The sequence below is a fragment of the Streptomyces sp. NPDC017448 genome, assembly GCF_044330565.1.
Lineage (GTDB): Bacteria > Actinomycetota > Actinomycetes > Streptomycetales > Streptomycetaceae > Streptomyces.
In genome coordinates, this window is sequence record NZ_JBIRLM010000012.1 from 84,439 (window position 1) to 141,229 (window position 56,791).

The following is a 56,791-nucleotide window of genomic DNA, read 5'->3' on the forward strand; positions in this document are numbered from 1 at the left end:
GGGGCCGGGGTTCCGTGCGGGGCCCCGGGGTCGGGTTGGGGGGGGGGGGTTAGGGGCGGGGGCCGGGGGTACCGGGGGGGGGCCCGGGGGCGGGGGGGCCCCCCCCCCCCCCCCGGGCCGGGGGCGCCTCCGCGTGAGCGGGCCCTACAGCACCTTGGACAGGAACGACTTCGTCCGGTCGTGCTGCGGGTTGGTCAGCACCTCGCGCGGGTGGCCCGACTCGACCACCACGCCGTCGTCCATGAAGACCAGCGCGTCGCCCACCTCGCGGGCGAAGCCCATCTCGTGGGTGACGACGATCATCGTCATGCCGTCCTCGGCCAGCCCGCGCATGACGTCCAGGACGTCGCCCACCAACTCGGGGTCGAGGGCCGACGTCGGCTCGTCGAACAGCATCAGCTTCGGCTCCATCGCCAGCGCGCGGGCGATGGCCACCCGCTGCTGCTGGCCGCCGGAGAGCTGCGAGGGGTAGTTCCCCGCCTTGTCGGAGAGGCCGACCCGGTCCAGCAGCTTCTCGGCGCGGGCCCGCGCCACCGCCTTGGCCTCGCCCTTGACCTGGACCGGGGCCTCCATGACGTTCTCCAGGGCCGTCATGTGCGGGAACAGGTTGAAGCGCTGGAAGACCATGCCGATGTCGCGGCGCTGGCGGGCGACCTCGCTGTCCCGCAGCTCGTAGAGCTTGTCGCCCTTCTGCCGGTAGCCGACCAGCTCGCCGTCGACCGAGAGCCGGCCGGCGTTGATCTTCTCCAGGTGGTTGATGCACCGCAGGAAGGTCGACTTGCCGGAGCCGGACGGGCCGATCAGGCAGAACACCTCACGCGGGGCGACCTCCAGGTCGATGCCCTTGAGGATGTGGGCCGCGCCGAAGGACTTGTGGACGCCCTCGGCCTTCACCATGGGGGTGGTCATGCGGAGACACCTCCGGAGGGCCGGTTGCTGAACGCGGCGAGGTTGACCTTGATGCGCTGCAGCGGCGTGAGCGGCAGCGAGCGCAGCGAGCCGCGGGCGAAGCGGCGCTCCAGGTAGTACTGGCCGACGCTGAACACGCTGGTCATCACGATGTACCAGATGGAGGCGACGAACAGCATCTCCATCACCGCGTACGACGTGGAGCCGATCTGCGAGGTGGAGCGCAGCAGCTCGTTGTACGTGACCGCGTACACCAGCGAGGAGGTCTTCAGCATGTTGATGAACTCGTTGCCGGTCGGCGGGATGATGACCCGCAGCGCCTGCGGGAGGACCACGCGGCGCATGGTCTTCCCCTGGGTCATGCCCAGCGCGTGCGACGCCTCGGTCTGGCCCTCGTCGACCGACTGGATGCCGGCCCGGCAGATCTCCGCCATGTAGGCCGCCTCGTTCAGCGCGAGCCCCAGCAGGGCGCACATGAACGGGGTCATGACGTCCGTCATCTCGTCCTTGTAGACGAACGGGATGTTCAGGACCGGGAAGATCAGCGCCAGGTTGAACCAGAGCAGCAGCTGTACGTAGACCGGGGTGCCCCGGAAGAACCAGATGTACAGCCAGGCCACCCAGCTGGTGACCGGGTTCTTCGACAGCCGCATCACGGCGAGCACGACGCCGAGGACCACGCCGAGCACCATCGCCAGGACGCTGATCAGCAGCGTGCGGCCGGCGCCGGCGACGACGGTGGCGTCGAACAGCTTGTCGCCCACGGCGTGCCACTGGATGTTGCCCTGCGAGAAGGCGTACCCGAGGGCGACGAGGAGGCCGATGACGACGACGCCGCTGATCCAGCGGCCGACGTGGCGGACCGGGATGGCCTTGATGCTCTCCGGAGCCGGGGTGGCGCCCTTGGAGACCGACACCGGGCCGGCCGGTGAACCGGCCGGTGTCTTGTCGAACTTGTCAGTCATGGTGACTGCCCTTCAGTGGAGCGTCCGGTCACTTGCCGCCGTTGATGGCGGCCTTGTCGATCGCTCCCGTTCCGGCGCCCCACTTGTCGAGGACCTTCTGGTACGAACCGTCGGCGATGATCGCGTCGACGGCCTCCTTCAGGGCGTCGCGCAGGCCGGTGTTGGACTTCTTGACGGCGATGCCGAACGGACCGGCGTCGATCTGCTCGCCCACGACCTCGAACGCGTTGCCGCCGTCCGCCTTGCGGGCCAGGTCGACCGCGACCGGGTAGTCGTTGACGCCGGCCACCGAACCGCCGGACTTGACGCGGGTCTGGGCCTCGGTGTCGTTCTCGAACGACTCGATCTTGATGGCCTTCTTGCCGCCGGCCGTACAGGCCTTCGACTGCTTCTTGAGGGCCTCCTCGTACGTGGTGCCGCGCTGCACCGCCGCCGGCTTCCCGCACAGGTCCTCGATGGACTTGATGTTCTGCGGGTTGCCCTTCTTCGTGTACACGGCCGTGCCGGCGAGGAAGTAGTCGACGAAGTCGACGCCCTCGCCCAGCTTCTTGCCGGAGTCGTCCAGCCCCTCCTGGCGCTGCTTGTTGTCCGTGATGGACGACATCGCGATGTCGTGGCGGCCGGAGTTCAGGGCGGTGATCAGCCCGTCGAAGGAGCCCGAGGTGAACTCGAACTTCACGCCGAGCTGCTTGCCGAGGGCCTCCGCGATGTCGGGGTCGACGCCCACGATCTTCCCGTTCTCCACGGACTCCATCGGCGCGTATTCGGCATTCGTGCCGACCTTGATCACACCGGACTTCTGGTACTTCTCCGGCAGCTTGGAGAAGAGCGGCGCACCGCTCTTGGTCTCCTTGCCGCTGCCGCCCTCCTGGGAAGCGCTGTCCGTCTGGTCGCCGCAGGCGGTGAGCAGCAGGGAGCCGGCGACCGCGATGGCGCCGATCGCCGCGATCCGGGACTTGGCGGTCGTGCGGCGCGTGGTGCTTGCGGTCATGTCGGGAGCCTCCGGCAGGTGAGGGAGAGGTGCTGGTGGGCGGCTTGGCACGCACCTTCGAGTGTCGCCACCTTGTGTGATGACGGCATCCTGCCATTGGGACTGGCCCATTCAGGGGTCCGGCCATGTCAAAATCGGATAACGGGAGACCCCCGAACATCAACGGCCGGTACGCGGTGACCGGACCATCTGTGGGGATCGCTTCCCCTCGCCGGAGAATCTTCGGCATGTCTCGGTCGGTGGGCGGCATTTATGACGGTTTGCCGACTTGTCCAGATATTCGACTATGAGTCACGTCACCGCGGAGATATGGACTCGTCCGTAACCCCGTTCGTCCGGTAAGAAAGACGTTTACACCCCTCATCCGGGGCTCAGGGCGCGTGTGCGGCGCGCCCGCGCGTATGTACCTCCTCCCCGCCGGGACGGGCCAACCGTCCGGTGCGGGGCGCGTACGCGGTGCCCGCCCACCCCTCCTCAACCAGGAGTGGCCACCCTCAAACGATGAAGACTTAAGGGGTCAACACCATGGCAGCGGAGATCGTCAATCCTCGCAGCGACAGCACCATCGACAGCGCCACCGACGGTGGCGTCCAGCGCACCGGCGCCGGGGACACCGGGGCCGAGGAGCCCTTCGACCCGGCCTTCGCCCTCCACCGGGGCGGGAAGATGGCCGTGCAGGCCACCGTCCCGATCCGGGACAAGGACGACCTCTCCCTGGCGTACACGCCGGGAGTGGCGAAGGTGTGCAGCGCCATCGCGGCCCAGCCCGAGCTCGTCCACGACTACACCTGGAAGTCGCAGGTCGTGGCCGTCGTGACGGACGGCACCGCCGTGCTCGGCCTGGGCGACATCGGGCCCGAGGCGTCCCTCCCCGTGATGGAGGGCAAAGCCATCCTCTTCAAGCAGTTCGGCGGCGTCGACGCGGTGCCGATCGCGCTCGCGACCACCGACGCCGACGAGATCGTCGACACCGTCGTCCGGCTCGCCCCCTCCTTCGGCGGGGTCAACCTGGAGGACATCTCGGCGCCCCGCTGCTTCGAGATCGAGCGCAAGCTCCAGGAGCGGCTGGACATCCCGGTCTTCCACGACGACCAGCACGGCACCGCGGTCGTCACCCTCGCCGCCCTGCGCAACGCCGCGAAGCTCTCCGGGCGGACCCTGGGCGATCTGCGCGGCGTCATCTCCGGAGCCGGCGCGGCGGGCGTGGCCATCGCCAAGTTCCTGCTGGAGGCGGGGATCGGCGACATCGCGGTGGCGGACCGCAAGGGCATCGTCAGCCGCGACCGCGACGACCTCACCGAGGTCAAGCGCGAACTGGCCGAGCTGACCAACCGGGCGGGCCTGAGCGGTTCGCTGGAGCAGGCCCTCGCCGGCGCGGACGTCTTCATCGGCGTCTCCGGCGGTACGGTCCCGGAGGCGGCGGTGGCCTCGATGGCCCCCGGGGCGTACGTCTTCGCCATGGCCAACCCGAACCCCGAGGTCCACCCGGAGGTCGCGCACAAGTACGCGGCCGTCGTGGCGACCGGGCGGTCGGACTTCCCGAACCAGATCAACAACGTGCTGGCGTTCCCGGGCATCTTCGCCGGTGCGCTCCAGGTCCGGGCCTCCCGGATCACCGAGGGCATGAAGATCGCCGCGGCGAACGCGCTGGCCGACGTGGTCGGCGACGAGCTGGCCGCCGACTACGTGATCCCGTCCCCGTTCGACGAGCGGGTCGCCCCGGCCGTCACGGCGGCGGTCGCGGCGGCGGCGCGGGCGGAGGGCGTGGCCCGGCGCTGAGGCCGGGTCGAGCCGAGTGCTCCAAGGGCGGGGTCCGCGGGTCGGGCCCCGCCCGCTTCCTGTCCGGCGCGCCCCGCCCGCTTCCTGTCCGGCGCGCCCCGCCCGCTTCCCGTCCGGCGGGCCCCGCCCGCTTCCCGCCCTGCGGGCCCCGCCCGCGGGGGCGGGCGGGTTGGCGCGCGTCACACGCGCAGGCGGTTACGTCCCCGCCGCGCCGCGCCTATCGTCGAGCCATGTTCGCCGCCTACGCAGCCCGCATCGATCCCGACCAGCCCCTCGACGGCCTGGAGCTGGGCGACCGCCCGGCCCCCGGGGCGCGCCCCGGGTGGACCACCGTCACCGTCCGGGCCGCCTCCCTCAACCACCACGACCTCTGGTCCCTGCGGGGCGTGGGCCTCCCGCAGGACCGGCTGCCGATGATCCTCGGCTGTGACGCGGCCGGCGTCGACCAGGACGGCAACGAGGTCGTCCTGCACTCCGTCATCGGCCAGTCCGGACACGGTGTCGGGCCGAAGGAGCCGCGCTCCATCCTCACCGAGCGCTACCAGGGCACCTTCGCCGAGCAGGTCGCCGTCCCCACCTGGAACGTGCTGCCCAAGCCGAGGGAGCTCTCCTTCGCGGAGGCCGCCTGCCTGCCGACCGCCTGGCTCACCGCGTACCGGATGCTGTTCACCAACGCCGGGGTGCGGCCCGGCGATTCGGTACTCGTCCAGGGCGCGGGCGGCGGGGTCGCCACCGCGGCCATCGTGCTCGGGAAGGCCGCCGGACTGCGGGTCTTCGCCACCAGCCGGGACCGGGCCAAGCGCGAGCGGGCGGTCGAGCTCGGCGCGCTGGAGGCGTACGAGCCCGGCGCCCGGCTGCCGCAGCGGGTGGACGCCGTCATCGAGACCGTGGGGGCGGCCACCTGGTCCCACTCCGTGAAGTCGCTGCGCCCCGGCGGCACCCTCGTCATCTCCGGCGCCACCAGCGGCGACCGCCCCTCGCACGCCGAACTGACCCGGATCTTCTTCCTGGAGCTGAAGGTCGTCGGCTCCACCATGGGGTCCAAGGACGAGCTGGAGGACCTGCTCGCGTTCTGCGCGACCACCGGGGTGCGCCCGGTCATCGACGAGGTGATGCCGCTGGACCGGGCCCGGGAGGGGTTCCGGCGGCTGGAGTCCGGAGACCTCTTCGGGAAGATCGTGCTCACGCCGACCCCCTGAGGCCCCTCGGCCCCTGAGGTCCCTGGGGCTCCTCGGCCCCTCGGCCCCTCGGAAAAACAGTCGTGCACAAAGACTTGAGGAGTGCTCACCTTTGCTGGTGAGATCTGCCCCATGCGAATGGGCAGAGCACTCATGGCAGTCGTCGTCGCGTCCGTGCTGGCGGCGGGGGCCCTCGCCCCCGCCGCCTCGGCGCGCCCCGTCCCCCGCACCGGCCCCGCCCCGGCGGCGTCCCCGGCCCCGGCCCCGGCCCCGGCCCCGTACGAACGCTCCATCCCGCCGCTCACCGACGACCGGGGGCGCACGCTCACCCTGCGCGGCTGGAACGTCGAGGACAAGGCGAACCGGGGCGAGGACGCCCTCAGCGCCATCACCGAACGGCACTTCCGCGACCTGCGGGCCAACGGCTTCAACTTCGCCCGGCTGCTGGTCTTCTGGGACGACCTGGAGCCCACGCGGGGGCGGTACAGCGAGCGGTACCTGCGGCGGATCGAACGCATCCTGGACTGGGCCCGCGAGCACCGCGTCCACGTCCTCATCGACGCCCACCAGGACGTCTTCGGACCCGCGTTCGGGCACCGGGGCATCCCGGAGTGGGCCACCAGGACGGACGGGCTGCCGTTCACCCCGAACCCCGACGACTGGTTCTCCGAGTACTTCGAACCGGCCGTCCAGCGGGCCTTCACCCACCTCTACGAGGACCCCGACCTCCAGCGCGCCCAGGCCGCCATGTGGCAGCTCCTCGCCCAGCGGTTCGGCGACCACCCGGCCGTCATCGGCTACGACCTGATCAACGAGCCGATGGGGGAGCTGCGCGAGGGCGAGGACCTGCCGACCGCCGCCCGCCGCATCGAGGCCCAGCACCTCACTCCGATGTACAACCGGCTCGCCCGGGCCGTACGGGCGAAGGACCGCTCCACCTGGCTCTTCGTCGAGCCCACCCCCATCGTCGGCGAGGGCGTGCCCACGGGTCTCGGCCGCATCGAGGACCGGCGGGCCGTGTACGCCCCGCACTTCTACAACACCGCCATGGAGGCGGGCGCGGACTACGACCCCGGGGCCGGCTGGATCGAGGCGTACGAGGCCGCCGTCACCGCCTACCCGGCCCGCCACCGGATGCCCGTCGTCGTGGGCGAGTGGGGCCCGTTGAACAACTCCCTCCCCAACATGGGCCGCTTCTACCGCGAGGCCGTCGACTCCCTGAACCGCTACAGCTCCGGCTGGGCGGGGTACGTCTGGTGCTACGGCGGCGGCTACTGCGCGGTCGACGAGCGAGGCCGCTTCCGTACGAACAAGGAGACGACGGCCGCTCCGTACGCCCCGGCCGTCGCCGGAACCGTCCGCTCCCGGACGTACGACGCGGACACCCGCTCCTACCGTCTCGCCTACCGGGCCTCGGCGCGCCCCGACGTGACGGAGCTGTCCCTTCCGCCGTCCGCCCGGGGCTGGCGGGTCTCCGTCACCGGCCCGGCCCGGGTGCTCGGCAGGACCACGCCCGGCGCACGGCCCCTCGTGCTGGCGCGGCCCGGGGCCGCGGTGGTCGTCACCGTGCGGGAAGCTGGTCCGCATGGACGAACTGACCGCCCCTGAAGGATTTCTGCTGCGGCCCTGGCATCCCGACGACGCCTCGGCGGTGCTCCGCGCCTTCGCCCCCGAGGAGATGGACCGCCAGACGGACCGGCCCGTGGACGACCGGCTCGGGGCGCTGGCCTGGATCGCGGAACGCGTGCGCGAACGGGGGGCGCGCACCGGCTACTCCTGGGCCGTCGTGGGGGAGGGGGACGAGGTGCTCGGCTGTGTGGCGCTCACCGTCGTCAACCCGGTCCACCAGTTCGGCTGGGTCTCCTACTGGACCACCGAGTCGGCCCGCGGCCGGGGCGTCGCCCCGGCCGGGGTGCGGACGCTGGCGCGCTGGGCGTTCGGCGAACTCGGGCTGTACCGGCTGGAGCTGGGGCACCGTACCGACAACACCGCCTCCTGCAAGGTCGCCCAGCGGTCCGGCTTCGCCCCCGAGGGCATCGAGCGGGGCAAGCTGCGGTACGGCGACGTCCGCTACGACGTGGAGCGCCACGCGCGCCTGGCCGACGATGACGTCAACTTTGATTGACATGAGGGTCATGTCAACGTAGATTGACATCATGACCGAAGCAACGGATCTGGCCGCCCGCGCCGGTGACCGCGACCCGCGCGTCGGACTGCGGGCGGTGGCCGCGCTGCGGCGGCTGCTGGAGCAGCTCGAAGCCGTACAGGTGCGCAGTGCCCGCGTTCAGGGCTGGTCGTGGCAGGAGATCGCCGCCGAGCTGGGCGTCAGCCGGCAGGCCGTGCACAAGAAGTACGGGAGGCGTTGATGTTCGAGCGATTCACCCGGGGCGCCCGAGCGGCCGTGAAGGACGCCGTCGTCCAGGCCGAACGCGCCGGGGCCGACACGGTCACCGAGGAGCACCTGCTGCTCGCCCTGCTGGACCAGGAGGGCGGCCGGGCCTCGTTCGCCCTCACCGCCCTCGGCGTCCGCGACCGCCGCGCCTCCCTGGACGCCGCCTTCACCGAGGCCCGCCGCCGCGGCGGCCTGACCAAGGCCGACACCGACGCCCTCGCCGGGATCGGGATCGACGTCGGCGCGATCGTGTCGCGGGTCGAGGGAGCCCACGGGGAGGGGGCGCTCTCCGCCGGGCGCGGTGGCCGCCGATGGTGGTGGTCGGGGCACCGCCCCTTCACGACGGGGGCGAAGGGCGTGCTGGAGAACGCGCTCCGGGTCGCCCTGGGGCGCGGCGACCGGTTCATCGGTGAGGAGCACCTGCTGCTCGCCCTCACCGCGAAACCCGGCGTCGTCGCCGACGTCCTCGCCGAGCACGGCGCGACCTACGCGACCGTACGGCACGCGATGTACGGCCCCGAGGCGGACGAGGGCCGGGCCCGGGCCGGGTGAGCGTGCCTGCCGGCCGAGCGAGCCGCGCGGGTCGGGCGGGCGCGCGTACCCCGCAGGGGGAGGGGCGCCCGGCACGGGCGGCCCTCCCCGGGGCCGGGAGGCCGTCCCGGCCGACGGCTCAGGGCTTCCGTTCGCCCTCCGCGTCCGGCGTCAGCAGCGCCTCGATCCGGGCGGCCGCCGTGCCCAAGTGGCCACGTACCTCCCCGAACTGCTCCTCCGTCACCCCGTGATCGCGGGCCGCGTCCCGGACGCCGTCGCGGAAGCGGTCCAGCAGGCGGTCCAGGTCGCGCGCCGGGTCACCGGTCGACGGCACGTCCTGTCCCCAGTCCGCACCGGGGGCCGGGTCCTGGACGGGCGGAGCGGCGTCCGGCTCGGGCCTGCCGAACGGGGGCCAGACGCCGGTGCGGGCGAAGCCGCCGAGCTGGCCGGTGATCTCCGCGAGGCCCTCCCGTACGCCGGAGGGCCAGTCGCCCCGCGCGAAGTGCTCCTGCACCTGGCGGGCGGCGGCCTGCATCTGCTCGCGCGCCTTCTCCTGCGCCTCCTTCTGGGCCTCCTCGGCCTGGCGGCGGGCCTGCCGGGCCTCCTCGCGGGCGCGCCGGGACTCGTCCTTCGCCCGGTGGGCCTGTTCCTTCCACTCCTGCCGGGCCCGGCGCAGCTCCTCCTTCGCGGTGCGCCACGCCTCGCTGTCGCCGAGATCGCCCAGGGCGCCGAAGTCGCCGAAGTCGCCGAAGGGGGAGGACGGGGCGCCCTTCCCTCCGCCCTTCGCCTTCCCGGACCCGGAGCCGGCCTTCGCACCGTGCCGGGACTCCGACGCCGCCGCCCGCATGTCGCTGCGGAGCCGGCCCGCCGCACCCCGCACGTCGTCGCGGATCTCCGCGGCCAGTTCGGAGAGCGAGTCGCGGATCTCCACCTCCAGGTCGGCCAGTTCGCCGCCGCGGCCCGCCAACTCCTCGCGGCCGGCGTCGGTGATCGAGTAGACCTTGCGGCCGCCCTCGGTGGCATGGGTGACCAGGCCCTCGGCCTCCAGCTTGGCCAGCCGCGGGTAGACCGTGCCGGCGGACGGGGCGTACAGGCCCTGGAAACGCTCCTCCAGCAGGCGGATGATCTCGTAACCGTGCCGGGGCGCCTCGTCCAGGAGCTTGAGGAGGTACAGCCGCAGACGGCCGTGGGCGAAAACGGGGGGCATGTCAGAGAACCTTTCCGGTCGGCTCGGCGGCGTACACGTCGTCGTCGGCGGGTGGCCTGCGCAGCAGGGCGATCGAACCGGACACGGTCGTCACCCGCAGGTCCCCCTTTCCGGCGCCCAGCGCGCCGGTGATCTTCTTCGCGCTCAACTGCCCCCCGACCCGCAGCTCCTCGAAGGCGTTGGAGACGGACCCCGTCGCGGTGTTCGCCTCGACCCTGGCGTCCGCCGGGTGCGGCAGCCGGACCGCGACCTCCCCGGTGACCGTGGTCAGCCAGACGTTCGCGGGCCTGTCGAGGGAGGCCAGGTCCAGCACCATGTCGCCGCTGACCGAATCCGCCCGCACCGAGGCCCCCGCCCCGTCGATCACCGTCAGACCGCCCGAGACGGAGTGGAAGCGCAGGTCTCCGGTGACGCCCTGGGCCTCCAGGGCGCCCGAGACGCTGTGCCCGCGCACCGGGCCGGTCAGCCCGACGAGCGTGGCGTCGCCGCTGACGCTCCGGATCTCCGTACGCCCGCCGATGTTGGAGACGACGGCCCCGGCGCCGACCACGCCGACCTCCACGGACGAGGCGGCGGGCACCACCAGGGAGACCACCGCGCTGCGGTGGCGGCTGCGCGAGGTGAACGCCCGCAGGAAGTCCTGCCAGGGCAGGTCCTCGTAGGCCACGGTGAGCCGGCCGTCCTCATGGGTCACGATCAGCGGAGGCCCCTCGATGACGGAGATCTCCAGCCGGGCGTGCGGTTCGTCGGTCCCGACCACGTTCACCGTGCCGTCGACCAGGCGCACGTGGAGCGCCTCCACCGGATCGTCGAAGGCGAGCTTCCGCGGCTCGGCGATGGTCCATGTCGCCACAGGCATGGATGTGACCTCCCGGAAGCGCAGGGTGACGCAACATATCGCGTCTTGATGAGAACACGATATATCGCGGATCGGGGAAGTCAAGAAATCGAGGAGGCGAGGAAGGGGGCGGCGGGGAAAGGTGGTGACTTCGGTGAGGGCCGAACGGCTTCAACCGCATCACATGCGGACGAATTGCCCTAGCGTGTGAGCCATGAACGCGACACCCACCGGGGCCCTCCTGCTCTGCCGGGCCGACCCCGAGACCGTACGGCCGCTCGCCCACCTGCTGCGCGAGCAGATGTTCCTGGCCCGTGCGGGCGAGGAGTGGAGCGTGCTCGTCCCGGAGGGGAAGCCCTGGCGGAGCGCTGGTCCGGGGCAGGAGGCCGAGCCGGTGGACCGCGTCCTCGGCGGCTGGGCCGCCGCGCTCGCCGTCGGCTCCCCCTGGCCGGTGCTCGCCCTGTGGTGGGACGCCGACCGGGCCGGATACACCCTCGCCGCCGGTTTCCGGAGGCCCGTGGGCTACGTCTGGCTGGCCGACGGCACCCCGGCGGGCGAGGACGAGGCCATGCGCACCTTCGCGGCCCGGCTCGGCCTCGACCCCGTGCTCGACGTGCAGGCGCTGGAGGAGCTGACCCGCCCCGACCCGGAGGCGGACGCGCGGTCCCGGCTGCGCGGGCTGCTCGCCGTCCTCACCCACACCGGCCTGGCCCTGCCCGCCGGGCTCTCACCGGGCGAGAGCGCCGACCGGCTGCGCGGGGTGGCGGCGGTGCAGCGAGGGGTGGAACGCGTCGAGTGGGGCGGCTGGCGCGACGCCGTACGCGTGGAGCTGGACGCGGTCGAGAGCGGCCGGCTCGGCCCGTGGGTACGCGGCCCCCGGGCGCGGGCGGTCGCCGCCGTCCAGCTCGCCGCCGGGCTTCCGCTCCTGCTGTGGGGCGCCCGGCGGCGCAGCGGCGGCTGGGCGGCGGCCGGCGCGGTGCTGCTGGCGCAGGGTGCGCTCGGGCTCCTCTACGAGCGGGCCAGGGCCGGCGCGGAACCTTTCTGAGGCCGGGAGGCGAGGGGCCTCGCCGGGATCAGGCGTCCTCGTCGTCCTCGTCGTCCAGACGGGCGAGCCAGGTCGCGAGGCGCTCCACGGGCACCTCGAAGTCGGGGTTGAGATCGACGAACGTCCGCAGCTGCTCGGCGAGCCACTCGAAGGTGACCTCCTCCTCGCCGCGCCGCTTCTCCAGTTCCTCGATGCCACGGTCCGTGAAGTACATGCGGCCAGGATATCGGGGCCCGTACACCGGCGGGAACGCCGGGCGCACGGGGTACGCCGGAGGCCCGGCCCCGCGACCAGCGCGGAACCGGGCCCCTGTGACGTACGGGCCGCTCGTGCGGCCGTGCGGTCCTGGAGGGCTAGGCCTCGAAGACCTCCTCGACCAGCTGCGTCTGCTCGGCCTGGTGGCGCTTGGCCGAACCGACCGCCGGGGACGAGCCGCGCGGCCGCGAGATGCGGCGCAGGCGCTCGCCGTGCGGCACGTCCGCGCCGACCGCGAGGTCCAGGTGGTCGATCAGGTTGAGCGCGATGAACGGCCACGCACCCTGGTTCGCCGGCTCCTCCTGGGCCCACAGGTACTTCTCGGCGTTCGGGTACTTCGCGATCTCGGCCTGGATCTCCGCACCCGGCAGCGGGTACAGCCGCTCCAGCCGGATGATCGCGGTCTCCGTGTCGCCGCGCTTCTCCCGCTCGGCGTCCAGGTCGTAGAACAGCTTGCCCGAGACGAAGACGACCTTGCGGACGTTCTCCGGCTTGACCGTCGAGTCGCCGATCACCGGGCGGAAACCGCCGGAGGTGAACTCCTCGATCGAGGACGCCGCCGCCTTCAGACGCAGCATCGACTTCGGGGTGAAGACGATGAGCGGCTTGTGGTGCGGGTTGTGCACCTGCCAGCGCAGCAGGTGGAAGTAGTTCGACGGCAGGGTCGGCATCGCGACCGTCATGTTGTCCTGCGCGCACATCTGGAGGAAGCGCTCGGGACGCGCGGAGCTGTGGTCCGGGCCCTGGCCCTCGTAGCCGTGCGGCAGCAGCAGGGTGACGCCGGAGGTCTGGCCCCACTTCTGCTCGGCCGAGGAGATGAACTCGTCCACGACGGTCTGCGCGCCGTTGACGAAGTCACCGAACTGGGCCTCCCAGATGACCAGCGACTCCGGGCGGGCCAGCGAGTAGCCGTACTCGAAGCCCATCGCCGCGTACTCCGAGAGCAGCGAGTCGTAGACGTTGTACCGGGCCTGGTCGTCCGTCAGGTACAGCAGCGGGGTGTAGTCCTCGCCGGTGACCTGGTCGACCAGGACCGCGTGGCGCTGGCCGAACGTGCCGCGGCGGCTGTCCTGGCCGGCGAGCCGGACCGGGGTGCCCTCCATCAGCAGCGAACCGATGGCCAGGGTCTCGCCCATGCCCCAGTCGATGGTGCCGTTCTCCACCGAGGCCGCGCGACGCTGCATCTGCGGCATCAGACGGGGGTGGACGGTGATCGACTCGGGGATGTTGACCTGCGACTCGGCGATCCGCTTGACGACCTCGGCCGAGACGGCCGTCTCCACGGGCACCGGGAACGCGGCCTGCGGCTCCGGCACGTGCGGGGCGGCCGGCTGCGAGGTGGCCTCGCGGACCTCGGCGAACACCTTCTCCAGCTGGCCCTGGAAGTCCTGGAGCGCCTGCTCCGCCTCTTCCAGCGTGATGTCGCCGCGACCGATGAGGGACTCGGTGTAGAGCTTGCGCACCGAGCGCTTCTTGTCGATCAGGGTGTACATCTGCGGGTTGGTGAACTCCGGGTTGTCGCCCTCGTTGTGACCGCGGCGGCGGTAGCAGATGAGGTCGATCACGACGTCCTTGTTGAACGCCTGCCGGAACTCGAAGGCGAGCCGCGCGACGCGGACCACGGCCTCCGGGTCGTCGCCGTTGACGTGGATGATCGGCGCCTCGATCATGCGCGCCACGTCGGTGGCGTACATCGAGGAGCGCGAGGACTCCGGGGCGGCGGTGAAGCCGACCTGGTTGTTGATCACCACGTGCACGGTGCCGCCGGTGCGGTAGCCGCGCAGCTGCGACATGTTGAGCGTCTCGGCGACGACGCCCTGGCCCGCGAAGGCCGCGTCGCCGTGGAGCGCGACCGGCAGGACCGTGAAGTCCGTGCCGCCCTTGTTGATGATGTCCTGCTTGGCGCGGGCGATGCCCTCCAGGACCGGGTCGACCGCCTCCAGGTGCGAGGGGTTGGCGGCCAGCGAGACCTTGATCTGCTCGCCGTCCAGACCGGTGAAGGTGCCCTCGGCGCCCAGGTGGTACTTGACGTCGCCGGAGCCGTGCATCGAGCGCGGGTCGAGGTTGCCCTCGAACTCGCGGAAGATCTGCGCGTACGACTTGCCGACGATGTTCGCCAGCACGTTCAGGCGGCCGCGGTGGGCCATGCCGATGACGACCTCGTCGAGGCGGGCCTCGGCGGCGGAGTCGAGGACGGCGTCCAGCAGCGGGATGACGGACTCGCCGCCCTCCAGGGAGAACCGCTTCTGGCCGACGTACTTCGTCTGCAGGAAGGTCTCGAACGCCTCGGCCGCGTTCAGCCGGCGCAGGATGCGCAGCTGCTCCTCGCGCTCGGGCTTGGGACGCGGGCGCTCGACCCGGTCCTGGAGCCACTTGCGCTGCTTCGGGTCCTGGATGTGCATGAACTCGATGCCGGTGGTGCGGCAGTACGACTCGCGGAGCACGCCGAGGATGTCCCGGAGCTTCATCATCGTCTTGCCGGCGAACCCGCCGACCGCGAACTCCCGCTCCAGGTCCCACAGGGTGAGGCCGTGCTCGGTGATGTCCAGGTCGGGGTGCTTGCGCTGGTGGTACTCCAGCGGGTCGGTGTCGGCCATGACGTGGCCGCGGACCCGGTAGGAGTGGATCAGCTCGAAGACCCGCGCGGCCTTGGTGACGTCGTCGTCGTGCGAGGCGTCGATGTCCTTGAGCCAGCGGACCGGCTCGTAGGGGATGCGCAGCGCCTTGAAGATCTCGTCGTAGAAGTCGTTCTCGCCGAGCAGCAGCTGGGAGACGACGCGCAGGAACTCGCCGGAGGCGGCGCCCTGGATGACCCGGTGGTCGTAGGTCGACGTGAGCGTCATGACCTTCGAGATGCCGAGCTTGTTGAGGGTGTCCTGCGAGGTGCCCTGGAACTCCGCCGGGTAGTCCATCGCGCCGACGCCCATGATGAGGCCCTGACCGGGCATCAGGCGGGGCACGGAGTGGACGGTGCCGATGCCGCCGGGGTTGGTCAGCGAGGCGGTGACGCCGGTGAAGTCGTCCATGCCGAGCTTGCCGATGCGGGCGCGCCGGACGATGTCCTCGTACGCCTGCCAGAACTCGAAGAAGTTGAGCGTCTCGGCCTTCTTGATGGCCGCGACGACCAGCTGGCGGTCGCCGTTCGGCTTCACCAGGTCGATGGCCAGACCCAGGTTGACGTGCTCCGGCTTGACCAGCGTCGGCTTGCCGTCCTTCTCCGCGAAGGAGTGGTTCATCGACGGCATGGCCTTGAGGGCCTGCACCATCGCGTACCCGATGAGGTGCGTGAAGGAGATCTTCCCGCCGCGGGCCCGCTTGAGGTGGTTGTTGATGACGATGCGGTTGTCGAAGAGCAGCTTCACCGGGACCGCGCGGACGGACGTGGCCGTCGGCAGCTCCAGCGAGGCGTTCATGTTCTTCGCGACGGCGGCCGAGGGGCCGCGCAGCGTCACGTACTCCGGGCCGGCCGCGGCCTCGGTGGACTCGTCGGCCTTGGCCTTCGCCGGGGCGGGCGCGGCGGCGGGCTTCTTCTCCGCCGCGGGCTTCGCCGGGGCGGGTGCGGCCTTCGCCGGGGCCGGAGCGGCCTTGGCGGGGGCCGGCTGCGCGGGAGCGGCCGGGGCGGCGGCGGGCGCCGCCTTCGCCGGAGTCGCGGCGTCCCCGGTCACCGGGGCCCCCGAGGCCCCGGCGTCGGGAGCGGGCTTGTCCGCCGTGCCGGACGCGCCCGGCTTGTAGTCGGCGAAGAAGTCCCACCAGGCGCGATCGACCGAACTGGGATCCTGGAGGTACTGCTGGTAGATCTCGTCGACGAGCCATTCATTGGCGCCGAACGCGGCGGCCGGGTTGGTGCCCGGACCGGCTTGGTCGGTCGAGATGCTCGAGTTACTGGGGGACTGAGACGACACGGCGGCAACCGCCCTCTTCCGCTTCACAAGGTGATGGACAGCGGAAATCAAGGCTACGCCCCCCGAACCGTTCCTTGCAGGCCGGGCCGGTGCTTCGTCGTGCACATCACATCGAAGGGCGGGTTTCGGCGCAGGAAATGGCGGGAAACAAGCGAGGTTCCACTGCACTTCGGGTACGCAGGACCGTGGGTAACGGCCCTGCGACCGCGTCCCCTGGAGATCCGCTACTGGCTGGACACGTATGAACGTGCCCCTCCGGTTCGACCCTATGTCAACGAGGCCGTCAACCGCGCGGCTCGGGGATCCCCGGGAGGGTGACCTGGATGTGGCAGCCCCGAGCGGATTCGGCCACTCCGATCCGGCCGCCGTGCAGATCGACCGCCCAGCGGGCGATGGCCAGCCCCAGCCCGGTGCCGCCGTCGCTGCCCGGGCTCTGCGGGGACGGCGCCTGGCCCCGGTTGAAACGCTCGAACACCCGGTGGCGCTCCGCCTCCGGAATGCCCGGGCCCTCGTCGACGACCTCCAGCTCCAGCGATTCCGGATAGGGCCCGCGCCGCGCCCGCACCGTCACCCGGCCGTGCGGCGGGCTGTGCTTGACCGCGTTGTCGATGAGGTTGGCGACCACCTGGTGCAGCCGCTCCGCGTCCGCGTGCGCGGTGAGGTCCGACGGCGAGACGTCCAGGTGGAGGTGGACGTCGGTACGGGAGTGGTTGCCCGAACCCGACGACAGGCGTCGCTGCGAGGCGGCCAGGTTGGCCTCCTTCAGTACGCCGGACAGATACGGCCACACCTCGAAACGGCGGGCCCTGAGCTCCACCACCCCGTTGTCCAGCCGGGAGAGGTCCAGCAGCGTCTCGACCAGCCGGCCGAGCCGCTCCGTCTGCTTCAGCGCCGTGCGCATCGTCTCCGGATCGGCGGCGGAGACCCCGTCCACCACGTTCTCCAGCACGGCTCTCAACGCCGCGATAGGGGTGCGCAGCTCATGGCTGACGTTGGCGACCAGCTCTTTTCGATGCCGGTCCTCCGCCTCCAGATCGTCCGCCATGCGGTTGATCGTCTGCGCCAGGTCCCCCAGCTCGTCCCGCCGCCCCGCGCCGCTCACCCGGCGTGTGTAGTCGCCGTGCGAGATGGACCGGGCCACCGCTCTCATCTCGTCCAGCGGCGCGGTCAGGCCGTGCGCCACGAACTGGGTGATCAGCAGCGTGGCGATCACCGAGAACACCGTGATGAAGCGGAACTCCGTACGGGTCCGCAGAGCGACGATCAGCAGCCCGGTGGTGATGAAGACCGAGACCACGACGAGCGTGCCGAGCTTGGCCTTGATGGAGAAGGGCCGCAGTCCGGACCCTGGCCGGGTCATGGAGCGGGGGTCTCCAGGGCGTAGCCCACGCCGTGCACGGTACGGATGCGCTCCGCGCCGATCTTGCGGCGCAGCGCCTTGATGTGGCTGTCGACCGTGCGGGTGCCGGAGGCGTCCGCCCAGTCCCAGACCTCGGCCAGCAGCTGCTCGCGGGAGAGCACCGCGCGCGGGGTGTTGGCGAGGCAGACCAGCAGGTCGAACTCGGTCGGCGTGAGGTGGACGTCCTCGGTGCGGACCCGGACGCGGCGCTGGGCGTGGTCGATCTCCAGCTCGCCCAGGCGCAGTATCCCGCTGCGCGGGGTGACCGCCGCCAGTGCGGCCCGCTCGACGCGGCGCAGCAGCACGTGCACCCGGGCGGCCAGCTCGCGCATGGAGAACGGCTTGGTCATGTAGTCGTCGGCGCCGACCCCGAGGCCGACCAGCATGTCGGTCTCGTCGTCGCGCGCGGTGAGCATCAGCACCGGCACGGGGCGCGACGCCTGCACCCGGCGGCAGACCTCCAGGCCGTCGAAGCCGGGCAGCATGATGTCGAGCACCATCAGGTCGGGCTGCCACGCCTCGGCCGCGTCCACGGCCGCGGGGCCGTCCAGCGCGGTCTGCACGAGGAAGCCCTCCGCCCGCAGCCGGGCGGAGATGGCGTCGACGATCGTCGCGTCGTCCTCGACCACCAGCACCCGGCGCTGAGCCCCTGGGGTGGCCGCGACGCCGTTGTGGGTGGTGTGTGTCTGTTCCATCGCCCCGCCCCTGCCCGTTCTCGCGGGGGGCAATCCCCGCAAGGCACGGTTCTCGCTCGTGGATTTCGTGGGTGATCCCGTGTGCCGCTCAGCAGCGTAAAGGCAGAAGAGGGCTCCCGGCTACGCAGGGTGGCCCCCCGAGGGCCGCGCCCGGGACGTCCGGGCAACCGGATCGTCGCCCTTGTGCCGGTTGGCCCCGGGCGTCCTCGGGCGGGTGTACGGGGAGGGCTCACGCGGCCCGGAGTGCGAGATGGACCACGTCGGGCACACCTCGGGCAACAGCCACTTCTTCGGTCCGAACTCCGCTGAACCCGGCATTCCGCAGGGCCTGCTCGAAGGCCGGCGACGGCTGCGCGGACCAGACGGCGAGCACCCCGCCCGGGGTCAGCCGGTCGTGGCAGTGCGCCAGGCCGGCGGGGGAGTAGAGGCTTCCGTTGTCCTCGGTGACGGTCCAGTCGGGCCCGTTGTCGATGTCCAGGCAGAGCGCGTCGTAACGCTCCGTGCCCGTACGGAGGTGGGCGACGAGGTCCGTACGCAGGATCGCGGTCCGGGGGTCGGCCAGCGCCGGTCCGGAGATCCGGCCCAGCGGTCCTTCCCGGTGCCAGTCCACGATGGCCTGCTCCCGCTCCACGACCGTGATCCGGCCCCAGCGCTCCTCCTCGGCGGCCCGCACCAGGGAGAACCCGACGCCCAGACCGCCGATCAGCACCGAGGGGGCGGTCCGCCCGGCGGGCAGCGCGGCCAGCGCGGCCTCGATCAGCAGCCGCTCGGACCGCCCGTCGGCGGTGTCCATCAGGAAGCACCCGTTGGCGATGATCTCGAAGTGCTCCCCGCGCCCCCGCAGGACGACCTCGCCGAAGGGGCCCTCGCGGCGGTCGAGGACGACGGGGGCGTCGGGAAGACGCGTCGGCGGCGGCACGGCGGGCATCGCTGCCCTGGGCTCGGGGGCGGTCGTCGCGGACATGCTGGGGCTCTCCGGTCTCCGGTCATGGCGGTCGGCGTCCGCTCATCCTGGCCGCCGCCGGGGAGGGAGGCCAGTCCCTTTCCCTCCGAGGGGTGAGGGCGGTGGGGGAACAACCGGGAAGCGCGGAGCGCTCAGGCAACCGGAGGATGCCTCCACCAGGGTCGGCGAGCTCTGCGGCGCACCCTCCGGCGCCCTCTGCGGCGCAACCTCCGCCGGGCGCGAAAGCTCCGGTGGTCCCGGGGGCGGGGCGGGCCGGTGTCGTGTGCAGTTGAAGGCTGCATTTGCCCACGGCACTGAGCAGCGAGATGAAGAGTCGGACTACACGGCAGACCTGCGAGTCGTGCAGATCTACCTTGCGTTTTCGACGGCCAGCGGCGGGCTCCGCCGTGCTTCTCCGCAGACGAAGCCGCACGCACTATTTAATCGCCAGAGAAGGCGAGGTGCAGGTCTCTGTCCACGCGGCAGCGCAGGCCCCAGGCCAGTAGCGTCGAGACGGCCTGGCTCTCGGCGCTTCGCAGCCGAGCAAGATCCGAACCTTCAAGCTCCCGCACCACGCGGTCCACGGCATCACCGCGCAGCAGGGTCTCCCCGTAAGGATCTACGTCAGCCAGGGTGGGCAAACGGTGCTGGCCCAACGCTTCCGGGGCCGCCCAGAGCTCGTCATCAACGACCATCCGCTCAACTGCCCCTGTCGCGGGGCGCGGGCCTTCCTTCCGTCCGGTCCGAGCGGTTGAGACCCCGCGCCGCAGCCGACGGCCCGCACGGCAAGCGTGGCAACCCGGTGGTAACTTCAGCGACTGTGCTGCGCAGTTGATGCAGATAGTGCATGGTTCAGGGGTGTGGACGGGACTGGTTGATCACAGCACTCTGTACGGAGCCCTGCGGCTCGATATCGAACGCTACGACAAGCGGAGCGGCAAGACGCTTCTGGGTCACGGCACAGGATTCATCGTCACGGTGAGGGACTGCGGTGGGTACGGGCGGTTCGCCGAGTTCCTCGTGACCAATCGGCATGTAGTGGACCCCGCTTTCGGCCCGAAAGGCACCGTGACCACAGCTCTGGGCGCGCTGACGATCTCCGGGCACCACCAGCCTCGCGGGCGGCGGCTCTCTCCGAAGCCCGCCAAAGCCATTCTGCGTAGTCCTGCGCCGATCTATCCCAATGATCCCGACATCGATCTCGCGGTGATCCGGTTCGATCGTCAGGACAGGGAGGTCCTCGAAGGGGACGGCTGGTTCACCTCATTCACCGAGCAACAGATCGCCTCTCCCTGGGTGTACGAAGAGGCGGACGTGCACGCAGGCACGCAGGTACTGACTGCGGGATACCCGTCGCTGGGCGGCCAGACGAATGCGACCCGTCCCGTCCTGGTCGGGGGCGTGGTGGCGAGCGACCCACGGTTCCCGTCGGAGTTCGAGGGCACCACCTACCCTGACAGCGCCCTCTGCCATGCCTTCAGCCGCGCAGGTATGTCCGGCGCGCCAGTTTTTGCGCCGATTCCCAAGAACCGCCGACACGACGAGGAGGAAGAGCCCGTCGTCGCATTCGAGCTCGGCATCATCGGCGTAAACGCAGGACATCTGCGAACCGCAGGCACGTCGGATGGCGTCATCTCTCACTTCGTGAAGTCGACCGCTCTGCTGAGGATGCTGGCCAGCTTGGGTTCACAGACTGCCGACTTGCAGATAAAGCTGGCCGACGCCTGGGACAGGACTGACTAACCTATGGCGTGCTCAGCCGGACCTCGTACCTGCCCAAAGCGATGACCGGTGAGACGAGGAGTTCGCCTGCGTGTGCGCCATCTCAGTCGCGCTGATCAACTGTGCGCTTTCGAGAGGTTGGGACGCCTGGTTCTCCTCGCGAGTCTTGATGCGAGCTGGCGCTGGCCTCTGCTGACAAGCTCAGTAGCCGCCTCGCCCAGCCAACTCCGGTGCACTCATGGGCGCCTGGCCCTTCTGTCGTGCAGCAAGAAGCATCGACAGGGGGAGTGAAACATGTAGCCTGACGTCGTGACAGATGGCCTCGAAATAGCCCTTCAGAAGCGTGCTGATCTCGATCGGTACGGATCCAACAAGCGACTGCTGCTCGCGCTGCAACTGATGCTCGACATCGAGGATATCGACACGGTTGCTGCCACATCGCTGACTGACCATCCCAACGACAAGTCATGCGATCTGCTCTACATTGATCGCGGTTCTGGCCGAGTTGTCCTCGCTCAAGGATACGAGTCCGAGAATACTGCGAAGTTGCAAGCGCCTGCGAGGAAGGCTGCTTCTCTTCACCAGGCGGTCAATTGGTTGTTCAACAAGAGTGAGCCCGACGGGGTGCCAGATGTCCTGCGGGTTGCCTGGCGCGAACTTCATGATGCACTGGCGGACGATGTCATTGGGCATGTCGCGATTTGGTACGTGCATAACCTTCCAGAGTCACAGCAGGTCATAGGAGAGCTCGAAGCGGCTCGCGACTCCACATACGCGCAGTTGAGTCACGGCTACCCGGGCAAGAAATTCGAGGTCTCTTGCGAAGAGTTGGGTCGCGAGCGGCTGTCTGCACATTACGAAAATTCACAGACGCCTATTCTGGTTTCGGATACGTTCACGATTGAGGTGCCGGGGGCGTTCGAGGAACGAGGCGACCAGTGGACTGCCCTGTGTACGAGCGTACCGGTGAGCTGGCTGCATGAGCGCTTTAAGCAGCATGGTGCGGGGTTGTTCTCCTCGAACGTTCGTGACTACTTGGGAAGCCGTCGCTCGCAGAGCAATATCAACAACGGCATCCAGGAAACAGTTCTGAAAGAGCCGACGAACCTGTGGGCCTACAACAATGGCATCACCGCGCTGGTGCACGACTTTAGCTTTAGTGGCAGCACAGTTGAGATCACGGGGCTAGGTATCGTTAACGGTGCGCAGACCACTGGGGCGATCGGCTCGGTTCCGGCGGGAAATATTGGCCAGGAGAGTCACGTCCTTACCCGCTTCATCCGCTGTAGCGATCCCGAGACCGTCAAGAGCATCGTTCGTTTCAACAACCGGCAGAACCCCACGCAGGCATCGGACTTCCGTAGCAACGACGGTGTGCAGAGGCGGCTTGTACGCGAGTTTCAGCAGTTGGGGGTAGTCGGCTACAGCGGCGGCCGGCGCGGAGGCGCCGAGGATGTCATCCGCCGCCCAGGGGAGAACCATCTTTCCGCAGAGGTCGCGGCGCAGGCTCTTGCTGCCTTCCATGGAGAGTCTGGCGTGGCCTACCACGAGAAGAGCAAGATTTGGGAGCAGGACGGTATCTACAGCCGAGTCTTCCCTGAACGTGTCTCCGCCGAACACATCGTATTCGTCGCGAGCCTGCTGCGCGCCGTCGAGCTAGAGAAGGCGAAACTCGGGCGCATCGGAGCAGAGGCGCGGACTGAGGATGAGGTCGAGCTATTCGAGTGGTTTGGCCTGCGGGGGTCGATCATGCTTGCTGCGGAGGCCATCGGAGCCACGAGGGAGACGCTTGTCGGGGAAGCTGTCAGCGACCCCTACGTCCTGCGATTCAAGAAGAACGTATCTATGTCCGAGGCAGCTAAAGCGTGGGAGCCCATCGTGGAGTCGCTGTTGGCGTTCGCCCCAGGGCAACTGCGGGACCCTCTGGTGACATCGAGTCTGCGTAACCGGCAGGCGGTCGACACGGCGCTCCGCAACTTCCGCTCTCAGGTCGTGGCAGCACGCAAGCACAACCGAACAACCTACGAGAATTTTGTGCACCAGGTGATTTCTCGATAGGGCAATTGGGTGCTGCCTGACCTGACCAACACCCGCCTAGGCGACGCAGATTAGGGTCTAATGGTGTAGGTGTCTGAGGGTGAGGAGTTTGAACTTCCTGCGTCGTTGGGACGGTTATTAGGAGGTTTTGTAGTAGCTGTCTCCATTCGGGAGAAGCGTGTGGGACATAAAGGGGTGCCAGGCACGCCTGAACACAGTGGCGAGGTGGCGGTGCGCGGTGAGTGCGTCGCCAGCTCGGTGGGATGGATTGAAGGCGCGGGCACGGCCCTGCTGTGCGCGCTGTGTGGCGGCGCGTAGGGCTGATTTCCGGAGGTGATGCTTCGGGTCATGGACGCGGATCGGAGCAAGAGGCGGGCGCTTGGCCGTCATATTGGCCCAGTGGCTGATGGGGTCGTTTTCATGTTGGCCGTAGCGAGGGTTTCGTAGCCGTCGGGCGATCTCGGCGGTGAAGAGACGGCGGTCCCAGGCATTCCCTTGTGCTTGGTGTCTCCAGTAGGGCGAAGAGAAGAGTGGGGCCAGGACGATGGCTTCGGGATAGACCGCGGCGCAAAGGCGGGCCACGGAGAAGGTCGTTTCGGCCGTGCCGGGAGGGATGAGGATGTTGGCCCGGCGGATCCAGTCGTGACGCACTTCGCCGTTCTCGTTCTCGGGGAGTGACCAGAGTTGGCCGCAGATAAGTATGGCGCTGAGGACCGCGTCGTAGGTGATGGCCCAGCCGTGGCGTTGGAGGATGCGCAGGTGTCGACGTTGTGCTTGGACGACTTCTGGAAGGGCGTCGAGGGGCGTGATGTGTCCGTTGGCGTCGGATGGGCATAGCCACAGCCGATGCCGGGCGCAGACGTAGCGGTGGTGCGGCAGGATCCTGGTGACTTCGCCGCCGGGGTGTTTGGCGTTGCAGTGGTGGCAGCCTGGTTGCGGCTGGTGGCGGAACATGGCCCAGTCGGGCTGTGGGGTGCGTAGTTCGGGCAGGGCTCCGGCGAGGGAATGGACTGTCCGGCTGGTGATGGCGGCGAGGCGCTCGGGGGCGACGACGCGGCGCATGCCTCCGGAGGTTTCGCGTTCGGTGACGCACCGCCAGATGGTGTTGATGTCGAGGCCGTGGAGGCGGGCTAGGCGGCCGATGTAGGAGGCAGCGATCTCGTGCTGTGCGGGCGGTACGGGGTCGGGTAGGCGGGGAAGGAGCATCAGGCGATGCGCCTCCGGCGGGAGCGGGGTTGCTCCGGGGCTGTGAGGGCTTGGTAGCGTTCCGCGGCGTAGTCCACCGGAACTGACTCCAAAAGGGCTTCTGTGATGCGTTCGCTGCAGTCTTCGATGGCGAGCACGGCGGCGCCCCGGACGAGTTGCGACAGGCTGCCGATCATGCCGCCGGAGCGGTGGTAGAGGTACTCGCTCAGACCCGTCAGCGTTCCGGGCTGATGGTGGTGCAGCCGGAGCATGGACTCCAGGGTGCCAACTAGGGATTGCCAGGCTTCCCGGTCCGTCCCGGAGGCGTAGGGGAACGGGGCGGCGGGGATAACGGTGAACCGTCCGGCGATCTGGCGGCCGCGAGTGCCAGCGAACAGGCCCTGTGCCTCAACATCGATGCCTGCGTAGGCGAATGTGGCGGGCAGCCGCTCGGCGAAGTACTTCAACTGGTCGGAGGCTTCGGCGCCGGTGCGGGTGGCGAGGTTCAGGTTGTGCAGCTCGTCGACCAGGACCAGGTCGACATGGACGTGAGCGCCGGTCGCGCAGACCGCGTTGACGACGTCGGTGATGTTGAAGCGGGTGGGGAAGTCCAGGCCGAAGAACCGGGCGAACTCCATGGCGAGCATCTTCGGTGTGGCGGCCGGCGGGACGGTGACATAGACGACCGGGAGCCGGGCGCGGTCGCGTGGGTGGCGCTTGCGGACCGCGATCTCGTGGGCCCGCCCGAGTTGGGAGAGGGCGGTGGTCTTCCCTGTGCCGGAGGCGCCGCTGATGATGACTCCCCGACGGGCGGAGATCTGCTGCCGGTTGAGCTGGATTAGGAGCCGTGAGGTGGCGATGACCTTCTGGATGGTCGGGGTGTTCACCAGCGGCAGGTCGGCGTGGTAGTTCCGGCGCGCGTCGTCGTGGTGCAGCTTCTCCTTCCCGGACAGGGCGGCCTGCCGGGCTGCGGTCAGCAACGGAGGCGGGGACGGTTTGTGCTCGACGAAGCGACGCCATCCCTCCTTCGTAGTCAGCGGGCTGTCCGGCGGCAGCTCCTGCCCCGTTGCCTGCTGCGGGACGAACGTGGTGCGGGAAGGCCTGTTCATAGCCACCTCTCGGCTTCTGCGTGGGCGTCGAAGACACCGAACGGGATCACCCGGGCCGGTTCGGTGCTGGAGTCGGGCGGGGCTGGTTCCGGGGCGGCGCGCGATGCGGGCGGCCGGTGGGAGGCGGCTGCGACACGTGTGCGGCCGACGACCTTCGCAGTACGGGTGTCCGGGCCGTGCTCGGCGCGGGTCAGCAACTCGTCCAGGACCCGGGCGACCGCCGCTTCATTGGTGTCGTCCAGCCCGGCTTCGGTAGCCAGGCGGCGGGCGTGCTGCCAGGTGAAGTCCGCGAACGGCGCGTTCACCAGCGGAAGATGCACCCAGGGGATGGTGACCCAGCCCCGCTGGGTGCGTACGAACACCTGAGACAGGTCGTAGGGGTCGTAGTGGATCTCCCAGAGACCGCGCTTGGCTGCATGCCCAGAGTGCTGGCGCCGCAGAGGCCCCAACTCGGCGCTGTCGTAGGTGCGGTAGTTGATCCGGATGCCGTAGCCGTTGATGGCCCGCCAGGTCACCGGCAGCAGTTCCAGGTAGTCCTCACCGCGCAGGACCAGCGGCAGGTAGCCGCAGGCCGCGACCAGCGAGGTGTACTTGTCGTTCGGCGACATCGCCTTCTTCGGGCGGAACGGATCGCGCAGAGCATCGTGTGCTCTGGCTTGCCACCCGGCCAGCAGCCACTCATCCAGCAGGTCCTGGAGTTCGGGGACCGTCCAGATGGCCCGGTCCTCGATCCGTTCGCCGCGGCGGGAAACCTCCCGCCCTGTGTAGGCGGGAAGATGCTGGACGAACAGCGTGTTGATCGCGGAGAACGTCGCCTCCACGATGGCCTTGTCGGTCGGCGTGCGCGGACGTGCTCTCTGCACCGAGATGCCGAGCCGGTCGCAGGCCCGTACGAAGGTGTCGGAAATGAACACCTTGCCGCCGTCGATTACGACGGTGTCCGGCACGATCACCGGTTTCGCCGCGGCCTGCTCCATCCGGGCGTCCACGTCCAGCAACCGCAGGTGCGGCATGCGCGACGCTGCCATCCGCAGTGAGGCGGGCCAGCCGGGCCGCATAGGCTCGGGCACCAGCATCCGGGCCAGCAATAGCGAGGCGTCCACCGCCTTGGTGCCCATCGGCCGCAGTACTGCGGCGCAGATCGTCCGCGTCGCGACGTCGACCGCGATCGTCAGATCCGCGCGGGCGGTCAGCCCGGAATCGAGCACCACCATCACATCCAGGGGGGTGGAGTCGATCTGCACTTGTTCCCCGGGGCGGTCGGCGAACGTCGGGGTGAACGGGCCTTCGGGTCGGTTCGCCGTCTGCCGCCGCGTGACGGCCGAGCCGAAGGTGTGCCTCCCCGTGGATAGCGCGTCGATCAGCTTGTAGAAGGTCCGCTGACTCGGCAGCGGCACCACCCCCTTGCCGTGGGTGGCCTCCACCAGCTTGACCACCCGGCGGATCAGTCGGGATCGGGTCCCTGTCGAGTTGCGCGTCTCCGTTTCTAGGGCCTCCTGGACGGCCGCGACCAGCCGAGCGTCCGCCCGCCCCGTCGCCTCCCAGGTCTGCGTCGCCCGTTGGTCCACCAGCCCCCAGACCCCTTGCCGGACGTAGCGCGACCGTCGGCTCTGCACGGTCCGAACGGTCACCCCCAGCTCTTGCGCCTTCGCGGCCATCCGCTCCATCAGCGAGAAGGCGGCTGGGTCATAGCCGAGGCGGGGTGGCGTGCCCGGCGCGGTGCCGGGCAGCAGCCCGGTCTCGACCTCCACCATGTGCTGTTCCCACTCGCGCGCCGCCTCCAGCACCGGCTCCGGCAACGTCGCCAGCAATCCGGACGGCTCCACCGCGGGCAGCGACTCCGTGCCGATGACGGCGAAGTCCGGCGCCGCCATCAGATGCGACGCCAGCACCACCGATTCCGCCCCCGTCGCAGAGCGCAGCCGCACCGATGTGCCGGCGAGCGCCACCACCTGGTGATCCCCGTCGTCGTAGGCGACCCAGTCCCCAGGCCGCAACACCGGCTTGCCCGGCCCTGGTGTCACCGCCGCACCCCCGCTGACACCAGCGAGAAGGCATGCAGTGGCACCGACACATCCGCTGTCAGCTCGTGCGACCACAGCAGGTGAAACAGCACCGGCAGCACCCTGATCGGGTCCCCCACCGAGGAGGCCCCGCCCATCAGCGGTTGTGGCTCGGAGTACGCCGCCAGCAGCTCGGAGGCCACCGGTTCCGGCCGGTGCCGGGGGTGGCGGTAGCCCGCTAGCCAGCGCACATTGCGCACCACGATCGCGTCTGGCGCACCCACCAGCCGGAACTCCCACCCCACCTGAGAGCAGGCTGTCTGCGTCGCCTCAAACTTCGCCACATCCCGTGGCTTGCGCCGATCCGCCGGGCGGCAGTCGACCACCACCGCCGTGCCGTCGTTACGGCGCGCGAAGTAGTCCGGCGCGTGCGAGACGCTCTTGCCCGCATCCGACCGCCAGAACAGCCAGAACGGCTGAGACGAGATCCCCACCACCGACGGGTCGAAGTCCAGGAGCATCACGTGGTCGCGCTCCAGCCAGGACTCGTACCCGATGTGCCCGCCCACCGTGGACGACCACCACAGGCCCGGCAGGTGCCGCTGACCCTTGTACGACTTGAACGCGCGTACCGGCGCGGCGTCCTCGAACCGGACTGCCCAGGCATCCACCAGCGGGCGACGAAACCCAGACCCGTCCCGGTCGGCGTACGCGACTTCGAACCCCTTCGCCGGCGGCCCGGAGGCACCGCCCGGCAGTACCCCTAACGAACCTGCCACGACTCTCTAACACGAGCCCGCGACGAAAGGTCACTCTGCAAGACGAAAGGCCAGACGAAGGACGAAGCTGCAAAACGAAGAGATCCATGTCAAAGGACAGCCGGAGCCTGATCGCTCAGAGCGAACATCGGCTCGGGAACATTCGGCGACTCACAAGCATTGAGTCCACATAGCTCAACTTGCCTGCCGAAGGGGAGATCATGACTCACGAGTCCGAGGCGTTCACTCCGATCGACCTGCCCGTGCTGCCGCTCGACGACGAGGTCGTCCTGCCCGGCATGGTGGTGCCGCTCGACCTGTCCGACGCCGAGGTGCGCGCCGCCGTCGAGGCGGCGCAGGCCGCCGCCCGTCCCGGGGGCGGCAAGCCCGAGGTGCTGCTGGTCCCGCGGATCGACGGGACGTACACGGGGACCGGCGTCCTCGGCACCGTCGAGCAGGTCGGACGCCTCTCGGACGGCGACCCGGGCGCCCTCATCCGGGCCCGCGACCGCGTCCGCATCGGCGCGGGGACCAGCGGCCCCGGCCGCGCGCTCTGGGTCGAGGGGACCGTGCTCCGCACCGCCGCGCCCGACCCGCTGCCCGGCTCCGCCGCCGAGCTGGTCAAGGAGTACAAGGCGCTCGCCACCTCCTGGCTGAAGAAGCGCGGCGCCTGGCAGGTCGTGGACCGCGTCCAGCAGATCGACGACGTCTCCGCGCTCGCCGACAACGCGGGGTACTCGCCGTTCCTCACCACCGCCCAGAAGGTCCAGCTCCTGGAGACCGTGGACCCGGTCGCCCGGCTGAAGCTCGCCATCCAGTGGCTGAGCGAGCACCTCGCAGAGCAGGACGTGGCCGAGGCCATCGCCAAGGACGTCCAGGACGGCGTGGACAAGCAGCAGCGGGAGTTCCTGCTGCGCCGCCAGCTGGAGGCCGTGCGCAAGGAGCTGTCCGAGCTCAACGGCGACCCCGAGGGCGAGTCCGACGACTACCGGGCCCGCGTCGAGGCCGCCGACCTCCCCGACCACGTCCGCGAGGCCGCGCTCAAGGAGGTCGAGAAGCTGGAGCGCTCCAGCGACCAGTCGCCCGAGGGCTCCTGGATCCGGACCTGGCTGGACACCGTCCTCGAACTGCCCTGGACCGTGCGGACCGAGGACGCCTACGACATCCGCGGCGCCCAGGAGGTCCTGGACGCCGAGCACGCCGGGCTCAAGGACGTGAAGGAGCGCATCACCGAGTACCTCGCGGTGCGCAAGCGCCGGGCCGACCGGGGCCTCGGCGTCGTCGGCGGACGGCGCGGCGGCGCGGTCCTCGCCCTCGTCGGCCCGCCCGGCGTCGGCAAGACCTCGCTCGGCGAGTCCGTCGCGCACGCCATGGGCCGTGAGTTCGTCCGCGTCGCGCTCGGGGGCGTCCGGGACGAGGCGGAGATCCGCGGCCACCGGCGTACGTACGTCGGCGCCCTGCCCGGACGGATCGTGCGGGCCATCAAGGAGGCCGGTTCGATGAACCCGGTCGTCCTGCTGGACGAGATCGACAAGGTCGGCTCCGACTTCCGGGGCGACCCGGCCGCCGCCCTCCTCGAAGTCCTCGACCCGGCGCAGAACCACACCTTCCGCGACCACTACCTGGAGGTCGAGCTCGACCTCAGCGACGTCGTCTTCCTGGCCACGGCCAACGTCCTCGAAGCCATCCCGGAGGCCCTGCTCGACCGCATGGAGCTGGTCCGCCTCGACGGCTACACCGAGGACGAGAAGGTGGTCATCGCCCGCGACCACCTGGTCCCGCGCCAGCTGGAGCGGGCCGGTCTGGAGGAGGGCGAGGTCGTCCTGGAGGAGTCGGCGCTGCGCAAGCTGGCCGGCGAGTACACCCGCGAGGCGGGCGTGCGGAACCTGGAGCGGTCCGTCGCCCGGCTGCTCCGCAAGGTCGCGGCCCAGCACGAACTGGGCGACCGCGAGCTGCCGTTCGCGGTGAGCGACGCGGAGCTGCGCGGGCTGATCGGCCGGCCGCACCACGTGCCCGAGTCCGCCCAGGAGCCGGCCGAGCGCCGCACCGCGGTGCCGGGCGTGGCCACCGGGCTCGCGGTGACCGGGGCGGGCGGCGACGTCCTCTTCGTCGAGGCGTCGCTCGCCGATCCCGAGACCGGGGCCTCCGGACTGACCCTGACCGGCCAGCTCGGGGACGTCATGAAGGAGTCGGCGCAGATCGCGCTGAGCTTCCTGCGCTCGCACGGCGCGGAGCTGGAGCTGCCGGTCGGGGACCTCAAGGACCGGGGCGTGCACGTCCACTTCCCGGCGGGCGCGGTCCCCAAGGACGGCCCCAGCGCCGGTATCACCCTGACGACCGCGCTGGCCTCGCTGCTCTCCGGCCGCCTCGTCCGCACGGATGTGGCGATGACCGGCGAGGTGTCGCTGACCGGACGGGTGCTGCCGATCGGCGGCCTCAAGCAGAAGCTGCTGGCCGCCCACCGGGCGGGCATCACCACGGTGGTGATCCCGCAGCGCAACGAGGCCGATCTGGACGACGTCCCGGCCGAGGTGCTGGAGAAGCTGGACGTCCGCCCGGTCACCGACGTCCGCCAGGTGCTGGAGATCGCTCTCACCCCGGCCTCGGCCGGGGCGGAGGAGAGGGTTCCGGCGGCGGCCTGACCGCCGCCCACCGGCCCGGAGGCCGCAACGGCCCGCTTCCCGCTTCGGCGGGGGCGGGCCGTTCCGTGCGCGGGGGAGCCGTCAGGGGCGGTAGACCGTGCCCGGCTGCGGCTCGGCGGGGGCCATCAGCTCGGGGACGGTCACGAAGGTGTAGCCGTCCTTCTGGAGGGCGTCGATGATTCCGGGCACGGCGGGGACGGTGCCCTTGTAGATGTCGTGCAGCAGGATGACGCCGTCCTTGCCCGCCTGGTCCAGGATGCGCTTCTCGATCAGAGCGGAGTCGTTGGTCGAGTAGTCCTTGGCGGTGGCGCTCCACAGCACCTGGGAGAGCCCGAGCTCCTTGCTGATCCCGGAGACCGTGTCGTCGGTGCGGCCCTGCGGCGGACGCATCAGCCGGGGCTTCTTGCCGGTGATCTTCTCGATGGCGTTCTGGGTCTTCTCCAGCTCGGCCCGTATCGCGTCCGGCTCCTGGTCGGTGAGGACCTTGTGCGTCCAGGTGTGGTTGGCGACCTCGTGGCCCTCGTCCTCGATGCGCCGCACCACGTCGGGGTACTTGAGGACGTGGTGCTTGCCGAGCAGGAAGAAGGTGGCGTGCACCTTCTTCTCCTTGAGGATGTCCAGCAGCCGGGGGGTGTCCTCGCCCGGCCCCGCGTCGAAGGTCAGCGCGATGCACTTGGCCTTGCGGCAGTCCACCGGTCCGAACGTCCCCTTGGCGTCCGACGCGGCCTCCTCGCGCGCCGAACCCGGGGCCGTCGTCTCCATCGAACAGCCGCTCAGCGCCAGTGTGAGCGCCGTCACCAGTGCGGCGGTCAACCCGATCCCGGACGGCGGCATCTTTCTCGGCACGGCGTAGCGCTCCTCTGCGTGGGGGAAACCCGCACAGATGTGCGGTACGCCGAGGACTATACATAGCGGGTATACGCAGGGTTCATAGTGGGGTTCCGGACGGCCTGGAACCCGGCGGCCCGGGGTGCGGGCGCCGGGGCGGACCGATCGCGGGGCTGGGCGGTGAGCGGGGCGGGGGCGGCCGGGGCCGGTGCCGGTACGCGGTCGAGGGCGCCGTCGAAGCGCTCGCGATCGCCGGTGGCGGGGCCGCCGCCGGCCTGCTCCTGCGAAATACTGGCCGGACTGCGACGTTGACCGTTCGCGGAGGAAACTTTCATCGGCAGGAAACCGTACGAGGGGTGCTGACGTGCGCGGGAGCCACAGCGGGCCGGAGCCGCGCCCGGTGGACGGGGGCGGGGTGGACCAGGAGTTCCTGGCGCTGGAGCGGGAGCTGGCGGTGTTCCTGCGCCGGGCGCGGGCCACCTCGGGCGAGATGGCCCGGCAGGTCCACCCCGACCTGGAGCCCGCCGCCTACGGCCTGCTCGCCCGGCTGGAGGAGGCGGGGCGGCAGCGGACCACCGGGCTGGCCGCCTACTTCGGCGTCGGCAAGGCCACCATGAGCCGCCAGCTCCACTCCCTGGAGAACCTCGGGCTGGTGGCCCGCGAACCCGACCCGGCCGACGGGCGCGCCTGGCTCGTCCACCTCACCGCGGAGGGGCTGGACCGCTTCCGCGGCGTCCGGGACGCCCGCCGGGAGAGCTACCGGCGCAAGCTGGCCGGCTGGGATCCGGCCGAGGTCGCCGAGCTGGCCCGGCTCCTGCACCAGCTGAACGGCGGCGCGGAGGGCTGAGCCGGGCGGCCGGTCCGCGGACGGCCCGCCCGCCGGCCCTCCCGCGGCCCGCCGTCAGTCCAGCTCCACCAGGAGCGCCGTGGCGTCGTCGTGCGTCTTGCCGCGCCCCAGCCGTACGCGCCCCGCCGCCGCGTCGGCCGCCTCCAGCTCCCGTACCCGGTCGATCAGCCCCCGCGGCCCCGCCTTCCGCAGCAGCCCCAGTGCGTCCGCCCAGCCGCCCTCGCCGAACATCTCCGTCCAGCGGGCCGCCCCGTCCGTCAGCGCGGCGAGAGCCCGCACGTCGGCCGCCGGGGTGCTGCCCGTCACCGCGCGGGAGGCCACCGACGGGTCGGCGGCGGCCGTGAAGAAACCGCCCTCCCGGTTGCGCACCGTGGCGTCGGCGATCTCGTTCGAGGCGAGCGAGCCCGGCGGCAGCCGGTCCAGCCGGTCGTCGAGGACGGCCCGGACCGTGCCGTCGCCCGCCTCCAGCAACAGGGCCGAGTCGGAGAGCACCAGGTGCTCCACGACGTCCGTCCCCCAACGCGCCAGGACCACGGTCGCCTGAGGGGTACGCACGTGAGAAAGGTCACAGGTGACCCGGTGGGTGTCGGCTGTACGGGAGACGGCTTCGGCCAGGACCTCCGTCAGGGGCAGATCAGGGCGGGAACCGGACAGTTCCGCCAGCGCGCCGCCCAGCCGCGCGGTGAACCACGGGACCGAGTGCACACAACCGTCGTCCCCCGGCGGCGGGGTGACGCCGTCGAGCAGGACCAGTACGCCACCCTGGCCCGACGCGGGAAGAGCCCCGCAGACCCAGTCCTCGTTGGGGCGTTCGGGGCTGCCGGGCGCGGAGGCGAGTTCGATGCGCATGCCGCCAGTCTGCACGACCCCTTCACCGTCTCCTCACGCGGCCGAATATGGCCTGTACCAGCAGGTCAAAGCGGCGCGCCGAGCGGAAGGGAAGGCTCCGTGAAGGGTGCGGGCGGGCATCCTGCCAAAGGCGGAGCGGAAGTTCCACCCGGTGGTCCACGCATGGTCAGGGACGGGCCGGGGGAGACTTGTTCGCCAACTCCGGAGTGATGTTCACTCCTTCGAGTGGCGGAGCGGTTGATGCGCGCCCCCCTCTCAAAAGCGCTGGAATGGTCGGAAGCCGTACCAGGAGCGGGGCGCCCTTCCATGTGACCGTGCGTCACCTCTGCTTCAAGGGTGGACGAGTCAAGATTGCGAGCACCGGTGCAGAAGAAGCGGCCGCGGAGCAAGGGCACGACGCGCGACGGTTCCGGGGCGACGCCTCCGGCGCCCGGCGCGGAGAAGCGGACCGTGCGGGTGCGCAGCCGACTGGTCACCGGTGTGGCGGTCGTCGGCGTCATCGTCGTGGCGGCGGGCGCCCCCGCCGTGCTCGGCGCCTCCGCCGATCTGACCGAATCCCAGCGGCTGGTCACCCTCGCCGAGCTGAACCAGCAGGCGGTCGCCCTCGGGCACTCCCTCGCCGACGAGCGCGACGCCGTCACCGCCTACATCGCCGAGGGCCGTGACGAGGGGGCCGAGGGCGACGCCGCCAAGAACCGCGCGGCCCGCGCCACCCGCGTCGACCAGCAGATCGACGAGATCCACGAGGCGGCCTCGGCCTCCCTGCGCCGCGACCTCTCGACGGTCGCCTCCCTGCGCCGCGATGCCCTGACCGGCAAGGGCTCGGCCCTGGAAGCGCACCAGGCGTACTCCGACGTCATCGCCAAGCTGCACGGCATCGCCGCCGAGCTGGCCGAGAGGACTCCGCCGCGCGCCGAGGCCACCCGTGCCCCGCTCACCCTCGGCGGAGCCTCCGAGCAGGCGGCCGCCACCCGCGGCCTCCTCCTGGCCGCGCTCGCCGTGCCGGGCGCCGAGCCGACGGCGCCGCAGACCGACCCCTTCACCGGGCTGCCCGTCCAGACCCGGGACGAGGGCGACACCCGGGCCGCCCGCGAGCGCGACGAGCTGAGCGCCGCCGCCCAGCAGGCCCGCGTACGGGAGCTGGCCGCGCTCGCCGACTTCGACCAGGCGGCGGACCCGGAGGCCCGCGACAAGCTCTCCGCCACCGTCACCGGCTCCGAGGTCAACAACGCGGAGAAGTACCTCGCCCGCCTCACCGACCGCCCCGAGCTGTCGGAGGCGGAGCGCCGGATCGACCCGAAGAAGCTGGAGGCCGCGCTCTCCGCCCGGGTCGACCGGATGCGCGGCGTCGAATCCGCCCTGACCACCGGCCAGGTCCGCGATCTGGAGAGGCTGCGCGACGACGACGTCACCGCCCTCGAACTGAGCATCGCCCTGCTCGGCGGCTGCTTCCTGCTCGCGGTCGGCGTCTCCACCGCCGTCGCCCGCACCCTCACCCAGCCGCTCGCCGTCCTGCGCATCGGGGCCGCCCGCCTCGCCGAGGACCCTTCGAGCGCCGAACCGGTCCGCTACACCGGCCGCAACGACGAGTTCGCCCAGGTCGTCCGGTCGCTGAACACCCTGCACGGCAGGTTCTCCACGCTGCACCAGGACGTCACCGGCCGGGTCGAGAGCCTCTCCGGCGAGCGGGCCAAGCTGATCGAGGGACGCGAGGCCCTGGTCGCCCAGCGGGCGGAACTCCAGGCGCACGTCACCGAACTGGCCACCGAGCTGGAGCGGCTGCGCGGCACGGTCGACCACACCTTCGTCAACCTCTCCCTGCGCACCCTCGGGCTGGTCGAGCGCCAGCTCGGCGTCATCGAGAGCCTGGAGGAGCGCGAACAGGACCCGGAGCGCCTGGCCACCCTGTTCAAGCTGGACCACATGGCCACGGTCATGCGCCGGCACAGCGAGAACATGCTCGTCCTCGCCGGCGCCGAGCACAGCAACGGCCACGCCGGACCGATCCCGCTGGTCGACGTGGCACGCGCCGCCGTCAGCGAGATCGAGCGGTACGAGCGGGTCACCATCCAGTCGCTGCCGCCGCACGCCCAGATCGCCGGGTTCGCCGCCGACGACCTCAGCCACCTGCTGGCCGAACTCCTGGAGAACGCCACCTCCTTCTCGCCGCCCGACTCCCCCGTGGAGCTGTCCGGCTGGCTCCTGGAGAACGGCGAGGTGATGCTCTCCGTGTCGGACGAGGGCATCGGCATGTCGGCGGGCCGGATGGACGAGCTCAATGCCAGGCTGGCGGACCCCGCCTCGTTCGAGGCGGGGGAGCGCCACGTCGACGTGGCCGGGGCCGGGCTCGGCCTCCAGGTCACCTCGCTGCTGGCCGCCCGGCACGGAGTGCGGGTCCAGCTGCGCGAGCAGAAGGGGAGTGGTGTGACGGCCGTCGTCGTCCTGCCCGAGGCCCTGCTGCCCCACTCCCTGCCCGCCGGCCCGCCCCCCGCCGTGCAGATGTCCGGTGACGCCCCCGCGCTCAACCTGCCGGGCTCGGTCGCGGAGGCCAACTCCAACGCCCTGCCCAGCCGTTCGTCGGCGCCCGCCTCCGCCGAGTCCGACGCGGGCGCGGAAGCGGAAGCCGACGCCGTATCGGCGTCGGAGGCGGAAGCGGCCGGGCCGGACGCCGAGGAGGTCCAGGACCCCGCCGCGGATGCCGCCCCGGAGTCCCCGCCCGCCGTCGACCCCATGATCGCCGCGGCCGAGCGGACGCTCCGGCAGAACGCCGCCACCGAGAAGGCGGCGGACGCGGTCGACGCGGACGCGGCCGACGCGGGTCCGGAAGCCGCCGCCGTACCGGAGCGGGAGCAGGAGGCGCGGCAGCCGGCCGCGGAGACGGAGGCGGAGCCCGATGCCGCCCCCGCGGCGGACTCCGAGATCACCCTGCAGGTCCGCCTGCCGAAGCCTCCCGCACCGCCGGCCGACGACGCGGCCCCGTCCGAAGGGACACGCCCCGCGGCGGACGCCCCCCGCGCCCCCGACCCGTACGCGATCGGCCCCGACCGCCACGAGCGGCCCGCCGAGACCGCCCCGGGCGGCCAGGGCCCGGACGACGGCCCCGGCTCCCGCCCCGCGCCCCGCGCGCAGGCCGCCGCGGAGCTCGCGCCGGACCCCGGGGCCGCCCCCGCCGACACCGTGCCCGCCCCTCGCCGCCCGGTCACCGACAAGGGGCTGCCGAAGCGCACGCCCCAGGTGGTCCGGCCCGACTCGACGCCCGCCCCCGGGCGCACCGGCAGCCTCGACCGGGACGCCCTGCGCCGCCGGCTCGGCAGCTTCCACCAGGCGGCGAAGGAGGGGCGGCGCGACGTCGAGGCGGAGCTCGCCGAGACCGGCGGCATCGCCGTCGCCGGACCCGGACGCGTACCCGCCGGGCGTACGGGGCACGAGAACACCGCACCCACCCCAGGCGCCGGACCGGGCGCACGGACCACGGACACCACGCAGGACGCAACCACCGCACGGAACGCCACGACCGGCGGCCGGGCGGACGGCCGGAACGAAGAGACGGGGGACACAGTCGAGGAGGCACGCAGTTGACTGCGCCCAGCACATTCGGGCTGAGTACCGAGGCCCGGAACCTTCACTGGTTGCTGAGCAATCTGGTGGAGGAGGTGCCAGGGGTCCACTCGGTCACCGTCGTCTCGTCCGACGGGCTGATGCTGCTCTCCTCCGATCCCGGCCACCACAGCCCCAAGGCGGCAGGCACGCCGAACGGCCCCAAGGGCTCCAGCGCCGACCTGGCCACGATCGTCTCCGGCGTCGGTTCGCTGACGATCGGCGCGGCCAAGCTGATGGACGGCGGCGGCGTCAAACAGACGATGGTCGCCATGGACGAGGGCAGCCTCTTCGTCATGTCGATCAGCGACGGCTCGCTCCTCGGCGTCCACGCCGCCCCGGACTGCGACATGAGCGTCGTCGCGTACCACATGGCCCTCTTCGTCGGTCGGGCCGGACACGTCCTCACCCCCGAACTCCGCAGTGAGCTGCGCACATCGATGGAGAGCGCCCAGTGACGTCCGCCGCCGCAGAACCCGCCCCCCGGCTCCCCGTGCGGGGGGCCGGCAAACGCCCCGCCCGCGTCCGCCCCTACTCCCTCACCGGCGGGCGCACCCGGTTCGGCCACGTCCTGCTGGTCGAGACGTTCGTCGCCGCTCTCGAGGCGCCCGAGGAGCGCCGAGAGCTCACCAACGGCAACCTCGCCTCCCGGGTCATGCCGGAGCTGCGGGCCATCGTCGAACTCTGCCGCCGGATGCGTACGGTCGCGGAGATCTCGGCCCTGTTGAAGATGCCGCTCGGAGTCGTCCGGGTGCTGCTCAGCGACCTGGCCGACCAAGGAAAGATCCGCGTGTACGGAACCGGTCACGGCACCGGCCAGCCCGACCGCGCACTGCTCGAAAGGGTGCTCAATGGACTCCGCCGTCTCTGAGGCGCCGCTCTTCGCCCCGCGTCAGCCGGGGCCCCGGGTGCAGACCGAGGAGGCCCCGCAGCCCTGGCAGCTCGACCACACCCGCGCACCCATCGCCACCAAGATCGTGGTGGCGGGCGGGTTCGGCGTCGGCAAGACGACGTTCGTCGGCTCGGTCTCCGAGATCACCCCGCTCCAGACCGAAGCGCTGATGACCCAGGCCAGCGAGGAGACCGACGACCTCTCCGCGACGCCCGAGAAGACCACCACGACGGTGGCCATGGACTTCGGCCGCCTCACCCTGGAGGACGACCTCGTCCTGTACGTCTTCGGCACGCCGGGCCAGCAGCGCTTCTGGTTCATGTGGGACGACCTGGTGCGCGGGGCGATCGGTGCGGTGGTCCTCGCCGACACCCGGCGGCTGGAGGACTGCTTCCCCGCCCTCGACTACTTCGAGAGCTGCGGGCTGCCGTACATCGTGGCCGTCAACCACTTCGAGGGCACGCCCGGTTACGAGGCCGAGGACGTCAGGGAGGCCCTGACCGTGCCTCCGCGGGTGCCCATAGTGATCATGGATGCGCGCAACAGGATCACGGTCGTGGAGTCGTTGCTGGCCCTGGTGGGCCATGCTCTCGACGTCACCCCCGACTGAACCGCCCTGATCACAGACAACGGAGAGCCGCGATGCGGAAGATACTCATAGTCGGAGCCGGCCAGTCCGGACTCCAGCTCGCCCTGGGGTTGCAGTCCAAGGGCTACGAAGTCACGCTGATGTCCAACCGCACCGCCGACGAGATCCGTACCGGCCGGGTCATGTCCACGCAGTGCATGTTCCACACCGCCCTCCAGCACGAGCGGGACTACCAGCTGAACTTCTGGGAGACCCAGGCCCCGAAGATCGAGGGGCTCGGCGTCTCCGTCGCGGGCCCGGACTCCTCGCGCGTCATCGACTGGGTCGGCAAGCTGGACGGTTTCGCCCAGTCCGTCGACCAGCGGGTGAAGATGGCCGGGTGGATGGAGACCTTCGCCCAGCGCGGCGGCCAGCTGGTCATCCACGGGGCGGCCGTCTCCGACCTGGACTACTTCTCCCGCACCTACGACCTGGTGATGGTCTCGGCCGGCAAGGGCGAGCTGGTCTCCATGTTCGGCCGGGACGCCGCCCGTTCGCCGTTCGACGCCCCGCAGCGCGCGCTGGCCGTCGCCTACGTCCACGGCATGGGCCCCCGCCCGGAGCACCCGGAGTTCGACGCGGTCCGCTGCAACCTGGTGCCGGGCGTCGGCGAGCTGTTCGTCATGCCGACGCTCACCACCTCCGGCCGCGCCGACATCCTGTTCTGGGAGGGCATCCCGGGCGGCCCGCTGGACGCGTTCCAGGGCATCAAGGACCCCTCCGAGCACCTGGCGAAGACGCTGGAGCTCATGGAGCGGTTCACACCGTGGGAGTACGCCCGCGCCACCAAGGTCGAACTGACCGACGCCAACGGCACCCTCGCCGGCCGCTACGCCCCCACGGTCCGCAAGCCGATCGGGCGGCTGCCCGGCGGCGGCCTGGTCCTCGGCGTCGCGGACGTCGTCGTGGCCAACGACCCGGTCACCGGCCAGGGCTCCAACTCGGCGTCCAAGTGCGCCAACTCCTACCTGGACTCGATCGTCGAGCACGGGGAGAAGGAGTTCGACGCGGCGTGGATGCAGTCCACGTTCGACCGTTACTGGGAGACCGCGCAGCACGTCACGAAGTGGACCAACGCGATGCTCGGCGCCCCACCGGAGCACGTGCTGAACCTGATCGGCGCGGCCGGGCAGCTCCAGCCCGTCGCCGACCGCTTCGCCAACGGCTTCAACAACCCGGCGGACTTCGAGAACTTCTTCTACGACCCGGAGAAGACGAACGCGTACCTGACGTCGGTCTCCGGAGCTTCTTAGCCGTCCGGCCCGCGAAGCAGCGGGCCGTCGTGGGGGCCACCGGTCTCCGCGGGCCGTCCTCCGACGGCCCGCGGACGGCCCGGGGGGCGGTGGACGGAAACGTCCCGGCCGGACCGCCGGGACGGAGCGCCCCGGCTGACGGCGAGGGGCCGGGCACGCCCCCTACGGCCCATGGGCGCCCTCGGCCCGCCCCTCCCCGCGCGGATCGACCGGCGTGAGGACCCCGAGCCGGTCCTCGATCGCCTGGGCCGCGTCCAGGCACAGGTCCTCCCGGAACGCGCGCCCGACGACCTGCACCCCGCAGGGGAGCCCGTCCACGATCCCGGTCGGCACGGCCACACCGGGCACGCCCACGAAGCTGGTCACGGTGCACAGGCGCATACCCGACCCGACCCGGTCCCTGCCCGCCCTGTCACGCGACTCCAGTCCGGGCTCGACCGGCGGCTCGGTGAAGACCGGGCCGAGCAGCAGCGGGTACGCGTCGAGGAATGCGGCCCATGAGCGGCGGATGTTCATCCACACGCCCATCAGCTTCATGAACTCCTCCGCGCTCGCGGGCGGGGTCTCCTCCATCGCCATCCGGATATAGCGGTCCCCGCCCTTGCCGAGCAGCCCGCGTACCACCGGCCAGGTCGGGGCGAACTCGGTCATGGTGATCCGGCCGTACGCCTCCAGGGCCTCGTCCAGCCGCGGTACGTCCGGCACCTCGCGCACGTCGTACCCGGCGTCGCGGAGCGCGTCGGCCGCGGTCGCGACGGCTCCGCGCACGGCGGGGTGGACGCCGTGGCCCCCGGGGTCCGCCACGACCGCGACCTTCACGCGTCCGGGAAGCGGTTCGCCGTACGCGGGCGCCGGCACCGCCCGCGGGTCTCGCGGATCGGTCCCGGCCAGCACCTCGTACGCAAGCCGGAGGTCGCCCACGCTCCGGGCCAGCGGGCCGTCGGTGACCAGCATCTGGGAGGCCGGACCCGGGTCGTCCGGGCCCAGGACGCGGTGGTCGGCGGGGAACCGGCCCGTGGACGGCTTCAGCCCCGCCACGCCGCAGAACTGGGCCGGGACGCGCACCGACCCGCCGGAGTCGTTGCCGAGCCCGAGCGGCGCCATCCCCGTGGCGACGGCCACCGCGTCGCCACCGCTGGAGCCGCCCGGGGTCCGGCTGCCGTCCCACGGATTGACCGTGTCGCCGAACAGCTCGCTGCGGGTGTGCATCCCCGCCAGGATGAGGGTGGGGATGTTGCTGTGCCCGATGGGGACGGCCCCGGCAGCGCGGAGCCGCGCCACCGGGGGCGCGTCGGCCGGCGCCACCAGATCGCGGAAGCGCTCCACGCCGAACGTGGTCGGCACGCCTTCGACGGCTGTGCTCTCCTTCACTGTGAAGGGCACCCCCGCCAGGGGCCCCAGCACCTCACCGGCGGCCCTTCGGCGGTCCGTCCGTGCCGCAGCCGCGCGCGCCCCCTCCGCCAGAAGCTGCGTGACCGCGTTCACCCGGGGGTTGACCTCGGCGATGCGTTCCAGGTGGCTGTCCACCAGTTCGACGGCCGAGACCTCCGCGTTGCGCACGGCCTCCGCCTGCGCGGCGGCCGACATCTTCCACAGGGCGTCCTGCATGGCTGCACCTTCCTCGTCCATGTACCAATGCGCTTGCATCGAAACCGTACCCGGGAACCGATGCGCTTGCATCGCATAAACTGAGCCGCACAGCGGAACGCGGCGAAACGGAGAGGCGGTCGGAGATGCCCCGGCAGGTGGACCATGTGAGCCGACGCCGCCACATCGCCGAGGCGGTGTGCCGCCTCGCCGACGAACGCGGACTGGAGGGCGTGACCCTGCGCGACGTCGCCGCCCGCGCCCAGGTGTCGATGGGCGCGGTCCAGCGGTGCTTCCGCACCAAGGAGGAGATGCTCGTGTTCGCCCTCGGGCACATCGGCGAGCGGATCGGCGAGCGCGCACAGGCCCGCCTCCTGAGGAGCCCAGCCCAGTCGGCCGGCACCGCCCTGGGCCACGCGGCCGCCGAGATCTCACTGCTCCGGGAAGAACACCGCGCGGAGGCCAGGGTCTGGCTCGCCTTCGCCGCGCAGGCGGCCGTCAGCGCGACGCTCGCCGAGACGCTGAAGGCGAACTACGCACCCCTGCAGGAGGCGTTCGCCCGCCTCATCTCGGAAGCCGCCGCCGACCGCGCCGTGGCCCTCGACCCGCACCTGGAGGCCCGCGCCCTCCTCGCCCTCGCGGACGGCCTCACCGTGCACGTCCTCATCGGCCACCTCGCCCCGCAGGAAGCGCACGACGTCCTCCACGCCCACCTGGCCCGCCTGTTGGAGCAACCGGTCACGCGCGCCTCGGGCCCGGAGGAGACGGACGCGTACCGGGCGCCGGGCGCCGCCGGCTGACCGGGGCCCCGGCGCCCCGGCCGCTACCCCGGCGGTCGGGCCCGCACCGTCCCGGCGGCCGCCGGGGGCGGGCCGGCCGGTCCTACGGGGCGTCCGGCGCGGCGTCCGCGGAGTAGCCGGTGTCCGCGCCGTCGCGGGCGCCCTCGGGGAGAGGCGGGCGGGTGTACGCGGACAGCGGCGCACCGCCCGGATCGGGACGGACGGCCCCCAGCACCGGGTTCGACGCCAGGGGGGAGACCTTCACCCGGGCGCCGGGCCGGGGCGCCTGCACCACCAGGCCGTCGCCGATGTACAGCGCCACATGGGTCGCCTTCGGGAAGTAGACCACCAGGTCCCCGGGGCGCAGCGAGGAGAGGGGCACCCTCGGCAGGCGCTTCCACTGCTCCTGAGAGGTGCGCGGGATCGTCCGCCCCGCCGCCGACCACGCCGTGGAGGTCAGCCCGGAGCAGTCGAAGGAGTCGGGGCCCTCGGCCCCCCACACGTACGGCTTGCCGATCTGCCGGACCGCGTACGCCACGGCCTCGCCGCCCTGCCGGGTGGGCAGCCGCCGGGCGGAGGAGAGGGCTCCGGAGGCCACCAGGTCGCGCTGGGCCTGGTCCACGCCCCGCTGTTCGAGGTCGGCGAGCCGGGTGAGCTGGTCCTCGGAGAGCGTGGAGAGCAGCTTCTCGACCTCCCGCAGCCTGCCGTTCACGGCATCGCGCTCCTTCTTCTGCCGCGCGGCCAGCTTCTTCTGCTGGTCCAGGGCCTTGCGGGAGGCGGCGGCCAGCCGGTCGGCCCGCCGGGCGGCGCCGGTCAGCCGGTCCACCGTCGCGGCGCGGTTCGCGGCGAGCCGCCCCACGACGTGGCTCCGGTCCAGTGCCTGCTGGGGGTCGCGGGCCAGCAGCAGGCGGAGGTACGCGGAGAACTCGGTATGCCCCTGGTACTGCTCGCGGGCCAGCCGCCCGGCGTCCCGGCGGCTCGATTCCAGCGCCGCCCGTGCCTTCGCCAGCTCCGCGTTCACCTTCTTGAGCTGTGCGGTCCGCTGCCTCAGCTTCTCGGCGGTGGCGTTGTAGGTCTCGCTCGCCTCCTCCGCCTCCCGGTAGCGGGTCTGCAGCTCGCGCAGGAGGGCGACGACGCTCTTCGGGGCCTCGGGCGCGGCGAGGGCGGTTCCGGCGTCGACCTCCGCCGCGTCGGACTCGTCTGCCTCCGGCTCGTCTGCCTCCGGCTCGTCCGCGCCGGGCTCCACCGCACCGGACTCCGTGCCGGCGGCCTCGGCCCTGTCGGCCGGTGGTGCGGACTCTCCGGGCGGTACGGGGCCCGGCTCGGCGGGGGCGGCGATGGCGGGGGAGACCGTGAGCGCCGCGGCCAGCGCGGTCGTGCAGACCGCGCGCAGGAGTCTGCCTGACACGACATCACCTCCATGACGGAGACGGGGCCCGGCCACGGGCCCGTCCAATGATCGGCGAATCCGATCATCCGGTCATCCGACGGGAGGCGACGCAAGCACCGCGCGGCGTGCCGTCCGGGGAACCCCCGGACGGCGGCGGCGGAGGGGGCCGGGCCCGGGTGTCAGGCCACCGGGAAGGCGTAGAAGCTCCGGTCGCGCTGGACGACGACGGTCTTCCCCACGGCGAGCACCCGGTACGGCGCGCTCACCGTCGCCCCCTTCGGCTCGGCGGACCCGATGTCCTGGAACTTCCACAGCCGTTCGCCGTCGGCCGCCGAGAACGCCGTGACCTGGACGGCGTCCGCGGCGATCAGGGTCTTCCCGCTGTCGCTCAGGGTGAGCGCCGGGGCGTTCCCGATGCCCGGCACCTCCGTGGAGCGACGCCACACCAGGCGGCCGCTCCCGCGTTCCACCGCGCCGACCAGTTGGCTGCGTTCGGTGGTGTGGATCAGGGGCCCGGCGGTCAGCGGGGTGCCGAAGACCGAGCCCGCGCTGCCCTCGACGCGCCACAGCGGCTTCGCGGTGTCCGCCTCGAACGCCTCCAGATCCGTGCCGACCGCCGCGTACAGCGTCCCGTCCTCGTCGCCCGCGGTCGCCGCTTCGGGGGCGGCCGCGCCGTACTGCTTGGCCCACAGGAGCTTGCCGGTCCTCCGGTCGAACGAGCGGATCGACCCCTTGCCCTTGGCCGCCTTGACCTCGGCCGGCGTCAGGGTCGCCGCGCTCTGCCGTACGAGGATGCCGGCCGGGCGTTCCGCGACCACCCGGTAGGCGGGGGCGCCCGGCGCACGGCCCGCCGGCACGGGGGTCCGCCACAGCTCCTCGCGCCGCACGATGTCGTACGCGAGGAAGAACGCCTGGACGACCTGCTTGTCCTTCCCCTTCTTCTTGCCCTTCTTCGGCTTCGGGGCCTTCACGGTGACCGTGTGCGAGGCGGTGAACCAGACGACCGGCCCGGAGCCGCCGGCCAGGGGGCCGACCACCAGGCCCGGCAGGTCGGCGAAGGCTTCCGTGTACCGCACGCGGTGCGCGACCTTGCCGTCCTGCGGCGCCAGCCACAGGAACTCGGTCGGGCTCGCCACGAAGACCAGGTCGCCCCCGGTCCCCGGCGCGACCTGCCCTTTCGCGGCGTCCGCGCGCTGCCACAGCCGCTTCCCGGTCCGCAGGTCGATGGCGCCGGCCCGGCTCTCGCCGATCACCACGAGGAGCCTGTCGCGCCATACGGCGGTGGCGAGGGGAGCCGCCTCGGAGGCCGGGTGCGCGTAGATCCAGCGCGGCTCGGGCGGCCGGCCGGGAAGCGTACGGCGGGGCTTCGGGGCGGGCTTGTCGTCGGTCGCCGGGGCGGTGTCCCCGGACCCGAGCGCGGCGACCGCGCCGCCGCCCACCACCAGCCCGCCGACCGCGGCCGCCGCGATCGTCAGCAGGCTCCGCCGACGCGCGCCGGGATCGGGCACGGGGGCCGGGGCGGGCGGCAGCGGCAGGGAGACCATCGGGCCCCCGCCCGACCCGCCGGACCCGGCCGGAAGCGCGGCGGCCGGGTACGGGGCGGGCCCGCCCGGCGGAGGGCCGGGCTGCTGCGGGACGGCGGGCGCGGCGTACGGGTGGCCGGACCGCCGAAGGGGGTGCGGGTGGTCCGGCCGCGGTGCGGCGCCCGGGGAGGGCGCCGGGGGAGCGGTGAGTTCCCGGGGGAGGGCGAGCTGGGCCGTGGGCCGGTCGTGCCGGGGCGGGCGCGGCCCGGTGCCGAGGAACCGGGTGGCGCCCCGGTCCTCCTCGGCGCCCTCGTCCGGCGTGGCCGCGGGGGAGGCGGCGGAAGGCCCCGGGGCGCCGGTCGGGGGCGTCGGTGCGTCCGCGGTGAGCGGCGGCGCGTCGGCGGTGAACGGAGCGTCGGGGGTGGACGGCGCGTCCGCCGGACGGGCGTCCTCGGGGGCGGGGGCCTCGTCCGGCGCGTCCTCGGGGCCGGGCTCCGAGCCGTCGTCCCGGGCGGCTTCCGAACCGGCCGCCCCGGCCGTCTCCGGGGCGGCCTTCGGGTGGCCCGCCTCCGGGAGCTCCAGGGCCAGCACCCGCGCCTCCTGGTCCGCGACCGCCGCCGCGAGGGGCTCGGGGAGCCAGCCGCCGCGGGCCAGACCGGCCGCGCCCTCCAGGGCCAGCTCGGCGGCGACCGTGCCGGCGGTCGGACGCTCGGCCGGGTCCTTCGCCAGGCAGCCCCTGATCAGCTCGCGCAACTCCTCCGGCACGGCGCCGAGTCCGGGCTCGTCCTCCGCGATGCGGCGGGTCGCCTCCTCGGCCGGACCCTCCGTGAACGGCGTCGTCCCGGTCGCCGCGTACGCCAGCAGCAGCCCCAGCACGAACAGGTCGGAGGCGGCGGAGACCTCCTTGCCCTCGATCTGCTCGGGCGTCAGATAGCCCAGCCGCACCGACAGCTGGCCGCCCGGCCGGGCCTCCGCCGAGGCGGCCGCGCCCAACGGGCCGAACGCGGTGAGCCGGGGCCCGTCGGCGGCCAGCAGCACCGTGCCGGGGGCCAGTCCCTGGAGCGCGGACCCCGTGGCGTGCACCCGGGAGAGGACCTCGGCGATGCCCGCGCCCAGTATCCGCACGGCCTTCTCGGGCAGCGGTCCGGCGATCCCGACCGCCTCGGCCAGCGGTAGGGCGGGGACGTAACCCGTCGCCGTCCACAGGGGTTCCGTACCGTCCTCGGACGTCCCCGCCGCCTCGCTCGCGTCCCCCGCGCCGCCGGTGTCCAGGGGCGGGCTCACCCAGCCCCCCGCGAGGCGTTCGGCGGTGCGCGCCTCCGCCCGGAAGCGGCGGCTGAAGACCGGTACGGCGGCCAGCTCGGGGCGGGCGGCGGTGACGAGGACGGTCTCGCCGGTCGCGGTGGACCGGGCCACGTACCGTACGGCGCTCGCCTGTTCGTCGAAACGGGCCAGCGTGGTGAAGCGGCCGAAGCGGCGTGGATCGTCCTGACGCAGCGCCTCCATGGCGCACCCCCTTGTGACCGTTCTTCGGCGACCGGACGGCCCGTCCCCCGGCGCCTGACCGCCGATCTTAGGGCCTGCGTCCCCGGCGCGGTCCGCGCCCGCCGCTCAGCCGCGGCCCGACGGTTTGGTCCAGGGCCAGTTGAGGGTGCGGCGTTCGCGGCCGTCCGGGGCGTACTCGTACACCCAGCCGCGCTGGAGGCCGAGCCGCTTGGTGTAACCGGCCGGGGCCCGCCGGTAGGCGTACACGGTGGCCGGGCCGCCGTCGGGGGAGGGCACCGGGACCTCGTACCACTTGGGCGGGTGGCCGGTCGGGCCCAGCAGGACCGGCAGGACCCGGCCGTCCAGGGGGCCGCCGCGGAAAGGGGTGTTCTCGCTCTTCACCGGGTCAGTCTGACGCAGGGGCGGCGGGCAGCAGGTGAGCCGCCTCCGCGACGACCGGAACCACCCGTTCCGCGAGCTGTCCGGCCGGGCCGTCGGGCCGTTCCAGGGCCAGCAGGTCGCGTACCACCGTCGCGGTCTCCGGGTCGGTGGCCGCGGTGGCGGCGAGCAGGGCGATCAGGTGGTCGACCAGCCAGCCGCGCAGCTCGGCCGCGGCCGGCCGCTTCCCGTCGTCCAGCCAGATCAACGACGCCGCCTCGACGGCCGCGATCCAACTGCGCACCATCATCCGCAGCCTCGGCCCGGCGGGCTCCTCCCCGGCCCCGCCCATCCGCCCGAGGTGGCGCAGGATCTCGTCCGCCGCCGCCCGGCGCACCCCGTCCACGATCGTCGTCGTCCGGGACGTCTCCACGACGCTGCCGCCCCGCAGCAGCGCGCTGAACCCGGTGTCGTGCTCGTCGACGAAGCGCAGATAGCGGTCGAGGACCCGCGCGACCCGCTCGGTCGGCGGGCCGGCCGGCGGTTCGGTGAAGCACTGCGTCAGCTCGTCGGCCGCCGAGCCCAGCGCGGCCTCGTACAACTGCTGGCGCCCGCCGGGGAAGTAGCGGTAGACGAGCGGCCGGGAGACCCCGGCCGCCACCGCCACCTCGTCGAGCGAGACCTCGTCGGGCGCCCGGTGGGCGAAGAGGCCGAGCGCGGCGAGGAGCAGTTGGGCGCGGCGCTCCTCGACGCTGAGCCTGCGGTACGTCGCCCGGGGCGGCGGGGCTGCGGCGGTGGAGGTCATGCCTTTGACCCTAAGGCCCCCGGGGCCCGTCCCTCTCGGCAGCACGGGGTTCAGGCCAGCAGCCCGGAGGCCCGCCACAGCCGGCGGCCGGGTCCGTTCAGCATCCCGATGTCCTCGAAGAAGTCGGTGAGCCGCTTCGCGCCGGTCTGCATGATCTCGGTGCGGTGGCCGCTGGCCTTCACCTGGGCGACGGCCTCGCGGCGGTCCAGGCCGACGTTCTCGTACACCTGCGGGTTCACGAAGCAGATCGAGAAGACGCGGGCCGCCTCGCCGCAGCTGAGCTTGGTGAGCTCCCGCTCCCAGCGCGGGGCGGTCACCATCTGGCGGCGCAGCTCCTCCCGGGCGTACCGGACGTGCCGGGCCTCCTCGATCACGTGGATGCGCGTCACCCCGCGCACCACGGTCTGCACCCGCTCGTCCGGGAAGGTCAGGCGCTGCATCCAGTCGAGGATCTCCTCGCCGAGCAGGGTCGCGGCGAACGAACCGGGGGTGGTGGAGACGGTCTTCAGGATGCGCGCCAGGTTGTGGTAGACGGGCGGCACCTGGTAGGCGGGGGCGCCGCTCCACTCGACCACGCGGCCGAACATGATCGAGTGCCGGCACTCGTCGGCTATCTCGGTGAGCGCGTAGCGGACGTGGTTGCTGGTGACGGGCTTGTCGTAGACGTGCCGGACGAGCAGCTGCATGAGGATGACCTCGAACCAGATGCCCAGCGAGGTCAGCGCCGCCGCCTCGTGGCGGGAGAGGTCGAGGCGCTGCTCCTCGGACATGCGGTCCCACATCGGCGTCCCGTACAGCGACAGCAGCTCCGGCGGCCAGAACCACTTGCCCTCCTCGACCGCCGAGTCCCAGTCGATCTCGGTGTCGGGGTCGAAGGAGTGCTTGGCCGAGGACTCGAGCAGCCGCAGGGCGACCTGTTCGCGGTCGCGGAGCGGGCCGAGCGCGTCGCGGAGCAGGGTCACATCGCGAGCGGTGACGGGCGGCGTCATGGTGGGAGCACCTCACACAAAGGATGGCCGGAGACGGGTGTTACCGGCGGTCACCCTTTATGAGACTGCCTGTCAGCAAGGCCGTCAATCCCTCGTGCGCGACTCTGTGCGACTTGTTGACCCGACGTCTACCAACGTGTGAACCTGCCGGGAGCAGTGGCTGATGCCTATTCAACTACCCATCGCATCACGGAAGTTGTCGATCACGTCGAGCTGTTCGAGGCGAAGGAGCCGTCCGTGTCCACACACGACCTGTACACCAGCCCGCCCGTCGAGCCGATCTGGCAGGTCCCCGCCACCGGGGCCGCCCGCTTCAGCTGGGACTACGACGACGGACGCGAACGCCTGCTCGCCCTCTACCAGAAGGGCAAGGACAAGCAGTGGGACGGCGCCAAACGGATCGACTGGTCGCTGGAGGTCGACCCCGCCGACCCGCTCGGCACCCCCGACGAGGCGCTCACGCTGTACGGCACCCCGCACTGGGCGAAGATGACGGAGAAGGACAAGGGCGAGCTGCGCAAGCACTACACCTCCTGGCAGTTCAGCCAGTTCCTCCACGGCGAGCAGGGCGCCATGGTGTGCGCGGCGCGCATCGTGGAGGCCGTCCCCGACCTGGACGCCAAGTTCTACTCCGCCACCCAGACCATGGACGAGGCCCGGCACGCCGAGATCTACGGGCGCTTCCTGCACGAGAAGATCGGCATGCTCTACCCGGTCAACGACAACCTCCAGGGGCTGCTGGGCGACACCCTGCGCGACTCCCGCTGGGACATGCCCTACCTCGGGATGCAGGTCCTGATAGAGGGACTGGCGCTCGCCGCGTTCGGGATGATCCGCGACACCACGACCAAGCCGCTGCCCAAGCAGATCCTCGCGTACGTCATGCAGGACGAGGCCCGCCACGTCGCCTTCGGACGGATGGCGCTGCGCGACTACTACAAGCAGCTGAGCGACGCCGAGCTCCGGGAGCGCGAGGAGTTCGTCATCGAGGGCTGCTACCTGATGCGCGACCGGCTCAGCGGCGTCGAGGTCCTGGAGAACTTCGGCATCGGCAAACAGGAGGCACAGGACCTCTCGGAGCACTCCGAGTACCTCCAGCTCTTCCGCAAGCTCCTGTTCAGCCGGATCGTCCCGTGCGTCAAGGACATCGGCCTCTGGGGCCCGCGCCTCCAGCAGGCGTACGTCGACATGGGCGTCCTCGAACTCGGCGACTCCAACCTCGACCTGCTGATGTCCCAGGACGAGGAGATGGCCGAGGCGCTGGACCGCGAACGCTTCGCCGCCGAGGAGGAGGCCCGCGTGGCGGAGGTCGCGGAAGCCGTGGAGGAGGGCGCGGCCGACGCCGCCTGAGGGGCCGGCGGGGCGGCCCGCGCACCGATAACCGGTGTACGCGACCGGGCCGGGCGGTCACGATGCCGGTATGACGACGAACCCGCCCCCCGCCACCGCCGCCGGGCGTGCCGCAGCCCGTCGCAGCCTCGAAGCGCTGGCGCTGGGCGACGCCTTCGGGGAGCGCTGGTTCCCGCTCTTCCGCGAGCCCCGGCAGGCCGCGAACGAGATCCGGGACCGCCGCACCCCGCCCGAGCCCCGCTGGCCCTGGACCGACGACACGGCCCTGGCCCGCGCACTGGACCGCTCCCTCGACGAGCACGGCCACGTCGACCAGGACCACCTGGCGCTCTGCTACGCCCTCGCCTTCGACGCCGACCGGGCCCGCGGCTACGGCCACGGCATGCACCTCCTGCTGCCCCGGCTGCTCGACGATCCGGCCGGCTGGCGGACGCTGGCCCCCGAGCTGTTCGACGGCGGCAGCCTCGGCAACGGCGCGGCCATGCGGGTCGCACCGCTCGGCGCCCGGTTCCACGAGGACCTGGACCACGTCGCCGCCCAGGCCGTGCTCTCGGCGGAGGTCACCCACGCCCACCCGGACGGCATCGCGGGTGCGGTGGCCGTCGCGGTGGCGGCGGCGCTCTGGGCACGCGGCGAACCGGGTCTGGAGGCGGTCGCGGACCGTACGCCCGACGGGCCGGTACGGGACGGGGCCCGGCGGGCGGCGGCGACCCCGTTCACCACGCCTCCGTGGCGGGCCGCGGAGCTGCTCGGCAACGGGCGGCGCATCCGGGCCGACGACACCGTGCCCTTCGCGCTGTGGACCGCGGCCCGCCACCCGGACGACCTGGAGGCGGCGCTCTGGGCGACCGCGGAGGGCCTCGGGGACGTGGACACCACGTGCGCCATCACGGGCGGCGTGGTCGGGGCGGCGACCGGGACGGCCGGTGTGCCGGAGGAATGGCTGCGCAGGCGCGAGCCGCTGGGGTGAGGGGCGGGAACGGCGGCCGGGGCGGTACCGGCGGTGCTTCGGCCCGCCACCTCTCCGGTCCCCGTCGCCTTCGGCCCGCCACCTTTCCGTCCGCGTCGCCTTCGGCGCGACGCCGCTCCGGTCCCCGTCGCTTTCCCCCCGACACCGTTCCGGTCCGCGTCGAAATTCCGTTCGCCCCCGTGTCGTACCGTGACCCCATGACCACCCCGCCGCACCCGCCGCAGGGCCCGTACGGGCCGCAGAACCCGCAGCACCCCTACAGCCCGCCGACAGCCGCGCCGGGGCCCGTGCCGCACCAGCAGCCCTACGGCCACCCGCAGCCGCCCCCGGCCCCGCCCCAGCAGGACCCGTGGGGTGAGTCGGCTCCGCCCGGGCAGGGCCCGTGGGGTGAGCCGGCCCCACCCCAGCAGGACCCGTGGGGCGAGTCGGCCCCGCCCCGACAGGACCCGTGGGGCGAGTCGGCCCCGCCCCGGCAGGACCCGTGGGGCGAGCCGGACCCGCAGGGCGGCGGTCGGCCGTCCCGGGGTTCGCGTCCGCCGCGCGGGAAGCGGGTCGGCCTGATCGTCGGGATCGCGCTCGGCGCGATGGTGGTGGCGGGCGGCATCGTCTTCGGCGTCGCCCGGTTCGCCGACCGGGGCAGCGAGCTCGTGTACCCGGAGGCGGAGTACCGGCTCGTCGTGCAGAAGCAGCTTCTGGACGGCGAGTTCACCCTCGGCGACGACCTCTCGGAGACCGAGGGCAAGGAGATCGAGGAGACCCCCGACGTCAGCGTCCGGGACGCCGAGGCGGTGGTCGCCCACTACACCTCCGCCGAGGGCGGGGCCCTGATCCTCTCGGGGATGTACGGGCGGCTGGCGAGCCCCTCCATGATGCGCGGCACGATCATGGAGGGCGCGGCGGACACCGGGGGCGGGAAGGTCGTCGTGCCCCCCAAGGAGTTCACGCCGCGGGGGTACGGCATCGTGATCGAGTGCCAGGTCGTGCAGTCGGACCAGCTCGGCACCCGCGCGAACGTCCCCATGTGCGCCTGGGCCGACGAGAACACCGCCGCCCTGGTCGCGCTGGTCCGCACACAGGACGTGGCCGAGGACGCGAAGTCCATCGACCTGGCGGCGGCGGCGAAGGAGACGGCCCAGGTCCGCAAGGAGGCCCGCAAGCCGCTCGGCTGAGACGGGAAACGGGCGGGCGGACGACCCGGGGCCCGGCGCCCTCCGGCGGGCGGACGGCCCGAGGCCCGGACCCTCCGGCGGGCGGGCGGCCCGGGGCCCGGACCCTCCGGCGGGCGGGCGGGCGGGCGGGCGGCCCGGGGCCCGGGGGAGCGCGTGCCGTCCCCCCGTACGCCTGTCGGCTGCGCCCGGCGGCCTCCCGCGTGCCGTCTCCCCGGCGGTCACCCCTCCCCGGCGGCGGGCGGTCTCCGCGCGGGCGGCAGGGCGTCCTCCAGCGTGCGGGCGGCGGCGAGCAGCCGGAGGTCCGCGCCGTGCGGAGCCACCACCTGGAGCCCCACCGGGCAGCCGTCCCCGGTGAAGCCGGCGGGCAGGCTCGCCGCCGGGTGCCCGCTCAGGTTGAACGCCCAGGTGAGCGCCGTCGAGTAGAGGTCCCCCGGGCCCTCGTGGCCGTGCGGCCGGTTCGGGGTGGCCGGGGTCAGCAGCAGGGCCCCGCCGTCGAGCAGCGCCGCCAGCCGCTCGTCGTTCGCCCGCCGCACCCGTACCGCCGCCGGGTCGTCCGGCGCCCCGCCCCGCACCGCCGTCCAGGCGTCCGCCGGGTCCAGCAGCCCGGTGTCCCGCTCCAGCAGCCGTACGGCCCCCGCCGCGACGAGCCGGTCCACCGCCGCCCGGACGACCGCCGCCACCTGGGGGTCCACCTCCGCGAACCCGAGGTCCTCGCTGTACACGGCGGGCAGCGGCGACGAGGGCCCCGGCGGGGCCGGGGGCGGAGGGAGGGGCGCGGGGGCCGGGGCGGCGCCGGGCGGCCCGCCGTCCTCCAGCACATGGCGCAGCCACCGCTCCGCCTGTGCCGCCGACCCGGCCAGCACCCCCGCAGAGGCCAGTCCGGACCGGTCGGGGGAGGGCAGCAGCCCGTTCGTCGTCTTCAGCCCGAACACCCCGCACCAGGCGGCCGGGATGCGGACCGAGCCGGCCCCGTCGCTGCCCGTCGCCAGCTCCGTCATGCCCGCCGCCACCGCGACCGCCGACCCGGCCGACGAACCGCCCGGCGTACGGTCCGCCCGCCACGGGTTGACCGTACGGCCCCGCGCCCCCTGCCCCCAGGTCTGCCAGTAGGTGCCCGGACCGGGCACCGAGGTCGCGCCGACCGGGACACCGCCCGCCGCGATCAGCCGGCGGGCCGCGTACGACCGGATGCCGGAGGCGCCCTTCACCGCGAACGGCCGCCCGCCCAGCGGGAGCCGGCGCTCCACGGCCTCCCGCTCCCGGGCGAGCGCCTCCTGCGGCCACACCTCGACGAACGCGTGCAGCGCCGGGTCCAGCCGCTCGATCCGCTCCAGGGCCCGCGCCACCGCGGAGGTCGTCCGTGTCATGGCACCAGTCTGCCCCGGCCCCGGCCCCGCCGGGCCGCCCGGGGGCGCTCCTCAGCGGCCCACGGCCCCGCCGCCGTCTCCGTCCCGGCGGTCGGCGTCCTCCTCCAGCGCCGCCTCCATCACGGCCCGCGCGATGGGGGCAGCGCTGCCGCCGCCGCTGATGTCGGCCCGGTCGGCGGAGGCGTCCTCCACGACCACCGCCACCGCCACGGCCGGGCGGCCGGACCCGGGGGCCCGGGCCCAGGAGATGAACCAGGCGTACGGCAGACCGGAGTTGTCGACGCCGTGCTGGGCGGTGCCGGTCTTGCCGCCGACCGTCACCCCCTCGATCGCCGCGTTCGACCCGGTGCCGTTCTCCACCACCTCGACCATCATCCGCTGGAGCTGCACCGCCGTCGACGGGCTCATCGCCCAGGAGGACGCGCCGGCCCCCTCCTGCCGGACCGTGTCCCCGTCAGCGGCGGTCACCCGGTCCACCAGATGCGGGCGGCGCAGATCCCCGCCGTTGGCGACCGCCGAGGCGACCATCGCCATCTGGAGCGGGGTCGCCGTCGTGTTGAACTGCCCGATCGAGGACAGCGCGAGCTGGTCGTCGCTCATGTCCGTGTCGAAATTGCTCCTCGCCACCCCGGACGGGATGCGCAGACCGGCGTCGTTGAAGCCGAACTTCTCCGCCGCCTCCACCATCCCCTCCAGCCCGACCTCCACGCCCAGACGCGCCATCACGGTGTTGCAGGAGACCCGGACGGCGTCCGCCAGGGACGCCTCCGCGCAGCCCTTCGCCTCGTCGGGCAGCGTCGTCCGCGTCCCCGGCAGGACGTACGGCGACGGGGTGTCCGTGGGGGCGTCGGCGTCCGTCACCGTCCGTGCGTCCAGGGCCGCCGCCGCCGTCACGATCTTGAAGGTGGAGCCCGGCGGATAGGTCTGCCGGATCGCCCGGTTGAGCATCGGCATGGTCGTGGACGCGTTCAGCCGGGTCCAGGCGTCGGTCACCGCCGCCCCGGTCCCCGACAGCCGCTCGGGGTCGTACGACGGGGTCGAGACCAGCGCCAGGATCGCGCCCGTCGACGGGTCCAGGGCGGCGACCGCGCCCCGCCGCCCGCCCAGCCCCTCGTAGGCGGCCTGCTGCACCGACGCCTCGACCGTGGTGACGACGTCGCCGCCGGGCTGCCTGCCCCGGGTGAACTCGTTCCAGAAGGGCAGCGGCGCCAGCAGCGGGTCCGTCCCCGAGAGCACCTCGTCCTCGGCGTTCTCCAGCAATGTGGTGCCGTACGTCTGCGAGGCGTAACCGGTCACCGGCGCGTACAGCGGGCCGTGCAGGTAGGTGCGCTCGAAGCTGAGCTGCTCGCCGGTCTCCTTGCTGCCGGTCACCGGCCGGCCCCCGACCAGGATGTCGCCGCGCGGCTGGTCGTAACGGGCGATCGTGGAACGGCGGTTGGCCGGATTGCCGTCCAGCGCGTCGGCCTCGAAGAGCTGGACGCGGGCCGCGTTGACGAGCAGCGCCACCAGCAGCAGCAGGCAGAAGGCGGCGGCCCGCCGGATGTGGCGGATCACCGGTCCCCCTCCCCGGCCGCCGCGGCGGACCCGGTCTCCGCCTGCTCCGGACGGGGGCGGCGCGCGACGTCGCTGACCCGGATCAGCAGCGCCACGATGATCCAGTTGGTGACCACGGAGGAGCCGCCCTGCGCCAGGAACGGCATCGCCATCCCGGTCAGCGGGATCAGCCCCATCACCCCGCCCGTGATCACGAACACCTGGAGCGCCAGGATCGACGCCAGGCCGATGGCCAGCAGCTGCCCGAACGGGTCGCGCAGCGCGAGCCCGGCCCGGTAGCCGCGCGCCACGAGCAGGGCGTACAGCAGGAGGACCGCGGTCAGCCCGGACAGCCCCAGCTCCTCGCCCGCCGTCGCCAGGATGAAGTCGGACTTGGCGGCGAAGCCGATGAGGATGGACCGGCCCGCCCCGAGCCCGGTCCCCAGCATCCCGCCCGCCGCGAAGGCGAACAGCGACTGGGCGAGCTGGCCCGGCCCCCGCCCCGCGTCGATCGAGGCGAACGGGTCCAGCCAGTCCTGCACCCGGCCGTGCACATGGGGTTCGAAGGAGCCGACGGCGTACGCCCCGACCGCGGCCAGGAGCAGACCGACCGCGATCCAGCCGGTCCGGCCCGTCGCCACGTACAGCATGATGACGAACAGCCCGAAGAAGAGCAGCGAGGTGCCGAGGTCGCGCTCCAGCACCAGCACCCCGACGCTCAGCAGCCAGATCGCCACGATCGGCCCGAGCACCCGGCCCGAGGGCAGTTGCAGCTTCCACACCCGGCGGCCGGTGTACGCGAGCGCGTGGCGGTTGGCGGCCAGGTAGGCGGCGAAGAACACCGCGAGCAGGATCTTGGCGAACTCGCCGGGCTGGAAGGAGAGTCCGCCGACTCGGATCCAGATCTTCGCCCCGTTCACCGCCGGGAAGAAGATCGGCACGGTCATGAGCGCGAGGGCGGCGGCCACCGAGAGGTACGCGTACCGCTGGAGCACCCGGTGGTCGCGCAGCAGCACCACCACCGCCGTGAACAGCGCGACGCCGAGCGTGGACCAGACGAGCTGGGCGGCCGCCGCCTGGTCCCCCGGCGTCTCCAGGTCGAGCCGGTAGATCAGCACCAGCCCGACTCCGTTGAGCAGCACGGCGATCGGCAGCAGCAGTGGATCGGCGTACGGGGCCCGGAAGCGGACCGCGACGTGGGCGAGCAGCGCCAGCGCGCCGAGCCCGCCCCCGTACCCGGCGACGTCCGGCGGCACCGCCCCGTCGTGGGCCAGACCGACCGCCGCGTAGCCGAAGACGGAGATCAACACGGCCCCGACGAGGAGGGCCAGCTCCACCCCGCGCCGCCGGGGCAGGCGTAGGTCGGGCGGGGGAGCGTCCGCCGTCGTTGCGGTCATGCCTCGCAACGTAGCAAGAGGCGCACGGTATTTCCCTTATGTCGCCCTTTGCTCATGTCAGAGCCCTCTCCCGCGCAGACGCGCCCGCCCGCGAAGCGCTCGGCGAGGGGGCCGGGCTTCACGGGCGGGCGGTGTGCGGGAGGTGCGGGTGACGCGAGGTCAGCACCACTGCGGGGCGGCGCCGATGTTCTCGATGTAGCGCGCCGAGCCCCAGGCCCACGTGCCGTCGCTCAGCAGGTACCAGCGGTTGTTGCCGTCGACGTTGTCGCCCGTGGTCTTGCAGAAGATGCTGACGACCGTGCCGTAGTCGACCGAGCCGACGATGCGGCTGCTGCGGGTCGGCTTGTCGCGGAGCAGCAGGTACGGCTTGGCGATGACCCGTCCCTTGTAGGCCTGGTTGGAGGCCTCGGGCTGGGCCTTGCCCTGCTGCCGCGCCTCCTTCTGCTGCGCCTCGTGCTCACGCTGCATCGCCGAGGCGGACAGCTCGTCGGAGGCCGGGTCCGGGGCGGACGCCTCCGCGCGCTGGCCGACGGGGCTGGGGTCGGCCGCCATCGCGACGGGTGCGGCGGCGGTCAGCGCCGCCAGCGTGCCGGTGGCGACGCAGAGACCGAGCCGGCGGAGCCGCGAGGGACGGGACAGGGGGGACATGCTGCCTCCAGGCGATGAGGAGAGGAACCGTGGGGGGTGACG

The 56,791-nt window shown here is 72.2% G+C and carries 47 protein-coding genes; 20 read left to right on the forward strand and 27 right to left on the reverse strand.

Translation table 11 applies throughout. The annotated features are described in order from the left end of the window. Positions 1-144: 144 nt before the first annotated feature. Genes ACH4K1_RS20760 through ACH4K1_RS20770 form a run of 3 tightly spaced genes read right to left on the reverse strand, consistent with a single transcriptional unit; the run spans position 145 to position 2,865 of the window. On the reverse strand, positions 145-909 hold the full coding sequence (locus ACH4K1_RS20760; RefSeq protein WP_398090747.1) for an amino acid ABC transporter ATP-binding protein: 765 nt from the start codon (positions 907-909) through the stop codon (positions 145-147). Further along, entirely contained in the window at positions 906-1,874 is a 969-nt protein-coding gene (locus ACH4K1_RS20765; RefSeq protein WP_398090748.1) for an amino acid ABC transporter permease, read from the reverse strand. The genes ACH4K1_RS20760 and ACH4K1_RS20765 overlap by 4 nt, the downstream gene beginning before the upstream one ends. A gap of 28 nt (positions 1,875-1,902) precedes the next feature. Then, positions 1,903-2,865, reverse strand: coding sequence for an ABC transporter substrate-binding protein (locus ACH4K1_RS20770; RefSeq protein WP_398090749.1), 963 nt, complete (start codon positions 2,863-2,865; stop codon positions 1,903-1,905). A gap of 525 nt (positions 2,866-3,390) precedes the next feature. On the opposite strand from ACH4K1_RS20770, the gene ACH4K1_RS20775 reads away from it, so the two are divergent. The 6 genes from ACH4K1_RS20775 to ACH4K1_RS20800 all read left to right on the forward strand — a co-directional run bounded on the left by ACH4K1_RS20775 (position 3,391) and on the right by ACH4K1_RS20800 (position 8,766). Next, positions 3,391-4,644, forward strand: coding sequence for an NADP-dependent malic enzyme (locus tag ACH4K1_RS20775; RefSeq protein ID WP_398090750.1), 1,254 nt, complete (start codon positions 3,391-3,393; stop codon positions 4,642-4,644). 230 nt (positions 4,645-4,874) lie between these two features. Then, on the forward strand, positions 4,875-5,843 hold the full coding sequence (locus tag ACH4K1_RS20780; protein ID WP_398090751.1) for a zinc-binding dehydrogenase: 969 nt from the start codon (positions 4,875-4,877) through the stop codon (positions 5,841-5,843). Positions 5,844-5,975: 132 nt separating this feature from the next. Continuing rightward, the gene (locus ACH4K1_RS20785; protein WP_398090752.1) at positions 5,976-7,430 is read left to right on the forward strand and encodes a cellulase family glycosylhydrolase; all 1,455 of its coding nucleotides are present in this window, start codon (positions 5,976-5,978) and stop codon (positions 7,428-7,430) included. Beyond that, positions 7,408-7,947, forward strand: a complete 540-nt coding sequence (locus ACH4K1_RS20790; RefSeq protein ID WP_228990208.1) for a GNAT family N-acetyltransferase — start codon at positions 7,408-7,410, stop codon at positions 7,945-7,947. Before ACH4K1_RS20785 ends, ACH4K1_RS20790 begins: the two co-directional genes overlap by 23 nt. 31 nt (positions 7,948-7,978) lie before the next feature. Next, positions 7,979-8,188 carry a sigma factor-like helix-turn-helix DNA-binding protein gene (locus ACH4K1_RS20795; RefSeq protein WP_006127526.1) on the forward strand — a complete coding sequence of 70 codons (210 nt, stop codon included), beginning with the start codon at positions 7,979-7,981 and terminating at the stop codon, positions 8,186-8,188. Beyond that, positions 8,188-8,766: a Clp protease N-terminal domain-containing protein gene (locus ACH4K1_RS20800; protein WP_398090753.1), complete on the forward strand. Its 579-nt coding sequence runs from the start codon at positions 8,188-8,190 to the stop codon at positions 8,764-8,766. Before ACH4K1_RS20795 ends, ACH4K1_RS20800 begins: the two co-directional genes overlap by 1 nt. A gap of 118 nt (positions 8,767-8,884) precedes the next feature. Here the strand turns inward: ACH4K1_RS20800 and ACH4K1_RS20805 are convergent, their stop codons facing one another. Together ACH4K1_RS20805 and ACH4K1_RS20810 are read right to left on the reverse strand one after the other, a co-directional pair. Continuing rightward, the gene (locus tag ACH4K1_RS20805; protein ID WP_398090754.1) at positions 8,885-9,952 is read right to left on the reverse strand and encodes a helix-turn-helix transcriptional regulator; all 1,068 of its coding nucleotides are present in this window, start codon (positions 9,950-9,952) and stop codon (positions 8,885-8,887) included. A 1-nt stretch (position 9,953) separates the two neighbouring features. Beyond that, positions 9,954-10,811: a DUF4097 family beta strand repeat-containing protein gene (locus ACH4K1_RS20810; protein ID WP_398090755.1), complete on the reverse strand. Its 858-nt coding sequence runs from the start codon at positions 10,809-10,811 to the stop codon at positions 9,954-9,956. 193 nt (positions 10,812-11,004) lie between these two features. Between ACH4K1_RS20810 and ACH4K1_RS20815 the strand changes: the two genes are divergently transcribed. After that, complete coding sequence (locus ACH4K1_RS20815) at positions 11,005-11,835, forward strand: hypothetical protein (protein ID WP_398090756.1); 831 nt, start codon at positions 11,005-11,007, stop codon at positions 11,833-11,835. 28 nt (positions 11,836-11,863) lie between these two features. On the opposite strand, the gene ACH4K1_RS20820 is transcribed toward ACH4K1_RS20815, so the two are convergent. The 6 genes from ACH4K1_RS20820 to ACH4K1_RS20845 all read right to left on the reverse strand — a co-directional run bounded on the left by ACH4K1_RS20820 (position 11,864) and on the right by ACH4K1_RS20845 (position 19,724). Continuing rightward, positions 11,864-12,049, reverse strand: coding sequence for a DUF6104 family protein (locus ACH4K1_RS20820; RefSeq protein WP_003966321.1), 186 nt, complete (start codon positions 12,047-12,049; stop codon positions 11,864-11,866). Between the two features lie 139 nt (positions 12,050-12,188). After that, positions 12,189-15,992, reverse strand: a complete 3,804-nt coding sequence (locus ACH4K1_RS20825) for a multifunctional oxoglutarate decarboxylase/oxoglutarate dehydrogenase thiamine pyrophosphate-binding subunit/dihydrolipoyllysine-residue succinyltransferase subunit (RefSeq protein ID WP_398090757.1) — start codon at positions 15,990-15,992, stop codon at positions 12,189-12,191. Positions 15,993-16,275: 283 nt separating this feature from the next. Then, positions 16,276-17,352 carry an ATP-binding protein gene (locus ACH4K1_RS20830; RefSeq protein WP_398090758.1) on the reverse strand — a complete coding sequence of 359 codons (1,077 nt, stop codon included), beginning with the start codon at positions 17,350-17,352 and terminating at the stop codon, positions 16,276-16,278. After that, complete coding sequence (locus tag ACH4K1_RS20835; RefSeq protein ID WP_073763901.1) at positions 17,349-18,086, reverse strand: response regulator transcription factor; 738 nt, start codon at positions 18,084-18,086, stop codon at positions 17,349-17,351. Before ACH4K1_RS20835 ends, ACH4K1_RS20830 begins: the two co-directional genes overlap by 4 nt. 229 nt (positions 18,087-18,315) lie before the next feature. Next, complete coding sequence (locus ACH4K1_RS20840; protein WP_398090759.1) at positions 18,316-19,050, reverse strand: spermidine synthase; 735 nt, start codon at positions 19,048-19,050, stop codon at positions 18,316-18,318. Positions 19,051-19,469: 419 nt separating this feature from the next. Further along, positions 19,470-19,724 (reverse strand): hypothetical protein, encoded by a 255-nt coding sequence (locus ACH4K1_RS20845; protein WP_398090760.1) that lies wholly within the window; start codon positions 19,722-19,724, stop codon positions 19,470-19,472. 163 nt (positions 19,725-19,887) lie between these two features. Here ACH4K1_RS20845 and ACH4K1_RS20850 point away from each other — a divergent pair, with 163 nt between their 5' ends. Then, entirely contained in the window at positions 19,888-20,772 is an 885-nt protein-coding gene (locus ACH4K1_RS20850) for a serine protease (RefSeq protein ID WP_158689926.1), read from the forward strand. Between the two features lie 288 nt (positions 20,773-21,060). After that, positions 21,061-22,809 (forward strand): AIPR family protein, encoded by a 1,749-nt coding sequence (locus ACH4K1_RS20855; protein ID WP_398090761.1) that lies wholly within the window; start codon positions 21,061-21,063, stop codon positions 22,807-22,809. Positions 22,810-22,926: 117 nt separating this feature from the next. On the opposite strand, the gene ACH4K1_RS20860 is transcribed toward ACH4K1_RS20855, so the two are convergent. The 4 genes from ACH4K1_RS20860 to ACH4K1_RS20875 all read right to left on the reverse strand — a co-directional run bounded on the left by ACH4K1_RS20860 (position 22,927) and on the right by ACH4K1_RS20875 (position 27,756). Further along, entirely contained in the window at positions 22,927-23,994 is a 1,068-nt protein-coding gene (locus ACH4K1_RS20860; protein ID WP_398090762.1) for a hypothetical protein, read from the reverse strand. Then, on the reverse strand, positions 23,994-25,082 hold the full coding sequence (locus tag ACH4K1_RS20865) for a TniB family NTP-binding protein (RefSeq protein ID WP_398090763.1): 1,089 nt from the start codon (positions 25,080-25,082) through the stop codon (positions 23,994-23,996). Before ACH4K1_RS20865 ends, ACH4K1_RS20860 begins: the two co-directional genes overlap by 1 nt. Then, positions 25,079-27,034 carry a Mu transposase C-terminal domain-containing protein gene (locus tag ACH4K1_RS20870; protein WP_398090764.1) on the reverse strand — a complete coding sequence of 652 codons (1,956 nt, stop codon included), beginning with the start codon at positions 27,032-27,034 and terminating at the stop codon, positions 25,079-25,081. Before ACH4K1_RS20870 ends, ACH4K1_RS20865 begins: the two co-directional genes overlap by 4 nt. 68 nt (positions 27,035-27,102) lie before the next feature. Then, the gene (locus tag ACH4K1_RS20875; RefSeq protein ID WP_398090765.1) at positions 27,103-27,756 is read right to left on the reverse strand and encodes a TnsA-like heteromeric transposase endonuclease subunit; all 654 of its coding nucleotides are present in this window, start codon (positions 27,754-27,756) and stop codon (positions 27,103-27,105) included. A gap of 308 nt (positions 27,757-28,064) precedes the next feature. Between ACH4K1_RS20875 and lon the strand changes: the two genes are divergently transcribed. Further along, positions 28,065-30,485 carry an endopeptidase La gene (gene lon, locus ACH4K1_RS20880; RefSeq protein ID WP_398090766.1) on the forward strand — a complete coding sequence of 807 codons (2,421 nt, stop codon included), beginning with the start codon at positions 28,065-28,067 and terminating at the stop codon, positions 30,483-30,485. Between the two features lie 81 nt (positions 30,486-30,566). Here the strand turns inward: lon and ACH4K1_RS20885 are convergent, their stop codons facing one another. Continuing rightward, positions 30,567-31,319 (reverse strand): polysaccharide deacetylase family protein, encoded by a 753-nt coding sequence (locus tag ACH4K1_RS20885; RefSeq protein WP_398090839.1) that lies wholly within the window; start codon positions 31,317-31,319, stop codon positions 30,567-30,569. A gap of 358 nt (positions 31,320-31,677) precedes the next feature. On the opposite strand from ACH4K1_RS20885, the gene ACH4K1_RS20890 reads away from it, so the two are divergent. After that, the gene (locus ACH4K1_RS20890; RefSeq protein ID WP_398090767.1) at positions 31,678-32,160 is read left to right on the forward strand and encodes a MarR family winged helix-turn-helix transcriptional regulator; all 483 of its coding nucleotides are present in this window, start codon (positions 31,678-31,680) and stop codon (positions 32,158-32,160) included. A 54-nt stretch (positions 32,161-32,214) separates the two neighbouring features. Here the strand turns inward: ACH4K1_RS20890 and ACH4K1_RS20895 are convergent, their stop codons facing one another. Next, a complete protein-coding gene (locus ACH4K1_RS20895; RefSeq protein ID WP_398090768.1) occupies positions 32,215-33,009 on the reverse strand; it encodes a hypothetical protein in 795 nt (264 codons plus the stop codon). A 363-nt stretch (positions 33,010-33,372) separates the two neighbouring features. On the opposite strand from ACH4K1_RS20895, the gene ACH4K1_RS20900 reads away from it, so the two are divergent. The 5 genes from ACH4K1_RS20900 to ACH4K1_RS20920 are packed head-to-tail and all read left to right on the forward strand — an operon-like array spanning position 33,373 to position 39,379. After that, positions 33,373-36,588 carry a nitrate- and nitrite sensing domain-containing protein gene (locus tag ACH4K1_RS20900; protein WP_398090840.1) on the forward strand — a complete coding sequence of 1,072 codons (3,216 nt, stop codon included), beginning with the start codon at positions 33,373-33,375 and terminating at the stop codon, positions 36,586-36,588. After that, the gene (locus tag ACH4K1_RS20905; protein ID WP_398090769.1) at positions 36,585-37,064 is read left to right on the forward strand and encodes a roadblock/LC7 domain-containing protein; all 480 of its coding nucleotides are present in this window, start codon (positions 36,585-36,587) and stop codon (positions 37,062-37,064) included. The genes ACH4K1_RS20900 and ACH4K1_RS20905 overlap by 4 nt, the downstream gene beginning before the upstream one ends. Then, positions 37,061-37,477 carry a DUF742 domain-containing protein gene (locus tag ACH4K1_RS20910; protein WP_398090770.1) on the forward strand — a complete coding sequence of 139 codons (417 nt, stop codon included), beginning with the start codon at positions 37,061-37,063 and terminating at the stop codon, positions 37,475-37,477. The genes ACH4K1_RS20905 and ACH4K1_RS20910 overlap by 4 nt, the downstream gene beginning before the upstream one ends. After that, the gene (locus ACH4K1_RS20915) at positions 37,458-38,108 is read left to right on the forward strand and encodes an ATP/GTP-binding protein (protein ID WP_073763881.1); all 651 of its coding nucleotides are present in this window, start codon (positions 37,458-37,460) and stop codon (positions 38,106-38,108) included. Before ACH4K1_RS20910 ends, ACH4K1_RS20915 begins: the two co-directional genes overlap by 20 nt. Positions 38,109-38,140: 32 nt before the next feature. Next, positions 38,141-39,379, forward strand: a complete 1,239-nt coding sequence (locus ACH4K1_RS20920) for a styrene monooxygenase/indole monooxygenase family protein (protein ID WP_398090771.1) — start codon at positions 38,141-38,143, stop codon at positions 39,377-39,379. A 162-nt stretch (positions 39,380-39,541) separates the two neighbouring features. Here the strand turns inward: ACH4K1_RS20920 and ACH4K1_RS20925 are convergent, their stop codons facing one another. Beyond that, the gene (locus ACH4K1_RS20925; RefSeq protein ID WP_398090772.1) at positions 39,542-40,987 is read right to left on the reverse strand and encodes an amidase; all 1,446 of its coding nucleotides are present in this window, start codon (positions 40,985-40,987) and stop codon (positions 39,542-39,544) included. A gap of 125 nt (positions 40,988-41,112) precedes the next feature. On the opposite strand from ACH4K1_RS20925, the gene ACH4K1_RS20930 reads away from it, so the two are divergent. Next, complete coding sequence (locus ACH4K1_RS20930; RefSeq protein ID WP_398090773.1) at positions 41,113-41,766, forward strand: TetR/AcrR family transcriptional regulator; 654 nt, start codon at positions 41,113-41,115, stop codon at positions 41,764-41,766. An 82-nt stretch (positions 41,767-41,848) separates the two neighbouring features. Here ACH4K1_RS20930 and ACH4K1_RS20935 read toward each other — a convergent pair whose 3' ends face one another. From ACH4K1_RS20935 to ACH4K1_RS20955, 5 genes are all read right to left on the reverse strand, one after another. Further along, positions 41,849-43,153, reverse strand: a complete 1,305-nt coding sequence (locus ACH4K1_RS20935) for an NlpC/P60 family protein (protein ID WP_398090774.1) — start codon at positions 43,151-43,153, stop codon at positions 41,849-41,851. Between the two features lie 161 nt (positions 43,154-43,314). Then, the gene (locus ACH4K1_RS20940; RefSeq protein ID WP_398090775.1) at positions 43,315-46,164 is read right to left on the reverse strand and encodes a PQQ-binding-like beta-propeller repeat protein; all 2,850 of its coding nucleotides are present in this window, start codon (positions 46,162-46,164) and stop codon (positions 43,315-43,317) included. A gap of 105 nt (positions 46,165-46,269) precedes the next feature. Beyond that, positions 46,270-46,545, reverse strand: coding sequence for a hypothetical protein (locus ACH4K1_RS20945; RefSeq protein ID WP_398090776.1), 276 nt, complete (start codon positions 46,543-46,545; stop codon positions 46,270-46,272). 4 nt (positions 46,546-46,549) lie between these two features. Then, the gene (locus ACH4K1_RS20950; protein ID WP_398090777.1) at positions 46,550-47,326 is read right to left on the reverse strand and encodes a TetR/AcrR family transcriptional regulator; all 777 of its coding nucleotides are present in this window, start codon (positions 47,324-47,326) and stop codon (positions 46,550-46,552) included. 50 nt (positions 47,327-47,376) lie between these two features. After that, positions 47,377-48,315 carry a diiron oxygenase gene (locus tag ACH4K1_RS20955; protein ID WP_398090778.1) on the reverse strand — a complete coding sequence of 313 codons (939 nt, stop codon included), beginning with the start codon at positions 48,313-48,315 and terminating at the stop codon, positions 47,377-47,379. 237 nt (positions 48,316-48,552) lie between these two features. On the opposite strand from ACH4K1_RS20955, the gene ACH4K1_RS20960 reads away from it, so the two are divergent. The 3 genes from ACH4K1_RS20960 to ACH4K1_RS20970 all read left to right on the forward strand — a co-directional run bounded on the left by ACH4K1_RS20960 (position 48,553) and on the right by ACH4K1_RS20970 (position 51,804). Continuing rightward, positions 48,553-49,665, forward strand: a complete 1,113-nt coding sequence (locus tag ACH4K1_RS20960) for a ferritin-like domain-containing protein (RefSeq protein ID WP_398090779.1) — start codon at positions 48,553-48,555, stop codon at positions 49,663-49,665. A 70-nt stretch (positions 49,666-49,735) separates the two neighbouring features. Then, a complete protein-coding gene (locus ACH4K1_RS20965; protein ID WP_398090780.1) occupies positions 49,736-50,635 on the forward strand; it encodes an ADP-ribosylglycohydrolase family protein in 900 nt (299 codons plus the stop codon). A gap of 197 nt (positions 50,636-50,832) precedes the next feature. Continuing rightward, positions 50,833-51,804, forward strand: coding sequence for a hypothetical protein (locus ACH4K1_RS20970; RefSeq protein ID WP_398090781.1), 972 nt, complete (start codon positions 50,833-50,835; stop codon positions 51,802-51,804). A gap of 218 nt (positions 51,805-52,022) precedes the next feature. Here the strand turns inward: ACH4K1_RS20970 and ACH4K1_RS20975 are convergent, their stop codons facing one another. The 4 genes from ACH4K1_RS20975 to ACH4K1_RS20990 all read right to left on the reverse strand — a co-directional run bounded on the left by ACH4K1_RS20975 (position 52,023) and on the right by ACH4K1_RS20990 (position 56,749). After that, a complete protein-coding gene (locus tag ACH4K1_RS20975) occupies positions 52,023-53,171 on the reverse strand; it encodes an amidase family protein (protein WP_398090782.1) in 1,149 nt (382 codons plus the stop codon). A gap of 51 nt (positions 53,172-53,222) precedes the next feature. Further along, positions 53,223-54,725 (reverse strand): penicillin-binding transpeptidase domain-containing protein, encoded by a 1,503-nt coding sequence (locus ACH4K1_RS20980; RefSeq protein WP_398090783.1) that lies wholly within the window; start codon positions 54,723-54,725, stop codon positions 53,223-53,225. Beyond that, positions 54,722-56,101 carry an FtsW/RodA/SpoVE family cell cycle protein gene (locus tag ACH4K1_RS20985; protein WP_398090784.1) on the reverse strand — a complete coding sequence of 460 codons (1,380 nt, stop codon included), beginning with the start codon at positions 56,099-56,101 and terminating at the stop codon, positions 54,722-54,724. Before ACH4K1_RS20985 ends, ACH4K1_RS20980 begins: the two co-directional genes overlap by 4 nt. A gap of 159 nt (positions 56,102-56,260) precedes the next feature. Continuing rightward, on the reverse strand, positions 56,261-56,749 hold the full coding sequence (locus ACH4K1_RS20990) for an SH3 domain-containing protein (protein WP_398090785.1): 489 nt from the start codon (positions 56,747-56,749) through the stop codon (positions 56,261-56,263). Positions 56,750-56,791 lie beyond the last annotated feature (42 nt).

Bases quoted from the DNA above. Each gene is read 5' to 3' on its own strand.
- ACH4K1_RS20915 (WP_073763881.1), top strand. From the start codon at position 37,458: ATGGACTCCGCCGTCTCTGAGGCGCCGCTCTTCGCCCCGCGTCAGCCG.
- ACH4K1_RS20925 (WP_398090772.1), bottom strand. From the start codon at position 40,987: ATGCAGGACGCCCTGTGGAAGATGTCGGCCGCCGCGCAGGCGGAGGCC.
- ACH4K1_RS20895 (WP_398090768.1), bottom strand. From the start codon at position 33,009: ATGCGCATCGAACTCGCCTCCGCGCCCGGCAGCCCCGAACGCCCCAAC.
- ACH4K1_RS20785 (WP_398090752.1), top strand. From the start codon at position 5,976: ATGGCAGTCGTCGTCGCGTCCGTGCTGGCGGCGGGGGCCCTCGCCCCC.
- ACH4K1_RS20965 (WP_398090780.1), top strand. From the start codon at position 49,736: ATGACGACGAACCCGCCCCCCGCCACCGCCGCCGGGCGTGCCGCAGCC.
- ACH4K1_RS20800 (WP_398090753.1), top strand. From the start codon at position 8,188: ATGTTCGAGCGATTCACCCGGGGCGCCCGAGCGGCCGTGAAGGACGCC.
- lon (WP_398090766.1), top strand. From the start codon at position 28,065: ATGACTCACGAGTCCGAGGCGTTCACTCCGATCGACCTGCCCGTGCTG.
- ACH4K1_RS20845 (WP_398090760.1), bottom strand. From the start codon at position 19,724: ATGGTCGTTGATGACGAGCTCTGGGCGGCCCCGGAAGCGTTGGGCCAG.
- ACH4K1_RS20970 (WP_398090781.1), top strand. From the start codon at position 50,833: ATGACCACCCCGCCGCACCCGCCGCAGGGCCCGTACGGGCCGCAGAAC.
- ACH4K1_RS20930 (WP_398090773.1), top strand. From the start codon at position 41,113: ATGCCCCGGCAGGTGGACCATGTGAGCCGACGCCGCCACATCGCCGAG.
- ACH4K1_RS20815 (WP_398090756.1), top strand. From the start codon at position 11,005: ATGAACGCGACACCCACCGGGGCCCTCCTGCTCTGCCGGGCCGACCCC.
- ACH4K1_RS20940 (WP_398090775.1), bottom strand. From the start codon at position 46,164: ATGGAGGCGCTGCGTCAGGACGATCCACGCCGCTTCGGCCGCTTCACC.
- ACH4K1_RS20955 (WP_398090778.1), bottom strand. From the start codon at position 48,315: ATGACGCCGCCCGTCACCGCTCGCGATGTGACCCTGCTCCGCGACGCG.
- ACH4K1_RS20835 (WP_073763901.1), bottom strand. From the start codon at position 18,086: ATGGAACAGACACACACCACCCACAACGGCGTCGCGGCCACCCCAGGG.
- ACH4K1_RS20820 (WP_003966321.1), bottom strand. From the start codon at position 12,049: ATGTACTTCACGGACCGTGGCATCGAGGAACTGGAGAAGCGGCGCGGC.
- ACH4K1_RS20990 (WP_398090785.1), bottom strand. From the start codon at position 56,749: ATGTCCCCCCTGTCCCGTCCCTCGCGGCTCCGCCGGCTCGGTCTCTGC.
- ACH4K1_RS20810 (WP_398090755.1), bottom strand. From the start codon at position 10,811: ATGCCTGTGGCGACATGGACCATCGCCGAGCCGCGGAAGCTCGCCTTC.
- ACH4K1_RS20765 (WP_398090748.1), bottom strand. From the start codon at position 1,874: ATGACTGACAAGTTCGACAAGACACCGGCCGGTTCACCGGCCGGCCCG.
- ACH4K1_RS20865 (WP_398090763.1), bottom strand. From the start codon at position 25,082: ATGAACAGGCCTTCCCGCACCACGTTCGTCCCGCAGCAGGCAACGGGG.
- ACH4K1_RS20860 (WP_398090762.1), bottom strand. From the start codon at position 23,994: ATGCTCCTTCCCCGCCTACCCGACCCCGTACCGCCCGCACAGCACGAG.
- ACH4K1_RS20885 (WP_398090839.1), bottom strand. From the start codon at position 31,319: ATGCCGCCGTCCGGGATCGGGTTGACCGCCGCACTGGTGACGGCGCTC.
- ACH4K1_RS20840 (WP_398090759.1), bottom strand. From the start codon at position 19,050: ATGTCCGCGACGACCGCCCCCGAGCCCAGGGCAGCGATGCCCGCCGTG.
- ACH4K1_RS20795 (WP_006127526.1), top strand. From the start codon at position 7,979: ATGACCGAAGCAACGGATCTGGCCGCCCGCGCCGGTGACCGCGACCCG.
- ACH4K1_RS20780 (WP_398090751.1), top strand. From the start codon at position 4,875: ATGTTCGCCGCCTACGCAGCCCGCATCGATCCCGACCAGCCCCTCGAC.
- ACH4K1_RS20775 (WP_398090750.1), top strand. From the start codon at position 3,391: ATGGCAGCGGAGATCGTCAATCCTCGCAGCGACAGCACCATCGACAGC.
- ACH4K1_RS20950 (WP_398090777.1), bottom strand. From the start codon at position 47,326: ATGACCTCCACCGCCGCAGCCCCGCCGCCCCGGGCGACGTACCGCAGG.
- ACH4K1_RS20920 (WP_398090771.1), top strand. From the start codon at position 38,141: ATGCGGAAGATACTCATAGTCGGAGCCGGCCAGTCCGGACTCCAGCTC.
- ACH4K1_RS20790 (WP_228990208.1), top strand. From the start codon at position 7,408: ATGGACGAACTGACCGCCCCTGAAGGATTTCTGCTGCGGCCCTGGCAT.
- ACH4K1_RS20985 (WP_398090784.1), bottom strand. From the start codon at position 56,101: ATGACCGCAACGACGGCGGACGCTCCCCCGCCCGACCTACGCCTGCCC.
- ACH4K1_RS20805 (WP_398090754.1), bottom strand. From the start codon at position 9,952: ATGCCCCCCGTTTTCGCCCACGGCCGTCTGCGGCTGTACCTCCTCAAG.
- ACH4K1_RS20760 (WP_398090747.1), bottom strand. From the start codon at position 909: ATGACCACCCCCATGGTGAAGGCCGAGGGCGTCCACAAGTCCTTCGGC.
- ACH4K1_RS20830 (WP_398090758.1), bottom strand. From the start codon at position 17,352: ATGACCCGGCCAGGGTCCGGACTGCGGCCCTTCTCCATCAAGGCCAAG.
- ACH4K1_RS20975 (WP_398090782.1), bottom strand. From the start codon at position 53,171: ATGACACGGACGACCTCCGCGGTGGCGCGGGCCCTGGAGCGGATCGAG.
- ACH4K1_RS20770 (WP_398090749.1), bottom strand. From the start codon at position 2,865: ATGACCGCAAGCACCACGCGCCGCACGACCGCCAAGTCCCGGATCGCG.